We start from the raw sequence: 57671 nt of genomic DNA, 5'->3' as shown, positions 1-57671 counted from the left end.
TGGTGATGAATCCGAAAGCTGGTTTGCTGGGTGCCGGGTTGCTCGCACAGCGCATGCTGCATCAGTCAACGATATCTCTTGCGGAATAACCGGGATTGGCTGAATGAGTAGTTATGAAAGCCTGATCGCAACACTGGCCTTGACCATGGGGAGTTCCTGGGCAAGCGGGATAAATCTGTATGCTGCGTTGCTGATACTCGGCCTGGGCGGCGTCACTGGCAATATTGCTTTGCCGTATGAACTGGCAGTACTGGAAAATCCCTTTATTATCGGGGCGGCAGGTACCATGTATCTTGTTCAATTTTTTGCTGACAAGATACCGGGTGTGGATAGCATTTCAGATGCTCTGCATACCTTCGTGCGTATCCCGGCGGGTGCCATGCTGGCAGCAGGGGCAGTGGGGGATGTTTCTCCCGCCTTGGAAATTGCAGCGGGCATACTCGGTGGCGGTGCAGCGACAACCAGCCATGCTGCCAAAACCGGCACACGTCTGATGATCAACACCTCGCCCGAACCCGTATCTAACTGGACTGCCTCGATCAGTGAAGATTTAATAGTGATTGGTGGGCTGTGGACAGCCCTAAATCATCCGATATTGTTTCTGATCTTGTTTATTATATTTGTTGGCTTGGCAATCTGGTTGTTGCCAAAACTATGGAAGCTGATCAGGGCATTGCTGATAAAAACAGCCCGATTTCTGAGGATCATATCTCCTCCTGTAGTGGCTGATGATGATACTCCGGGGGGATAAAAAGTCTTTTTAGGCTTTTGGAGATTGATTGATCAGTTGATCAGTTACCTATATCTACTATCTCACTGCGGAAAATGAAGTACACCGCACCAAGGATGCACAGCCCCGCCCAGAGATAATCAAGCTTTAGCGGTTCTTCCATATAGAGCAAGCTGAAAGGCACGAATACAGACAGGGTGATGACTTCCTGCAGGATTTTGAGCTGCCCGAGGGATAAAACACTGAACCCGATGCGGTTTGCCGGTACCTGTAACATATATTCGAAGAAGGCGATTCCCCAGCTGATAAGGGCTGCCACCAGCCATGGTTTACTGCTTAAATCCTTTAGATGCGCATACCAGGCAAATGTCATGAAGACGTTGCTGATAGAGAGCAATACGACTGTAAGCCAAATTTCGCGCATGATGAAATTCGGTGTCTAACTAATCCGTTTCGAACAATTCTACCGGTCTGGATTGCATTAGCTGTACAAACGGTATGGCTGGATCAGGGGATGCAATGAGCTGATCAACCAGTTGTCTTTTTTCTTTCCCTGTAATGACCAGTATGATGCGGCTACTGTTGATAAGTGCCTGCAAGCTCAGGCTGATACGCGGGGAAGGTGCAGCAGGAGGTGTAGCAGCCTGGCACAGATTAGCTGAATTCATATCTAGCGTCATGCCAGGAAACAGAGAGGCAATATGGCCGTCTGCCCCCAGGCCAAGGATGATCAGACTGAATGGCAAGGGTAACCCGGCCAGGCGCATATCGAGGTCAGCAATTGCCTCATCAGGGTGAGCGTGTTTGGTTTTGAGGGAGATAAAATGAGGCTGTTGCTGCATGTGTTGCAGGAAATGCTCACGCACTAGCCGTTCGTTGGATTGCTCGCTGGTTGGTTCTACCCAGCGTTCATCGCTTAGCGTTACAAAGACGTGTTGCCAGGGGAGGTTTATTTGTGCCAGCCGAGGAAGGTAAACAGTGGGTGTTCTTCCACCAGGTACCACCAGACTGGCTTGGCCGTGCTGTGTGATTGCATTACGTAATGTGACGGCAACTGATTCTGCCAATGCTTCAGATAACGAGGGAAGATCATTGAAAACGTGACGTTCGATCAAGTGGTTAGTGGCCATAGGTCAGGAATAATTTCAACTGATTTAGGAAAAGGATTGTCATCGCCTGGGCGGACGCGACCAAGAAATATAACGCCGTTCTGCTGGGCACTTTCATAATCCACCAGTGCATCGCCGACCATCAGCACGCGCTCAGGATCAAGCGGGTGGGCTGACAAAATATCTGCCACCAGCGCTTCCTTGAGTCGGGGAGAGCCGTGTACCCTGGTGAAGTAGCGTGACAGGTTGCGCCGTTCAACAATTGTGCGCAGTTCATTTTCCGGCGTACCGGAAGCAACGAATAATGGAATCTGGTTTACCATTTTATCCAGTAGTGTTTCCGCTCCGGCTACCGCTTGACAGGCAATGACTGCATTCATGACCAGTTCGGAAAATCGCCGATCCAGTTCCTGCTCTTCTTCCTTGGTAAGGGGAGGGTTATTTAGCAGATTTTGCTGGAAATAATGAAATTTGAGATAGCGTGACATACCGCCGTTGGTGCGGTGATAATCTACTGCGGCCTGTGCGATCGTTTCACCATGATGGCGATACAGTTCAGCAAAGGCCTGTGCCTTGATATCCCCGGATTCCACGATGACACCATCGAAATCAAAGATAATGGCTTGCCAGTAGTCAGTCGGGCGGCTTGTTATGTTCATGCCTGATTATACTGCGGAAGAAGGGGTTGCATCTTCTTCCTGGCCATGATTGATCTGCTGGTGAATTTCCTGGATACAGTCGAGCAATCCCTGCCCAAGATCAACATGCTCATTGAGTACCAGTTTGCGGCCAACACGGGGCTGAAATGCATACGGCGTAATCTGGTAATGATGCCCTGGTTTGTCCTGATCCAAATGCAGAGCGACATCCCACGGCATCATTTCCGAGATCATGGTCATAACGTCGCGGATGCGCATTTTTTCCTGGCCGGTCAGAATCAGGTGGCGGTTGGCAAATTCCGAAGCAAGTACTTGTACGCTCATGCGGGCGGCGTCTTCGACATGAATGTATTCCCGGATGGATTCCCCACTGCCGTGATAGGTGATGGAATGTTGTTGTACGGCCTCGTGCAGCATGCGATAGATACCGTTGCGTTTGTCCGAACGTCGGCCATAGAGCGATCCATAGCGCAGAATGGTGTATTCCAGTCCGTAGCGTTCATGATAGGTTTCAGTGAAACGTTCGGCTGCCTGTTTGCTGGCGCGATAGAACGAGCCGGATTCAGAGTAAACGTAAATGCTGCTGGCAAAGATAAAACGGCGTACACCCGCCAGTCGGGCTGATTCGAGTGCATGCATGTTACCGATGACATTGATGCTGGCTGTGGCCAGAGGCTTATCATTGGCCTCATCAATATCAGCGATGGCGGCAAAATTATAGACAACCGCAGCACCCTGAACGGCGTTGGATACCTGGTTGATATCCATCAGATCACCAATGATCATTTCCTGATCAGGCCGCCGGAACGGGGAAAGATGGCGATCGAACAGACGCACCTGATAGCCTGCATTGGACAGGGCATCGGCAACGTGGCTGCCCAGAAAGCCGCCTGCACCCAGTACAACTGCAATTTGCCCCGGCTGTATTGCTTCACTCATTGATCAAACCTGCCTCGACCATTCCCCGCCACAAATTTTCAGCCGCTTCGATTTCCATGCGCTGCCGTGTTTCTCGCGCAAGTGATCCGATATGAGAAGTCAGTATCGCCCGTTTGCATTCGCGCAGAGGTCCTTGGTAGGGCTCCTGTTCGAAGCTGTCTAGTGCAGCCGCTTCAATGTGCCCTGAATTGAGCGCTGTGCATAAAGCGGTTTCATCGACCAATCCGCCACGGGCGGCGTTGATAAAGATTGTTCCGGGTTGCATATGCGCAATGGCTTCGGCATTAATTAAATGGCGAACATCCGGAGAGTAGGGCAAGTGGAGTGTCACAATATCAGCCTGTTCGAGCAAAGTATTCAATGAAACGAGTTCGATGCCGCCGGGTGCTTGCTGCAGATGAGGGTCATGTGCGATGACCTTTGCCTCGAATGCCTGACATAGTTTAGCAACCCGTCGGCCAATATGTCCCAGGCCAACAATGCCCACTGTGCGTGCAGCCAGCAGCCGTCCCTGTGTGCGTGGCCATTCACCTTTGCGTACGGAACGATCAGTGTGATTGATCTGGCGCAGGCAATCAAGCATCAGCCCTAGTGTCAGTTCTGCAACAGCCTGAGCGGGCGCTTCAGGGGTATTGGAAACCTTGATGTTTCTTTGCTGGGCAGCTTTCAGATCAACACTATCCATGCCAGTGCCGCAACGTGCAATGACACGCAAAGCACTGGCGCTTGTCAACACATGTTCTGTCAGCGGCTCAACTCCCGCCAGCAGGGCGACGGTATCCGTGCTGAGTAAATCAATAATTTCATCTTCGGCGAGCTTGCGCCGGTAAGGATTGCCGGTGACGGTGAAGCCTTGTGCCTGCAGTCGCTGTATGGCGGGGTTGTGATCAAAATCGAAAGAGGAAGTGGAAACGACGATCTTGCTCATGAAGATGTTCTGATCATGTTCAGATGGGTGCGGCAAAGGGAATCAAGCATGCGGATATCAAGGCTGTATCCCAGAAATGAAAATCCCTGTTTGATCCGTTGTTGCAGCGCAGCTGTGTCGGGTTCAACGACATGGATGCCACCTGCTTTGTGATGGTGGATACCAGCTTGCAATACTTGCTGAATGGCTGCCTGTACATCAGGATGATCCAGCTCACCCGGTTGCCCCATTGATCCAGATAGATCATAAGGGCCGATGATGTAAGCATCAATGCCGGGAGTGGACAGAATGGCATCGATGTTTTCAATAGCGCGGATATGCTCAATCATCACGATGACAACCGCATTGTCACGCAACCATTGCCGGTATGCCTGAAAACTTGTGCCATAGCCCTGAGCACGCGCTAACCCTACACCACGGGTTCCTTCAGGCGGATAATAAACAGCATCGATTGCAGCGCGAGCATCTTCTGCAGATTTGATCATCGGCACCATGATTCCGGTTGCACCGGCATCCATGACGCGTTTGATCTGATCGGGATGGTTGGAGGTCAATCGTACGATTGCCGGACATTGTTGGCTATCTAGCACTTGAATAAGTGCTTGTACTTCGCTCAGCTCCAGTACGCTGTGTTCGGTATCCAGTACCAGCCAGTCAAAACCGGCTTTGGCCATGATCTCAGCAATTGAGGGGTGTCCGAGCGTGATCCATGAGCCAATGGTCAGTTCATGATGGGTGAGACGGGCTTTCAGTGACATAAGCGCTCCAGTTAGATTCTTTGATATTTGCCCAGTAGCGGATCATTAGCCATCAGCTGCGCAACACGGGCCAGATCTGCCTCGGTATCAACTGCCTGCGTATCGTATTCAGTTTCCACCATCCTGACGCGGCGGCCGTGTTCCAGCAGGCGCAGCATATCAATTGATTCGAGGCATTCCAGTGGGGTGGGCGATAACTGGCTGTATTCGAGCAGACAGGTGCGTGTAAAAGGAATGATACAGACCTGCTTGTAAGTGGCAGTTGCTCCAAAGCCACCTGGAGCCAATGTCGGAATCGGCTGACGGGTCATATATAACGCATTTCCCTGCTGATCCGTAACCACTTTGATGGTGTTGGGGCTGCGAAAATCGGCTTCATCGTCGATTCGCTTCGTCAGATTGACGCATTCCAGTTTGGGATCATTGTGGAAAGGTGCGATGGCGGTGTCGATCATGGAAGGATGTGTCATCGGTTCATCTCCCTGCACCATGACGATCAGATCAGCATCGGTGTGTGCGGTTGCTTCCGCGATGCGGTCACTGGCCCGTTCGTGGCTGTCTGCAGTCATGATGACGGGTGCTCCGAAAGCGGTTGCTGCCTGCCGGATGGCTTCGTCACAGGTGGCGATATAAGTTGCGCTCAGCGATTTGCTCATGGCAACACGCTGGTAAACATGCTCCAGCATGGTGCAGTCCAGCAGCTGCGCTAACGGTTTTCCGGGAAAACGCGAAGAATCCATGCGTGCCGGAATGATGGCGATTGTTTTCATAGTTATGGGAAAAGTGACTGGTTAAATATGCAGATATGATGGGGCGAATAAAATATTTTTTGCAGTGCGTGCTGCGGCTGGTTTGCTGGATTCATAGGTATTATGCGCTGTGTATAATGCCACTTTGCAGTCAACCTTAATCCTTCCTTGTCAATATTTTGCATAATAACACAGGTTTATTTGGCAGCTCTTTCGGCTATTGCTTGGCTGAATAGGCTGTTGAACAATGCAACCATTATGGCAAAAGGTCATCTGGGTTCTGTTGTCCTGTGACTGCTGCTGATACATACCGGAGACAGAGGATGATAGATATCAGGAAATTTGCAATACCTGCTGACAAAACAATAGATGTCGTTATTCCGGTTTATAACGCTCCCGATTGGACACGGCGCTGTATTGATTCCATTGTCGCGCATCTTAATCAATCCATTAGACGCATTATCGTTCAGGATGATGCGTCTGGCCACGAAACGAGGGAGATGCTGGATAACCTGTCGTATGATTGTGTTGACGTTCACCATGCGGAGAAAAACCAGGGCTTTGGTATTTCAGTAAATGCAGCCGTCAATCGATCTGACGCTTCCTATGTATTTATTCTTAACTCAGACACCGAAGTCAGCCAGGATTTCCTGCCGTTGTTATGCACAGCCTTTACTGCTGATCCTGAATTAGCGGCTATTGTTCCTGCCGGTAACAGTTACGCCCAATATGATCTTGGGCGCTATATGCTGCGGGAAGCAGGCTATATACCCAATTACTATCTTCGTGGACACGCCATACTAATCCGCCGTGATGTTTTTCAGGAAATCGGAGGCTTCGACCCAGCATTTGGGCGAGGTTATTATGAAGATATTGATCTTGGCCGCCGGCTTGATCTTCACGGATGGCGTTTCGGCATACATCCTGGTGTCTGTATTTATCATAAGAGAAGGGGTTCGTTTGGTAATGGACGATCACAGAAGCAACTTTCACGACGTAACCGTGCCTTTTATCTTTCACGTTACCCTGATGCACGACAAAATATCCTGCTGTTTTCGACTAACGGATCACTTGTAAATTTTCCTTCGTCTGTTCTGGTTACAATTGAAAATGTATTTCGTAAAGGAGGTTATGTACATTGGTTTACCTCGGCGCGATCACCCACGTTGCTATGTCTGCAAATGTATAGTCAGCCGCTGCGCTTAACCGCGGTAATCTGGACAACATTTAGAAACTGGTGGCGTGCGGACAGACGTATCTCGGCTATCTGGATGATGGATGATATCCCGTTTTTATTACGCACCTTACTAATCGTCTGGGGTCGTGTGTTCAGGCTGGAAGTCAAAAAGCTATCATTTGATGAATCTCCTCTTTCTTTTGAGGGAGCAATATTAAAGAAGTAACTGTAATATCGTTAGAATAGGGAAGCATTGTAAATGCTCGTCAACCGGTTGACTTGAAAGGATTTATTTTGAGTAGTGGGATTGTATTGAGTTGGCGTGAGTTGCTGGTGCGGTTTGTATTGGTGTTTTTTTGTCTTGCACTTTGGCCCAGTGGGTTGGTGTATTGGGGAATAGGTTTGCTGGTTGTTGCCTGGCTGGTGGATGGAGGATTATCCAGATTTCCTGATCTGTTAAAAGAGCCTTTAATACAAGGCGTTCTTGTTTTTTGTGGGGTATGGGGAGTTGGCTTGCTCTGGAGTGATTTTTCTGTATCCCTTACAGGGAAATGGGAAAAATATTTTATTCTGCTGATAATTATCCCATTCTTTTCATTGTTAAATAAAGAGCGTTTACCTTGGGTGACGGGGGCGCTGATTAGTGGTTATCTGGGAGTGGTTGTGTTGGGTGGCTATCAGTATGCAGTACTTGGTGAGCAAGGAATTTCTTTGTTTGGTATGTCTTATTTGAATTTCTCATCCGCACTAGGAATCGGCGTTATTTTGGCTGTTTATGGTGGATGGGTTACTTTGTCCAGAATGCGCTGGTTTTTATCGGCTTTGTTATGGATAACCGCTTTGTTGTTGCTATTTCTTCAGTTTCGTGAGAATGCAAGAGGTATATTGCTCTCAACCGTAATGATACTCTTGTTAATGTTTTGTCTGCGTTATCAAGTAAAAGGTAAAGTGTTAGCGAGTTACCTAGCTTCAATTATTGCAGTAACTGTATTGTTCGCTGCGAGCAGTGATGTTTTTCATAAAAGACTGGAAGCAATCGGCTCAGATCTTCAATTATTTCAGCAAGGGCATTACCAAACCAGCGTAGGTTATCGGCTGGCAATCTGGGATATTGGTTTGCACGGTCTTGTTGACGCTCCTGTCATAGGGCATGGTTCTGGCATGGCGAAGCATTATCTCCAAAATAGTTTTATGTCCTATAAAGAAGGGATTTACCAGGATTTGCCTGAGTTTCATGAAGCAAAACATTTCCATAATGAACTAATTGAAATTGGCGTACATCTGGGATTGCTTGGTATATTGGCTTTTATATTCTTATTATGGTGCTGGTTCAAAACATTCAAGCAACATCAGATGGCTTTATTGGGTGGTGCAATTGTGTGTTTCACTTTTCTGTCCGGTTTGACTGATACTTTCTTACTATACAGCAGAATTCCACCATTTTTGCTCGCAGTGACGGCCATAGCTGTTTGCTGGCAGAGGTATGAAGGAAGCCTTGATCTAATCGATCGAAAGAGTCCGCAAATCAAGGGTGGAATTCGTAAACGTTCCAGTATGGCTCGATAATGCCAATCCTGCAGCCACCGGTCGTTGATAATCCAGATGGATTGATCCCTGTTAATCCGATGATTGAACATTATATGTACACTCTGACAGAGCAGTTTGATCATCCCATCCTCGATGAGATGGAAGCATTTGCCCGGGTGAGAAATTTCCCGATTGTAGGCAGGCTCGTTGGGATCTCGCTGGAAATCCTCGCAAAAATGATAGGTGCACATAGAGTTTTTGAGTTTGGCAGCGGGTACGGGTATTCCGCCTATTGGTTTGGCAAGGCAGTTGGACCTGATGGCCAAATTGTCTGTACAGACAGCAATCCGGTTAATCAGGAAAGGGCAGAGCAATATCTCGCTGCCGTTGGAATATGGGAGCGGGTGAAATTTTGCACGGGCTATGCTCAGGATATATTTGCACAGACTGATGGGATGTTCGATATCTGCTACAACGATGCGGATAAAGGAGGATATCCGGATATCTGGCGCATGGCCAAAGAACGTATCCGCCCTGGTGGGTTATATATTGCCGACAACGTATTATGGCGTGGGCGAGTGGCCGTGGATGGCTCTGCAGATATTAAACCAGGCTGGACTGAAGCAATCAGAGAGCATAATCAGCTAATTTGTAAGGATCCGGAGTTTGATGCCTTTATCAATCCAACGCGTGATGGCGTTATCGTGGCGCGCAGAAAAATGGCATAATACAGCTTTGAATTATTTGTCTTTCTATTATTAATCAGTAAGGAGAACTTTTATGCAGATCCATGTGTACGATACCTATGTCAAATCCAAGCGCGGACACACTATGCATTTTGATGTGTTTACTGATGTAAGGGATGATAAGAAAGCGATTGAATTTGCCAAGGAATGGCTTGCTTCGATTGGAGAAGAGGATGCGACGGTAACCAGTGAGGAATGTCGTTTTTGCCACAGCCAGAAAGCACCTGATGAGGTGATTGAAGCGATCAAGCAGAAAGGATATTACATTTATAAAATGGAAGGGTGTGATTAGCAGATTATCGGCGAGTCGAAGTATTGCGATAATTATGGAGCTTTATACGATGAGATGGATATTCGCAAAAATACTGATACTGTCAGCTTCAGCTGTTTTTTTTATGACGAGTATTGCAGCGCATGCGGCTGAACCAAAATCAATCGGAGAATTTGGTGATTGGATCGCCTATGTGTACATGGAGGAAAGTAACAAGGTTTGTTATATGGTCAGCACACCCAGTAAGGAGGAAGGTAACTATACCAAGCGCGGGAGTGTTTATGCGCTGATCACCCATCGTCCCGCTGAGAAGAGCAAAAATGTGTTCAGTTTCGTTGCGGGTTACTCATTTAAACCAAACAGCGAGGTGACAGTCAGTATCGGCGGCCAGCGTTTCAAATTGTTTACTCAGAATGAAACTGCCTGGGCACCCGATTCAGCAACAGATAACAAACTGATGTCAGCGATACGCGGGGGCAATCAGATGGTGGTTAACGGGGTTTCTGCGCAGGGGACGGCAACAACTGATACTTTCGGTTTAAAAGGATCAAGTGCGGCTTATGCTGCCATTTCCAGGGAATGCGGAATTAAATGAGGCGGTTATGGGCGATAGAATAACTATTTATCAAAAACCCACCTGCAGTAAATGCCATGAAGCATTAACTATTCTTAAGGAGAGTGGTAATGAATTCGACAGTATTAATTACTACGATACCCGACTGACCATCGACATGTTGCGCGAGATTGTTCGTAAGTTGGGTATTCCAGCAAGAGGTTTGCTGCGTGCGGATGAGCCACTTGCTAAGGGTTCGGAATCAGCGAATGATGAGGAATTATTACAACTGATGGCGGCCAATCCTGATCTGATTCAGCGCCCAATTGTGATTCGCGGGGATAGTGCGGTACTGGGGCGACCCCCTGAGAAGATAAAAAAGTTACTAGGTGGTTGAAGGTTCAATTTTCGGAGCACAGGCAATTAGAATTGCCTGCGCTCCGAAGTCTGGTGGTTAATCTGCAGCAACACTTCTTTGTTGAATTCTGCGTGCAGGTAACTTTTCCCGGATTCTTGCAGCTTTGCCGGTTCTATCTCTCAGGTAATAGAGTTTTGCTCGACGTACTGCACCGCGCCGTTTGACTTCCATGCTTGCAATGAGAGGGGAGTAAGTCTGAAATGTGCGTTCTACTGCCTCTCCACTGGATATTTTTCTCACAATAAATGAAGAATTGAGTCCACGGTTGCGTTTGGCGATAACGACCCCTTCAAAGGCCTGGGTACGTTTACGATCACCTTCTACGACATTTACGTTGACCACGAGTGTATCGCCCGGCGAAAAATCGGGAATTATTTTCCCCAGCCTTTCTATTTCTTCACGTTCCAGTTGTTCGATCAAGTTCATTTCGTTGCTCCTGTTCTTTTATTGTATCTGTCGCCTGGTTGGTAATCGTCAAACATTGTAATTGCTTAAACTCCTCCAGTAATTCCTTTTCCTTGCCAGGGAGGCCTTCTGGATATTTTTCTGCTAACAAATCAGGCCTTTTTAGCCAAGTTCTACCAATTGCCTGTTGCAGGCGCCAGCGCTCTATTTTTGCGTGGTCACCGGACAACAGCACTTCGGGTACTGGTTTTTCTTTATAGATATCGGGCCGGGTATAGTGTGGATATTCCAGCAAATGATCAACGTGGGAATCTTGGCTGGCTGATTGCGTATCACCCAATGCGCCAGGTAATTGCCTGATCACCGCATCAATTAAGACCATGGCCGCCAGCTCCCCACCAGAAATTACGTAATCCCCGATTGAAATTTCTTCGTCTACCTGATCTTCTATTAATCTTTCATCAATTCCTTCGTAACGACCACAGAGCAATATGACTCCATCTAGTTTGGAAATCTGCAGAATTTTTTTATGATCCAATCGCTTGCCCTGAGGGGAAAGGTAAATGACGCTGGTTCTGCTGGTTCCATTCCTGGTCTGCCGAATTTTTGCATCTGTGATGGCCAGATCCAGCGGTTCAGCCATCATGATCATGCCAGGACCTCCACCATAAGGTGCATCATCTACCGTCCGATAACGGTTTGTGGCATAGTCGCGAGGGTTCCAGGTATGCAGACGATATAAGTTATTTTTTTTTGCTCTGCCTGTTACTCCGTGTTGTGTGACAGCATCAAACATGTCGGGCAACAACGTAATGACGTCAAATTCAAACGGCATCATACAAAATTCAATAATCTAGCTCCCAATCCACCATGATTTGTCGTGATCTCATATCTACTTGCCTGACAACCTGATCTACAAAAGGAATCAATTCTTCTTTGCCGCCGGGGAGCTGAATGCGCAATACGTCATTTGCCCCTGTTTCAAATAAGCCGGCCACAGTTCCGATAAATTCACCTTGCGTGTTAACAACACTGATTCCAATCAAATCTGACCAATAGTATCCCTCTTTGCCATCTTCTGATAGTTGAGGCAGTTGACTGCGTGGTACGGCAATCAGCCACCCCTTCAGCCCAGAGGCATTCGTCCGGTCGCTATATTCTTCCAACGTAATAATCAGCAAGCTGTCGTGAACAGAGAAAGAGGTTGGATGTACTATTTGCCAGCTTTTCTCATCATTGCTGAGCCACCACACAGGATATTCCATCAATCCATCAATGTGTTCGGTGAAGGGAGTAACCTTGATCTGGCCTCTAATCCCGTGTGGGCCAATAACTCTACCCAACACAACCATTAACTCCTCGTTTATGAGAAGCCCGGCTTCACTCTGATGGCTAGGCGGGTTTTTGCTGTCTGCCAAACTGTTTAACGAGCCTGGAGACGGTACTGGATAGCTGTGCTCCTTGGGATTGCCAGTGGTTCAGGCGATCCATCTGAATACGCAAACTTTCTTCGCCACCCGTAGCCCGAGGGTTGTAGAATCCCACGCGTTCTATAAATTTTCCGTCCCGATGGCGACGGGAATCGGCCACTACCATATTGTAAAAAGGACGCTTCTTAGCACCACCTCGTGCCAGTCTTACTACTACCATGTTGCCCCTTGTATAAAGTGGTTATTTGTTAACTAAAACCTGTAATTCTATGGCAATTTTCATATACTTAGCAAGCAATAAATTAAATTGCAATCCGGTGGCTATGTACTATGTATTTAAAAAGGGATCGGCCAAATTAAGGTAATCGGTGATATTAATATAATCATTCAAGTAAAAGTGTATCGTGAACAATACAATGGTTTGATTCTAATAAGGTAGCTGTAAAAGTCATGAAAAATTCAGATCATAGTTATTACTTGATTAAAGAGCTACTTGCAGAGGCCAATCGTTGCGTGGCATGTGGATTGTGTTTGCCGCATTGTCCTACTTATCACCTGACGCATTCCGAGGCGGATTCTCCGCGAGGACGTATTGCACTGATGAGTGGGGTTGCTAATAAGCACATTCCATTGAATGAGAGATTTGTTCAGCATATGGATCGCTGTCTTACTTGTCGTGCCTGCGAGAGTGTGTGTCCAAGTAACGTCGCCTATGGCCGCTTGATTAATAATGCGCGTGCCATGATTCATGAAAACTCATCCTTTGTTCAAAAAGAAAATCGAAGTGGAAAGAGTTGGTTGAGGGATTTGCTGGAACGAGAGCTGGTTGCGAAATCTGCTCGATTTGACATATTGCGGCCAGCGTTGCGTCTATTGGTCAGGAGTGGTTTGCTGTCGTTGTTGTTACGGTTGAATGTACTGAAAAGAAATGCCCTGGCTCAGTCTCTGCTATTTCTGGCAACACGCAATCTACCGGGGCAAATATGGCGTGGCTCATACCCGGCTAAGGGTTTTCTGCGCGGTGAGGTGGCGTTGTTTCTGGGTTGTGTTGCAAGGCTGGTTGATACCGAAACACTGCTTTCAACCATATCTATATTGAACCAGCTGGGTTATACAGTGCATGTGCCAAGTGCACAAACGTGTTGTGGAGCGCTTTATCAACATAGTGGTCAGGTTGATGCAGCAATGTCGCTGGCTCAACAAAATCTCCGTGCTTTTGAGGGGTTGAATATTCAGGCAATTATCAGTACTGCTTCCGGTTGTGGTGTTCAATTGGCAGAATATTCGTCACGATTAGAAGATGCCGGGTTTTCTGTGCCGGTAATGGATATTGGTCAGTTTCTCGATGCACGGGTATGGGATGAAATCAGTTTTGTGCCCTTGTCGCGAAAAATAGCGGTGCATGAGCCTTGTACGTTGCGTAATACACTGCGTGCTTCAGGCTATCTGTATTCTGTGCTGCAACATATTCCGGGAATTGAAGTAGTGGAACTACCTGGTAACGATCGGTGTTGCGGCGCGGCCGGTACCTATTTTCTTGATCAGCCAGAATTTGCAGGAGCTTTGCTTGATGAAAAATTACAAACTTTCGAACAGACCAGGGCTGATTGCCTGGTGACGGCGAATATCGGTTGTGCCTTGCATATTGCTAACGGGTTGGTGAGAAAAGGGAAAAATATAGAGGTTTTGCATCCGGTAACGTTGCTTGCTCGGCAAATGCGTATAAAATGAAAAGTAGATTGTTCTGGCTCAAGACGGGAAAAAGAGATTAGTGGAGGAATTTTATGTTGAATGTTGATAAATTGATTATTGGTTTTGATAACGCTCTGCGTACATTACTGGCTCCTGCAGCTACTTTGCGTCCTATTCCGGGGAAGGATCTGCCTGAGAATGAGTTGAGTAAGATTGAGAAACGTGAATCTGCAGCACTGATGCGTATCAATCATGTCGGTGAGGTCTGTGCCCAGGCGCTTTATCAGGGACAGGCACTGACGGCACGCAATGAACAGGTGCGTCAAGCGCTGGATCAGGCTGCACGTGAGGAAACGGAACATCTTGCCTGGACAGAGCGCCGAATTGCGGAGCTGGGCGGGCATAAAAGTTTTCTGAATCCGTTGTGGTATGGAGGATCCTTTGCGCTGGGATTGGTGGCAGGTGTGCTTGGAGATAAATGGAATCTCGGTTTTCTGGCTGAGACAGAGCGTCAGGTTGAAGCGCATCTGGCAGACCATTTACAGCGATTGCCTCATCAGGATGTTCGCAGCCGGGCCATCGTGTCACAGATGAAAGTCGATGAAGCATGCCATGCTACCATGGCGGTTTCGTATGGAGGCGGCCCATTGCCTGTGCCGATTAAAGCTGTCATGAAATTCAGCTCTGGAATCATGACACGTACTGCATACTGGGTATAGGTACGGTAAATTTTTATAGATGTCACAATCGCAATGCAAGCCATCAACCTGACCGATCATTTTCTGATTGCTATGCCGAGATTGGAGGATTCATTCTTTGCCAAAACGTTAACCTATATTTGCGAGCATAATGAACAAGGTGCTTTGGGCCTGGTTGTGAATCGATCGACTGATTTATCGGTAGAAAAACTGCTGACGCAATTAGGTATGTCCCCTCAGGATCCCGCTCTTTCCAATCTGCCGGTATTGTTGGGGGGTCCGGTGCAAGTCGATAACGGATTTGTATTGCACGAACCGGTTGGAGCATGGAGGTTTACGTTGTCTTCCAATGTGGTGACTGGTCTGACTGCTTCTATTGATATTTTGCAAGCAGTTGCTGATTGTCAGGGGCCAGAGAAAATCCTGGTTGCACTTGGTTATTCAGGTTGGGCGGCTGGGCAACTCGAACAGGAGCTGGCGCAGAATGCCTGGCTGACTGTACCCGCTCAATCCCGGATATTGTTTGAACTCTCTTTTGAAGAGCGACTACCTGCTGCCATGAAATTGCTGGGGATTGATTTTTTCAATTTGTCCAATGAAGTTGGTCATGCCTGATTCTGCCGAAGAAACTATATCTGACATGGCAAGCGTTATTTTATCCGGCACTGTGCTTGCTTTCGATTTTGGTGTGCGACGTATAGGGGTGGCTATTGGCGAATATGAATTGCGATTAGCTCATCCTTTGATGACAATTGATCAGGCGATGACTAAGCCCCGTTTTGAAAAGATTGCCGAATTAATCGAGACATGGCAACCGGTTTTGCTGGTGGTGGGGTTATCGGTTCATGCTGATGGTGCTGAACATGAGATAACCCGATTATGCCAACGTTTTGCGAGGCGACTGGAAGGACGATTCGGAATTCCAGTGGTGATGGAAGACGAGCGTTATACGACAGCGATTGCTCGTTTAACGTTGGAAGAAGTAGGCATTACAGGCAGAAAACAGCGGCCAATGCTTGATCAGATTGCAGCACAACATATCCTTCAAACTTTCTTTGATTCATCTCATGCAGCTTCCTGATGCCGAACAGCTACTGACACTGCTTATCGAAAAAATCCGATTGGATGTCACTGATAAAACGACTATTGTGGGTATTCATACCGGGGGGGCCTGGCTGGCTAGGCGTATTCATCAGGCATTGAAGATCACGCAGCCGGTAGGGGTGCTGGATATTTCTTTTTACCGTGATGATTACAGTAAAATCGGCCTTCATCCACAGGTCAGACCTTCTCAGCTCCCTTTTGAAGCTGAAAATAGTCGCATCATTCTGGTGGATGATGTGCTCTATACAGGTAGAACCATCCGTGCTGCGATAAATGAATTGTTTGATTACGGTCGGCCAGCCAGTATCCATCTGGCTGTTCTGGTGGATCGTGGCGGACGGGAGTTGCCGATTGCTGCACGGTATACAGGAGCCGTACTGACTTTGCCGGAAAGCAGCATGCTTGAACTGAGACAGGCGGATGATGGAAAACTGAGCCTGGATTTGCGTAGCATAGTAACTGAGTAATGCATATTCTGGGAGCCCACCAGCAGATTACCTCCCTTGTACTTTCATCAATATTGCCGGTCTGCTTTAAATCGCGGATTATGCTGTTGTTATCCAGATGACTCGGACTGTTTTGTGCGAAAAGATTTTATTTGTTGATATTTAAAACAAATATGTATTGTTGTAATTCTTTCGGAATTCCTGCGTAATGAGTATACATCCGCAGTTGAATAAAAATGGGGAGCTGCAGCATCTGCTTACGACAGAGGGGTTACCTGTTACGATTTTGCGCCATATCCTTGATACAGCGGAATCATTCACTGGTGTGACAGAGCGGGATGTCAAGAAAATTCCTCTGCTGCGAGGCAAATCGGTATTCAACCTGTTTTTTGAGCCGAGTACCCGCACTCGCACAACTTTCGAAATTGCGGCAAAACGCCTTTCAGCGGATGTAATCAATCTTAGTATGGCAGTTTCATCCCAGACCAAAGGGGAAACTTTACTGGATACGGTGAACAACCTGTCTGCCATGCATGCAGATATGTTTGTGGTACGCCACAACCAGAGTGGTGCAGCGCATCTGATCGCTCGTCATGTCGGCCCGGAAATTCATGTTATTAATGCCGGTGACGGATGGCATGCGCACCCTACGCAGGCATTGCTTGATATGTTTACCATCCGTCGTTACAAACAGGATTTTCATACACTGCGTGTGGCAATTATTGGAGATATTCTGCATTCCCGAGTGGCGCGTTCACAGATTCACGCACTGACAACACTGGGAGTACCGGAAATCCGTGTTATTGCACCCAAGACGTTGTTGCCGGCCCGGGTTGAGCGGCTTGGTGTGCATGTTTACCACAACATGACACAAGGCTTGAAAGATGTAGATGTGCTGATGATGCTGCGATTGCAGCATGAACGTATGGAATCTGCGCATTTACCCAGCACCGAAGAATATTTCAAGTATTACGGACTAACACCGGGAAAACTTTTGTTGGCCAGATCTGATGCGATTGTGATGCACCCTGGTCCGATGAATCGCGGTGTGGAAATTGATTCGGAGGTGGCTGACGGTTCTCAATCGGTCATTCTACCCCAGGTAGGTTTTGGTATTGCTGTTCGCATGGCAGTCATGTCGATTCTCGCTGGAAATTAACGCTCGTATCCTCTATGCATATTTGTATCCAAAATGGCCGTCTGATTGACCCTGACAGCGGTATGGATCGTATTGGCGATCTTTATCTGGCTGAAGGCAGGATTATATCAATCGATTCCCGGCCTGAACATTTTCATGACGATCGGGAGATTGATGCAAGCGGATTGGTTGTATGCCCCGGTTTGGTTGATTTATCCGCACGTTTGCGCGAACCTGGGCTTGAGTATATGGCCACCCTGGAGTCGGAGCTGGAAGCCGCAGTAGCGGGAGGAGTAACCAGCCTCGCGTGCCCCCCGGATACAGATCCACCATTGGATGAACCGGGTCTGGTGGAGATGCTGAAGCATCGTGCGCGTAATCTTGATCGGGCACGAGTCTACCCGGTAGGAGCGCTGACTCAAGGACTTAAAGGTGAACGATTAACGGAAATGGTTGAGTTGCATGATGCCGGGTGTGTTGCTTTTAGCCAGGCAGATGCACCGATTGCCAACCTGCATGTATTGATGCGAGCCATGCAGTATGCTGCCACTTTCGGTTTCAAAGTCTGGTTGCGCCCTCAGGATATGTATCTGGCCAATCATGGTGTTGCCCATGATGGGGAGGTTGCCACTCGTTTAGGATTGCCAGCAATACCTGTATGTGCGGAGACAATTGCGCTCACGGATATTTTGTCCCTGATGAAAGAAACTGGTGCCAGCGCACATCTATGCCGTATTTCCAGTGCCGAGGGCGTAGCGCTGGTACGTGCAGCCAAGCAGCAAGGTTTGCCGCTAACTTGTGATGTTTCCATCCACCATGTACATCTGGTTGATATGGATATTGGCTTTTTTGATGCGAACTGTCATCTTATGCCACCACTCAGAGGTCTGGCGGACAGGGATGCATTACGCGCAGGGCTGATGGATGGGGCGATTGATACGATCTGCTCGGATCATGCACCCGTGGATGATGATGCCAAGCTGCTACCCTTTGCCCAGGCCGAAACTGGCGCAACCGGATTGGAGCTGTTGCTGCCGCTTACGCTGAAATGGGCAATGGAAAGCAGATTATCATTACCAGAAGCGCTGGCAAGAATTACATCGTATCCGGCTCGTATACTGGGAATTGATGCCGGGCGATTGGTGGCAGGTGCTCCAGCTGATTTATGTATTTTTGATCCTGATGCGTACTGGGTTGTCAGTAATGCTGAGTTGAAAAGTCAGGGCAAGAATACACCTTTTCTTGGAATGGAGCTATGTGGTCGCACCCGGTTTACGTTGATTAGCGGGCATGTTGTGTATGGCTAGTAGCACATATGCCTGAAGCCTATAGATTTCATCCAGATCATATTGAAATCAGGATGATTCGATAACTAACAAAATACCCTGAGACCGCACATTAATAATAAACCCTTTGAATATATAACTGATATGAAGAACCCGTTACTTGATTTTTCCACGTTGCCACATTATGAGGAAATCCGAAATGAACATATTGCGCCAGCCATAGATGAGCTATTGCGTGATTGCCGTGCAGTGATGAATGCAGTCAAAAATACATCGGAAGTCCCGAATTGGCAGGATTTTGTGCAACCAATGGTGGATGTGAATGAACGTCTGTCGCGTGCATGGGGGCAGGTGACACATTTGAATGCAGTCATGAATAATCCGGAGTTGCGTGAAATCTATAATGCCAATCTGCCGCGTGTTACGCAGTACTATGCTGAGTTATCACAAGACCCAGTATTATTTGAGAAATTTAAGCAATTGCGAACAGATTCGGCGTTCAATAATTTGAGTCAGGCACGCAGGAAAATTGTAGAAAACCAATTGCGAGATTTTCGGTTGGGGGGGGCTGAATTATCACCTGAAGATAAAGCACGGTTTATGCAAATTCAAGAAGAGCTGTCAGCATTGAGTGCAAAATTCAGTGATAACCTGCTTGATGCAACCAATGCATTTTTCTTGTTGATAGAAAACCGGAGTGAGCTGGCCGGGATTCCGGAAGATATATTGCAGGCAGCCAGTGAAGCAGCAGCTAAAGATACCTTAATTACTGTGCCGAGCTGGAAATTTACGCTACATGCTCCATCCTATCTGCCGGTTATGCAGTACGCAGATAACCGTAGTTTGCGCGAACAGATGTACCGGGCATATACAACGCGAGCCAGTGAGCTTGAAGTCAGTCCAGATCAGACTGTGAAGCGTGACAACATGCCTTTGATCGAACAGATCCTGCGTTTGCGTCAGGAAGAAGCCAAATTGCTAGGTTATGATTGCTATGCGCAGGTATCTCTTGCCCCCAAGATGGCAGAAACACCGCAGCAGGTGCTGGATTTTTTGAATGAACTGGCTGCTAAAGCGAGACCCTATGCGGAAAGAGATCTGGTGGAACTACGTCAGTTTGCAGCTGATAAACTAAAGCTGACCCAACTTGAGGCGTGGGATATTGCCTATGTTAGTGAAAAGCTGCGGATCGAGCGTTATGCTTTTTCTGATCAGGAAGTCAAGCAATATTTTCCAGAAAACAAGGTGTTATCCGGTATGTTCGGGTTGGTGGAAACGCTGTACGGGATACATATCAGTGAAGCAGAGCAGGCGCGTAATGTTCAGCGTTGGCACCAGGATGTAAGGTTTTTCGATATTACTGACGGTGAAGGCGATGTGTTGGGACAATTCTATCTGGATCTTTATGCTCGTCCTGGCAAGCGTGGAGGAGCGTGGATGGATGATGCCGTAACGCGGCGACGAATTGAGGTGCCAGAAATCGGCCGTTCTGAAATCCAGGTGCCAGTTGCTTACCTCACCTGTAATTTTTCTGCGCCGGTGACGATCAATGGCCATTTGCGCCCTGCGTTGTTTACGCATGATGAGGTCATTACACTGTTTCACGAGTTTGGTCATGGATTGCACCACTTGCTGACGCAGATGGATGAACTGGGGGTTTCCGGTATTAACGGCGTCGAGTGGGATGCGGTCGAACTGCCAAGCCAGTTCATGGAGAACTTTTGCTGGGAATGGGAGGTGTTGCGCGATATGGCTGCGCATGTGGAAACTGGTGATTCGTTACCGCGCACATTATTCGACAAGATGCTCGCAGCCAAGAATTTTCAGAGCGGTCTTCAAACTTTACGTCAGATCGAATTTGCCTTGTTTGACATGCATCTGCACACTGATTTTGATCCGCTGGGCAGCGAGACCGTGTTGCAGCGTCTGGATAAAATCCGTCAGCAGGTAGCAGTTATTATTCCGCCAGCTTTCCACCGGTTTCCGAGCAGCTTTGGACATATATTTGCTGGGGGTTATGCAGCTGGTTATTACAGCTATAAATGGGCAGAAGTATTGTCTGCCGATGCTTATAGCCTGTTTGAGGAAAATGGTGTTGGCCAAGTGGTTAATGCGAAGACTGGCGAGCGTTTCTGGCATGAAATTCTTGCTGTAGGCGGTAGCCGTCCTGCGCTTGAGTCATTTGTTGCGTTTCGCGGACGCGAGCCAAAAATTGATGCGCTATTGCGCCATCATGGGATGGTGGTTTGAGTAATTTTTGTATCTTTGGCGTGTTCAATATTGTTGTCAAATAATCTAGTGAGAAGCTTTGCCGAAAACAGTAGTGCTATTTCTCTGACAGGTAGCGCAATGCTCAGTGTAAAGGGCGAGCAGTTTCTGGAAAAGCTCCCGTACTCATGTATAATTAACTTTAGCGGTGCGGAATCAATTCGAACCGCTTTTTTTCTGTCTGTCTGCGTTTTGCTACAAATCATTGGGGAGTCCTGTGTCTAACCGTCCGCGCGCTGTACTCGTTTTGGCTGATGGTACTGCTTTTCATGGGGACTCAATTGGTGCCGAAGGTGTGGCTACCGGGGAAGTGGCCTTCAATACGGCTATGACCGGCTACCAGGAAATTCTTACCGATCCGTCTTACTGCCGTCAGATTGTTACACTGACTTATCCGCATATTGGCAATACCGGTGTTAATGACGAAGATATTGAATCTACGATAGATTCCAAAGTCATTCATGTGGCAGGGTTGGTGATTCGAGATTTGCCGCTCATTGCCAGCAGTTGGCGCAGTCGCCAATTATTGCCAGATTTTCTCAAGCAGCATAATGTTCCAGCGATTGCCGAGATCGATACTCGTAAGCTCACACGTATTTTAAGAATCAAAGGTGCTCAGGCAGGTTGCATCATGGCTGGTCATATCGATGAAATCGAGGCTTTACAACAAGCACGGACTTTTCCCGGTCTGACTGGAATGGATCTGGCGCGCGTGGTTAGCTGTAACCAATCATGGGAATTCAGTGAAGGGGAATGGGATCCGAAAACAGGCTATCAGACTGTAAGTGAGCGTCAATACCGGGTTGTTGTGTTGGATTTTGGTGTCAAGCGTACGATTTTGCGTAAACTAGTTGAGCGAGGTTGTCACGTTATTGTCTATCCTGCTCAAACGCGGATTGAGGAGATTCTTGCTGCCAAACCTGATGGAGTAGTGCTTTCCAATGGCCCGGGTGATCCGGAAGCCTGTGGTTATGCGATTGCTACTACACGTGCATTGCTGGAAAGTGGAGTTCCTGTATTTGGAATTTGTCTGGGCCATCAGCTGGTTGCTTTAGCGATTGGTGCCAAAACGATCAAGATGCGATTTGGTCATCATGGTGCTAATCACCCGGTGTTGGATGTTGATAGCAATCGGGTGATGATTACCAGCCAGAATCACGGGTTTGCAGTCGCTACCGACACCTTACCTGCTAATGCACGCGTTACTCATCATTCATTGTTCGACGGGAGTCTTCAGGGTTTCGAACTGACAGATCATCCTGTTTTCTGTTTCCAAGGACATCCTGAAGCAAGTCCAGGTCCTCAGGATGTTGATTATTTATTCAGTCGTTTCGTCAGTCGGATGGCGGAAAACAAGCAACCAGCCTAAGTCATCAGAACAATCTTCTACTTAAATGCCTAAGCGTACCGATCTGAAATCCATCCTCATTATTGGTGCCGGGCCGATTGTTATCGGTCAGGCATGTGAATTTGACTATTCTGGTGTGCAGGCCTGCCGGGCATTACGAGAAGAAGGTTATCGTGTCATTCTGATCAATTCCAATCCGGCGACGATCATGACTGATCCGGAGTTGACCGATGCTACCTATATAGAACCGATTACTTGGCAGGTAGTAGAAAAGGTAATCGAGATAGAACGACCGGATGCATTACTGCCGACTATGGGTGGGCAAACTGCACTTAATTGTGCTTTGGACCTGGTTCGACATGGCGTACTGGAAAAATACGGTGTGGTACTTATTGGCGCTTCTCGTGAAGCCATTGATATGGCGGAGGATCGTGAGAAATTTAAGCAGGCGATGACGCGGATAGGGTTGCAATCGGCGCGTTCTGCTATGGCGCACAGTATGGAAGAAGCCATGCGGGCGCAAGCAGTGATTGGTTACCCGGTAATTATCCGACCTTCTTTTACGTTAGGGGGGAGTGGTGGCGGTATTGCCTATAATCGGGAAGAATTTGTAGAGATCTGTGAGCGTGGCCTGGAGGCTTCACCCACACGGGAATTGTTGATCGAAGAATCTGTTATCGGCTGGAAAGAATTTGAAATGGAAGTTATCCGTGATAAACAGGATAACTGCATCATTGTCTGCGCCATCGAGAATGTTGATCCTATGGGTGTTCATACGGGCGATTCGATCACTGTTGCACCTGCCCAGACACTGACAGACAAAGAATATCAGCGCATGCGTGATGCTTCCATTGCGGTGCTTAGGGAGATCGGAGTGGAAACGGGTGGTTCCAACGTCCAGTTTGCCATTAATCCTGAAAATGGAAACATGCTTGTGATCGAAATGAATCCACGGGTATCACGTTCATCTGCGCTGGCTTCGAAAGCGACGGGTTTTCCTATTGCCAAGGTTGCAGCCAAATTGGCGGTTGGTTATACACTTAATGAGCTGGGTAACGATATAGCAGATGGTGTTATTCCGGCCTCGTTTGAGCCGACTATTGATTATGTGGTAACCAAGGTGCCGCGTTTTGCGTTCGAGAAGTTTCCACAGGCGAATGATCGTCTGACGACACAAATGAAATCAGTAGGTGAGGTCATGGCGATTGGCCGCACTTTTCAGGAGTCACTACAGAAGGCATTGCGCGGATTAGAAACCGGTGTGGATGGATTGGATGAAAAAACTGCAGATACCGAGATCATTAAAGCTGAATTGGGCCACCCGGGGCCAGAACGGTTATGGTATGTTGCTGATGCCTTCCGTTGCAATGTTCCTTTTGATGAGGTTCATGCGCTTACCCGAATTGACCCCTGGTTTCTGGTGCAGATTGAGGATCTGGTAAGGCAAGAGCAAGCACTTACGGGCAGGCAGCTGGCTACGCTAGACCGGAGCGAACTGCGCCAATTGAAGCGCAGTGGCTTCTCGGATCGGCGTTTGGCGGTGCTGCTTGATACAAGCCAAAGCAAGGTGCGTGCCAGACGACATCAGCTGGACTTGCGCCCGGTCTACAAGCGAGTAGATACTTGTGCAGCCGAATTTGATACGCAGACAGCCTACATGTACTCAACCTATGAGGAAGAGTGCGAATCTCGCCCATCTGATAAAAAGAAAATCATGGTACTGGGCGGTGGGCCGAATCGTATCGGTCAGGGTATTGAATTTGATTATTGTTGTGTACACGCAGCCTTGGCATTGCGTGAAGACCAGTATGAAACAATCATGATTAACTGTAATCCGGAAACCGTTTCAACGGATTATGATGTTTCGGATCGGCTGTATTTTGAGCCCCTTACGCTTGAAGATGTGCTGGAAATTGTCGCAGTAGAAAAACCGGTTGGTGTCATTGTGCAATATGGCGGTCAGACTCCGCTGAAGCTGGCGCGTGAGCTGGAAGAAAATGAAGTGCCTATTATTGGTACAAGCCCGGATATGATTGACTGTGCCGAGGATCGTGAGCGATTCCAGGCGATGCTGCAGGGTTTGGGGCTTAAGCAACCTCCTAATTTTACCGCGCGTACTCCAGAAACAGCTTTGGCAGCAGCGGATAATATCGGTTATCCACTTGTCGTCAGACCAAGCTATGTATTGGGCGGACGCGCTATGGAAATTGTGCATGAGGCGCGTGATCTGGAGCGTTATATGCAGGAAGCCGTGAAGGTATCCAATGATTCACCCGTGCTGTTGGATCATTATCTTAACAATGCGATTGAGGTGGATGTTGATGCGATTTTTGACGGAGAAACCGTTCTGGTAGGCGGGATTATGGAACATATTGAGCAGGCTGGCGTTCATTCTGGCGACTCTGCCTGTTCGTTACCTCCTTTTAGTCTTTCCACTTCTTTGCAAGATGAGTTGCGTAGGCAAACCGGGGCCATGGCACGTGCGCTGAATGTCAGAGGGCTGATGAACATACAGTTCGCCATACAGGATAATGTTGTATATGTACTGGAAGTTAACCCCAGAGCATCGCGCACAGTTCCCTTTGTTTCTAAAGCGACCGGTTTGCAGCTGGCTAAAATTGCGGCCCGTTGTATGGCGGGAAGAACATTGGCTGATCAGGGTATTACCAGAGAAGTCCACCTAGCCCATTTTTCAGTAAAAGAGGCTGTTTTCCCATTTGCTAAGTTTTCAGGAGTCGATACCATACTTGGGCCGGAGATGAAATCGACTGGTGAGGTAATGGGAATCGGTAAAACCTTTGCAGAAGCATTTTTCAAATCACAACTTGCAGCAGGTGTTCAATTACCTGTTTCAGGCAATGTGTTTATCAGTGTCAGGGATGGTGACAAGCCGGAGGTTGTTTCGATCGCTGCGAGATTGATCAAACTGGGATTTTCGCTTTATGCTACGAAAGGTACGGCATACAGCCTATCTCAGGCTGGATTGCCAGTTGTGACTGTCAATAAAGTGGCTGAGGGCCGGCCGCATATTGTAGATATGATCAAGAATGATGAAATCTCTCTGATCCTCAATACAGTCTCCAATAAGAGGAGTGCTGTGCGTGACTCATATTCGATTCGGCGTGCCGCTTTACAGGCCAGAACGACTTATTACACAACGGTAGCTGGTGCGCGTGCCGCCTGTACAGGCATGGCAAATTGCCAGGAGTTGCGGGTTTATCGTTTGCAAAATCTTGTCTCCTAGGCAACAATACTCTTCAAGTTTTATGAATTCCTGCTTAAAGCTATTTCTGGAAATTAATCCCTTGCTTCTTCAATCAGATGTGGCTATGAATTCATAATTTGTAACATTAAAATGATTCGTTATTATTTAACAGATTCAACAGATTCTGTTTTTTATTGTTTTTCATAGAAAGAGAAATTAAGTTATGAATGCTATTCCAATTACGCAATCTGGTGCAGAGAAGTTGCGTGCTGAGTTGCATGAAATGAAGACTGTTCATCGTCCTGCAATAATTGCTGCTATTGCAGAAGCTCGTTCCCATGGAGATTTGTCCGAGAATGCTGAATATGATGCTGCAAAAGAAAAGCAGGGATTCATAGAAGGACGTATTGCGGAGTTGGAAAGTAAGCTATCTAATGCTCAGATTATTAATCCTGCGGCATTGAATGCAGATGGTGCATGTGTATTTGGCGCAACTGTTGATCTCGTGGATCTGGATACTAATACAGCAGTTACCTATCAGGTTGTGGGAGATGATGAAGCTGATATTAAGGAAGGCAAAATCTCTATCAGCTCTCCTATTGCGCGGGCATTAATTGGTAAATATGCGGGAGATGTGGCTGAAGTTCAAGCTCCTGGTGGTATCCGGGAATATGAAATATTGGATGTTAAATATATTTGAGTATCAGTCTCTTGTTAATCTTCAGAAATTAAAGTGGGTATACCATCTCTGGCTTGAATTGCTGACTCCAGAGCTTGTTGGTCGATTTTGATATTCCGTGTCATTCTACCGTCAGTATCCTTCGATGTTCTTTCAAAGAATTCCAAAATTGTGCGATGGATTTCCTGTTCAAAGTCGAGAGGTGTAATATTTTCTTCCTCCAGTGGTGGGTGAAGCTCGATGTATAAGAGATCACCCTGCCATCCCAGTTTGATAGGCTGATTGACTATTTGTACCGGCGTGCCTGTAGGAATAAGATTAAACAGTTCCTCGATATCTTCCGGATATAGACGCATGCAGCCATGTGTGACACGCATCCCTACACCAAGCGGCTTGTTGGTGCCGTGGATGAGGTATCCAGGCAAGCCCAGATAGAGTGCATATTTCCCGAGAGGGTTGTCCGGTCCGGCTGGAACGACATCCAATAACGGAGGTCTGCCTTCCTCTATTGCTTCTTTCCGGAGTGATTGGGGGGGGGTCCATGTAGGGTCTTTTTGTTTTCTGACGATAGTGGTTTTGCCCAGCGGTGTGTTCCAATCCATCCTGCCAATACTGACAGGATGAGTAATAATCTCTGGTTTCTGCCCTTTTATTGGTTTGGGGAAATAATAAAGCCGCATTTCTGGTAGATTTATTACAAGTCCGGTACGTTCAGCCTGAGGAATGATAAAGCGCAGTGGCAAAATAACTTTTGCCCCTTCTTCAGGCAGCCAGCGATTTACATTGGGGTTGGCCAGCATCATTTCATCTTGGCCAATGTCATAACGGCGCGCCACATCGAGTAGAGTTTCAGAGCGACTGGCTGTGACTGTCTGAATTTGCCCAAGAATGTCTATGTCATCGGGTGGGCGTACCCAGCTGCCAGCATAAACACAAGGCATGAGTGACAACATCATGAACAGTAGCAATAAGCTGATTCTAAGTGTCTGTATATTTTGTTGTTTCATTTTATATCGTGTTGTTTGCCTGAGGGTGATAGCATCATTAAGTTTATTTCCGTTTGAATAGCAGGTTGGTTATTTTACCTATACTGGCCGAATATTTAGAAGCATCAGATTAGTTATAAAAATTTATGACATCGTCTATATGATATTCGCGAGAATACTACAAATGAGTATGTACAGATGTATCTGTTTAACGTTGATGAATCGCGGTAAATCTAACTACTGAAGGAGTTTTTAATCAAGCCCTTTGCAAGACATTACAGAAAAATTCGTGAGGAATGGACTCCATGGATGGATCCGTGATATTGCGCTGGTTATGAATATGAATTTATTGCCTTCGTTGCAGCAGTCATCCCATTCCACAGAACGCAGTGTGTGACCAGTGTGACCATATAGATGAACCAAGTAAGCATGCTGCGTAAACGTTTATTTTGGAAGTGACTGTTGCTATAAAACAACACTAAATTCGGTGTTGTCTTGACAGTTAAACAGCGCTTCTATAAGCTCGCAGCCCATACATATCATGAAGTGAATACGGTGCGTGGAGCAAGATAGGCTTTTGATTATCTTGGCTAAATTAATTAATTCTTTAGTGTGCGCATTCGATCTATTCAGCAAATTGGCCATAAAATATTTCTAGGGGAAGATTTTGAGTTCGATAATAGCCAAATTGGATGTTCTGCCGGCGCAAGAAGGTAATTCCCTATCTTCCGAAGCAGGTGTTGTTTCGGCAACGCCCACAATTAATTTGTTGAGCCAGAGAAGAGCTGATTTTACAACATTGGTGGAGTCGCTTGAGTACGCAGCACAAGGAGAAACTGGACATAACTTCTATGACGCAAAAGGTAATCTCAAGTCTGTACTTACATATAAAAATTTATGCGCTAATGCAAAAATAATTGCAAGACGGCTGTCTGGCCTTGGGCTGGCACGCAACAGCCGCGTTGCTCTGATCGCTGATACTACTCCGGAGTTTGTTGAGCTGTTTTTTGCCTGCCGGTTTGCGGGCCTTGTTCCATTTGCCATGCCGGTGCCCGTTAATCTTGGTAGCCGTGCGATTTATGTACAGCAGTTAAAAGGGATGCTTGGGGGCAGTGGGGCAAGCGTTGCAATAGCTAATCTTGATTTTATTGAGTTTCTCAATGAGGTAGTTGAGAGTCTGGGAAGCAGTGAACTCAAATGGAGTGGCACACCTGAGCAATTGAATCTACTACCTGAAGCTGATGTGGCGCTTTCTCCAAATACCCCGGATGAAACGGCTTATCTGCAATTTACTTCCGGCAGTACTCGTTTGCCGAGAGGAGTAGTTATTACTGAGCGGGCTTTAATGACTAATCTGCGTGGTATCGTTTGCAATGGTCTTGATGTGAGACCCGGTGATCGATGCGCTTCGTGGCTGCCTTTTTACCATGATATGGGTTTGGTTGGCTTGGTGTTGGCTCCTTTGGCTGCCCAGTTATCCGTTGATTATTTGGCAACCCGGGATTTCGCTGTTCGTCCTTTGCAATGGCTTAAATTGATCAGTCGTAATCGCTGTACTATTGCCTTTAGTCAGCCTTTTGGTCTCAAGTTATGCACTTTGCGCGCACGCGATTCTGATTTAATGGATCTGGACTTAAGTTGCTGGCGTGCCGCTGGTGTTGGGGCTGAGATGATCCGGCTCGATACATTGAAAAGTTTTTCAGCCAAGTTTTCAGCAGCGGGATTTAATGAAGATGCTTTCTTGCCTTGTTATGGTCTGGCTGAATCTACTTTGGCTGTGTCTTTCCCTGATATCAATCAGGGGGTGAAAAGTTTACGTGTAGATGCCAAGACTTTGATCGAAAAAAAGATAGCAGTAAGAGTTCAGGCAGATGGCAGGAAATTTAATGAGTTTGTGAATTGCGGACGTCCGTTGCCAGGCCATGAAATCAGAGTTGTCGATGACACTGATCAGGAAGTACCCCATTTGATGGTGGGTAGTATTCTAGTTAAAGGGGAAAGTGTGATGAATGGCTACTTTAACAACGCAGAAGAGACTGCCAGAGCGATCAGATCAGATGGATGGTTAGATACTGGAGATATTGGTTTTCTGTTTGAAGGTGATTTATATATCACAGGGAGACGAACAGATGTCATTATTGTTAATGGTAGAAATATTCGAGCGCAGGATGTGGAAGAGCTGGCTGAACAGCAGCCAGAAGTCAGAACCCGTGAAGCTTCTGCTTTTGGAATCAGCGATGAAAATGGCTCGACGTCAGTCGTTTTGGTTGTGGAATGCAGGCTGGCTTCAGCAGTAGATCGACAAGCACTCATTAACAGGCTTCAGCAGATGGTATATATGGCATTTGGGGTAAGTTGTTTGGTTGAGCTGGTGCCCCCACATACTTTGCCACGGACATCTTCAGGAAAATTATCGCGCTTTGCGGCACGACAGGGGTTTTTGCGGCGTACAAATATGGAACAACCTGCTGCTACCAGTTATACAGTCGGCTAATAGAATAGCTAATCCTTCATCAGTAAAATCTGCTTATTTCTTTAGGGGAAGGAGTCAAAAGATTTCTTCTCGCATCCGGTAGTACTTTATGGTTAGAACTGTTGCAGTAACAGGTGCTACAGGATTTATTGGCCGCATACTTATTGCTAAGTTGGCTGAATCTGGATGGAAAATCCGTGCATTGGCAAGATGTATATCTTCACAAAAAGATAGTCCATTCATAGAGTGGATTTCTGGAGATCTTGGTTGTAATAATGCGTTGCGTGACCTTGTTTCTGGCGCTGAAGCTGTTATACATTGTGCCGGTGTAGTCAAAGGAAAATCTTGGGATGATTTCTACCAGACCAATGTAATTGGAACGAGAAATATATTACGGGTAGCTTCTGACTCAACTTCTTGCTCAAGATTTTTACACATTTCTTCTCTGGCAGCGCGTGAACCACTTCTTTCCTGGTATGCACGAAGCAAATTTGAGGCCGAAGAACAAATCCCGAGATTTTCTGGACGGTTAGCATCTGTTATATACAGGCCAGCTGCAGTTTACGGCCCTGGTGACAAAGCGATGCTACCTTTTTTTCGATCTATGCGATACGGTATACTCCCTGTTCCTGGAAATCCGGATAATCGTTTCGGCTTGATACATGTTGATGATTTGGTTGCTGCTATTTATTGCTGGCTTGAGACAACCCGTCCCGTGGGCGGTATTTATGCAATTGATGACGGCACATCAGATGGGTACAACTATACATCGATAGCCATGATTGCACAGCAAGTTCTAGGGAAGCCGGTACGTTGTTTCCAGATACCGGCAAGCAGTATATGTATGTTGGCTCGTTTTAATTTGTGGTTGGCTCATCTTTTGAATTACGCTCCAATGCTGACACCAGGAAAGGTGATGGAACTTCAGCATTCTGACTGGACCTGTGATATTTCTTTCCTGAGGAAAGAGCTAGTTGGTTGGCATCCGACAATCAAGTTACAAACAGCCTTGCCATCACTTGTCAAAATGTAACAATATTTATTCCTGAAGCATTCGAAAATACTTCATGCGACAATACGCGACTTTCATGTTTCTCGATCCGGAAATAAATTTGTTCATATACACTGTTCCGAGATTGATCTCATGTCTAAAATAACCCAAACACAAATTACTGGACTGCTTTGTCAGCGTCTGGCTTGTTTTACAGATGTTGAAGCAGAGATATCTCCAGAAACTAATCTCATTACACATCTTGCGATTGATTCAGTCAAACTGTTGAATCTCATAATGGAAATTGAAGATCAGTTCGATATCTCAGTTCCGTTGAATGCACTTGTGGATGTCCTGACGGTTCAGGATCTTGCCAATCTGATTTATAAAATTAAATCATCATCATAATGAATCTGCTGGAAAAACTTGATGCAGCTGCAGCAGCAAGGAAAGCACAATTACCCGAGGGGCTCGCTGCTTTTGGTATCCCCATAGATGAATCCTACTCTGCGACGGAAGCCAGAATCGGGGAGCGTCGAGTATTAATGCTGGGTACGAACAACTATCTTGGGCTCAGCTTTTCTTCTGAATGCAGAGAGGCTGCTCATAAGGCTATTGATCGGGAAGGTACTGGTACCACCGGTTCACGTATGGCCAATGGTAATTATTACGGGCATCGGGCGCTGGAACGCGAGTTGGCAGAGTTTTATCACTGCCGCGAATGTATTGTTTTTACAACAGGCTATCAAGCTAATCTGGGAACTATTTCTGGGTTGGCGGGGGTTGGTGATGTTGTGCTGATTGATGGGGATGCACATGCCAGTATCTATGATGGATGTATTCTAAGTGGAGCGGATGTTATCCGTTTTCGCCATAATGATGTAGTCGATCTTGAGAAACGCCTTCGCAGGCTGGGTGATCGCAGCCGTAATACACTGATCGTTATTGAGGGTATTTACAGCATGCTGGGTGATCAGGCTCCTCTGGCTGAGATCGTGAAATTGAAAAATGTCTACCAGAGCACTCTGCTACTTGATGAGGCGCATTCACTCGGTGTTCTTGGAGAAACCGGGCAGGGGTTGGTAGAAAAAGCCAGGATGATTGACGAAGTTGATTTTATAACTGGAACTTTTAGTAAAAGTCTGTGTGGTATCGGCGGCTTTTGCGTCAGTAATCATCCCCAGCTTAATCAGCTTCGGTATATAAGCCATCCGTACATATTTACAGCTTCCCCTTCCCCAGCAACAATTGCTTCCACACGTGCTGCTTTGAAGTTGTTGCGTGATGGGTATTCATTACGTGAACAGCTATGGAGGAATGCTCACCAGCTTTATTCCTGCCTTAAAGAAACTGGGTATTGTCTGGGCCCAGAGCCCGGACCTATAGTAGCCGTTTTACTTGACAGCCCTAAACAGGCGCTGACCCTGTGGAACGGATTGATGGCGCACGATATCTATGTAAATTTGGTGTTGCCTCCTGCTGCTCCGGAAGGAAAATCATTGGTACGTTGCAGCATTAATGCGGCGCATACTGCTGAACAAATTGGCCGGGTTTGTGAGACCTTCTCTAAACTGTATCCAGCTGTGACGCAGTGAGTGGATGCGATTACTAAATTTAGATCCTGTAATGACAAGAATTCTTGGTTAATGATTGATAGGATTGTACCGGACTGGCCTTCTCCCGCAAATGTTCGCGCCATGTTTACCACCCGTAATGTTGGGAGGGTTACGACTGAAAAAAGAGCTTACACTGGCTTGAATCTGGCGGTTCATGTTGATGATAATCCACACGTTGTTCAACTAAATCGAAACCAGTTGCGTCAATATTTACCCGATCATCCCCGCTGGTTGACCCAGGTTCATGGTTCCAGGGCAATTTGGGTAGATTCTGATAGTGAAGCGCTGGAGGGGGATGCTGCAATGAGCCGATATCCCGGAGTGGTATGTGCAGTTCTGGTGGCGGATTGTCTCCCGGTATTATTGTGTGACATGGCAGGTAGTGTAGTGGGCGTTGCCCATGCCGGGTGGCGTGGGTTGGCCAAGGGAATTATCGAAAACACAGTTCAGGCATTACGCGAATTCAGCCATAGTGATCAAATAATCGCATGGCTTGGTCCGGCAATCAGTTCACAGCACTTTGAAGTCGGTGACGAGGTGCGAACGACATTTACCGAGTATGATTGTCAGGCAGCGCGGGCATTTTTTCCAGGAAAAGAAAAAGGAAAATGGTATGCAGATCTTTTTGAACTGGCACGCCAAAGGCTGTCTCATGCCGGGGTCTCCCAAATCTATGGTGGTAATTTGTGTACGTACAGCAATCCTGAAAAGTTTTATTCGTACCGTCGTGATGGTAAAACGGGAAGGATGGCTGGTTTATTGTGGATGACGCAGTTTCCTGATAAGTAATTCTTGTTTAATACCCGCCAAGATGGGAGCATGTGAAGTAACACGCCTGTTTTACAGTTCCTGAGCATGGATTTACCTAAAAGATCTTGACGAATTTTCTTCCTTACTAATGCTCGATTGCACATAATCCGTGAGCGATATAGTGTGCCTGTTCTGCATATTTCTGACCCATCTGGAAACATAATTTATGTCGGTGTTAGCCTGGATTGTGCTTGCCAGCGTAGCAAGTGGTTTGCTGAGCATTGGACTTGCAGCATTATTTGCTTTAAATGTCCGTAGTGATAAATGGATCAATATACTGATTTCATATGCTATCGGCGCGCTTCTTGGAGCGGCATTTCTGAATGCGTTACCTGAAGCATTGGAGCTCACTGATACACCGAAACAACTGACGTTTATTTTGTTACTTGGTATTCTTGTTTTTTTTATTCTGGAAAAACTTTTGTTATGGCGCCATTGCCATTTATCAGAATGTGAAGCACATGAGCCCACATCGCAGGTAGTTTCTACAGCTGGCAGAGGTGTAGTAGGTGTTCACGATCACGGCCGCAGTGGCATGATGATTATACTGGGTGACACTTTTCATAATTTTGTAGATGGTATCCTGATTGCAACAGCCTTTATGGCTGATATTCAATTGGGAATGGTTACGGCTATTGCGATTACTGCACATGAGATTCCACAAGAAGCAGGGGATTTTATTATTTTGCTCAATTCAGGGTTTACACGAGCGGGAGCACTCTGGTCTAACCTGCTATCCAGCACAGCAACTGTGTTTGGAGGGTTGCTGGGGTATTTTATGCTGAATCAATTGGATCATCTGATTGCTCCAATACTTGCTATTGCTGCAGCAAGCATGATTTATGTAGCAATGTCGGATCTGATTCCCAGCTTGCATAAGCGTCCCGAGATCGGTGCAACTGTTCAACAGGTCACGCTTATCGTTCTGGGGATCAGTACGATATGGTTGATAGGGCTATTTTTTGGCCATAATCACTAAGCGCGGCTACCTGTTTTCTACAGAAGCAGATGTTGATGATGGAGTGAGATTATTGCCGCGATATCCTTCTGCAGTACGATAATAGAGAGTACGCAATAAAACGCCATCATGTCGATAGATTTCACGAGTATTCGTACTTCCAGGTTTTATCAGTATTCTTTCAAAATTTCCTTCGGCCGAGCCTGATTCTAATGCCTGCCGTTTCATTCCAATCAGCAGAATGGACCGGTTAGTAGGGGATTCGGACGGGTACCAAAAACTGTACATGGCCGCGTGTTCGCCAAACAGATTGCGGGATCGGATATCAAGGGCAGGGTGATTATTATTGTAAAACGCAAGCGCACTGGCTATTGACCATTTGCTCATGCCGACCACAATTGGTGCTTCTCCTGTTGTTTGCCTGATTTCATCAGCAATTTTTTCGACTTCTGCTGTGGTTTCCCTCCAGAAATAATGCTCGCTCAGAAATTGATAAGGGAGTCCAGGTATTCCCAGCGTGACATAATGCAAAATGAAGGCGTAGGTCAGTAATGACACGGTGATCATTGGCTGCCAGGCAGCGCTCAGCCATCCCGAGATATTCTTGAATATATTCTTTTGTCCGATCATCCAGGCCATGGTGGGTATCAACGCTAACCAGAGTGGACCAGTCCAGTGGAAGCGCAAAGAACCGAAGGTACTGGCTATCAGAAAGACCATTAGTGGAACCCCAGTGAATACGCCAATGAAAAGAGATTTACGGGTTGTCTGGGGGTAGCTCAGAAAAACTGAACGCAATGCAAGTACCGCTGCGGCCAGTCCAACTGGCGTAAGCATAATTGCAATTTGAAGTATTAACTTAGGCGTTGCAAATTCGTGGTGTGTTTTGCCAACTCTATTGGTCTGAAACAGGAAGGAAGCCCAGTCATTTTCCATATTCCAGATGATCACGGGGCTGAACAATATCAGCGCAATTAATACAGCTACATAGGGATGTGGGCGCAAGAGCCAGCGGCGCGCAACTGGATCCAGGATAGCGAAAACCAGTGCAGCGATGCCAAGCAGTCCAAGTGTGTATTTGGACAGAATCCCAAGACCGAAAGCAATACCTACCCCGAGCCATGCTCGATTCTGATTTGCGAGCAAGGCTCGCTCCATGTAGTAAAGTGTGGCTGCCCAAGCAGCAACCAGTGGTGCATCTGGTGTCATTGCCAGTCCTGCTGCAAAGCCAAAAGGTACGATGGCAAGCAGCAATACTGAGCGCATAGCGGTAGATTTATCGTAGAGGTTGCGTGCAAGGGCGTATAAATAAGCCATTGCGATCAATCCGCACAAGAAGGCGCCGATTCTTACTCCAAATTCATTCTGGCCAGCCAGCGCGGTTCCCAGCCAGATCAACCAGGCCACCATCGGCGGATGATCAAAAAAGCTCAAATCCATATGTTGTGCGTATTGCCAGTAATAAGCTTCATCGGGGATTAGCTGCGCCACACTCATGTAAACCAGGCGCAACAGGATGACGAAACAGACAATACCTACGGCAGCAATGCGCCATCGCGTATCGGTAGAAACAGCGGGCTTGGTTCGTGGGAATACGTAAAAAGCAGATCCAAGGTAATTTACAATAGCTGTCGCGATAATCGCAGGGAAAATAGCCCATTCAGTTGATATGTTCCAGGTATAGACCAGCCAGGCCAGAACGGCTCCTCTCAGGAGCATTGCAAATATTCCAACGATCAGAAAGCGAGAGAACTGGCTCCAATGTAAATGTCCTGAATGCTGCAGCCGGAATGACCATTTGGTATTCAAAGCATAGTTGAAGCTGGCTGCTGCGATGAAACTGGAAATATGTGCGGTTGCCAGACTGATACCCTGCCCGGTCATCCATTGAAAAATTAATACATCGACAAAGACACCTAAAAATCCAACCATGGCAAAGCGGCTTGCTGTGTAGAAAGAGACGGTGCCACCAGCCAGTGTAATGAGTTGCTGCAGATAAGTAAGATGATGTGAAAGGGAGAGCTTGGAGCTTCCGTGCAGTCGATTGTGAAAGTGGATCGGGATTTCTTTTACACGCAGCTGTTCACGCCCTGTCATCAGCAGTTCCAGTAGGATTTTATAGCCGCGAGCATTTTCTGTAATATTTTTGATCAGCTCCTTTCGGAAAGCAAAGAAGCCCGAAGTTGCGTCATTTACATCACAAATAGTGCGTGCAAGCCAGCCCCCTGCCCGGGACAGCCAGAGACGATAGAAAGGCCAGCCGATAGTATCGCCACCAGCTATGTAACGACTGCCGATCGTTATGTCGTGAGTGCCATCCAGAATCGGCTGGATCAGTGAGGCCAATCGTTCTGGCGGATGGCTCAAATCAGCATCCATGACTGCAATGACTTCATACTTGGCGGCTGCTGTTCCGTCGAGAATAGAAGCAGTTAGATCGGGCCGTGCATGCCTTTCAATCAAATGTACGTTATGAGTGTTTTGCCATTTTCTGACTTTGTCAGGAGTGCCATCCGTGGAACTGTCATCCACGATAATGACTTCAAACTGATCTCCCAAGTTATCATGAGAGAAAATACTCGTTAGTAGGAGGTCGATATTTCCAGCTTCGTTCAGGGTAGGAATAATGAGTGAAAATTGCATGTTAAGCTCAAGTTATTCCCGGGGCCTGTTGACATGGGTTTAGAGTTGGCTTCCCGGGGGGTGACAACGTATTAGAGAAAGATCATCTTGATTCAGGATCAGGATATTCTATGGACGATTTTTCTGGTATTTCAGAACAGCACGGTTATGTTCTTCAAGCGTAGATGAGAAGTGCGAAGTTCCGTCACCTTTGGCAACAAAGTAGAGCTTATCAGTAATAGCAGGGTTAAAAGCTGCCCGGATGGAAGCCAGTCCCGGCATGGCAATGGGGGTGGGGGGCAGGCCGGGCCGGGTATAGGTATTGTATGCATGATCGGTCTGCAGATCGATCTTGCGCAGATTCCCACCGAACTTATCTCCCATGCCATAAATTACTGTTGGATCAGTCTGGAGTTTCATGTTGTGGCGTAAACGATTGACAAACACACCTGCAATCCAGGCGCGCTCATTGTCTCTTCCCGTTTCTTTCTCTATGATCGAAGCAAGAATCAGGCCTTCATACTGGTTCTTCAACGGGAGTGATTTTTGTCTTGAAATCCATTCTGTTTCAAGGTGTCGCTGCATGGCATGGTAGGCACGTTTCAGAATTGTCAGATCGCTGCTGTTTTTGGTAAAAAAATAAGTATCCGGAAAAAAAATGCCCTCGACTCCTGGTTCTTTTGCCCCGATTAGCTCCAGTAGTTTTAAATTGCTGAATTCGCTTGATACATGATGGATAGCCGGGTGTTCATCCAGTACTTTTCTAAATTGCGAGAAAGTCCATCCCTCAAGAAAAGTAATCGTATGTTGCTTGACTCTTCCCTGAGTCAGGTATTCCAGCAGATCCAGTGGTGACAAATTTTGGGTAAGCTCATATTCACCCGCTTTGAGCGATGCGTTATATCCTGTCATGTGTGCAAGAAGTATGAAAGACCATGCATTAGGGAGAATATCCGCATCGGTTAATTGTTGAGCGATATTACGCAGACTACCTCGGGGTTCAATTGAAAACTCGCAGGGTATGACTGGAAGTTCTACTGGTGTTGTGACCAGGCGGTAGAACCATATGGAAAATAGCGTGCTGACAACCAGAATGACTAAAAGAACGAAACTCAGAAGTCGTAGTGAACGTGTCGATTCAGGCATGTCAGTACACTCAGGTATTCGGTTAACTGATCATGCCAGATATTTCCCCGGAAAGCATAATCAGTTATTCTCATATGTATTTCGATTATTCCCAAATACCACATCCCAGAAACACGGGAAATGATATTCAGGTTTTTCGAAAGACTAATGTACCGTTAGTTCCACCAAATCCGAATGAGTTTGACAGCGCGGTGTCAATTTTCATTTCTCTGGCAGTGTTGGGTACATAATCCAGATCACATTCGGGATCAGGCTCATCAAGATTAATGGTGGGTGGAGCAATCTGATGGAAAATGGCCAGAGTAGAGAAAATTGCTTCCACACCTCCTGCCGCACCCAGCAAATGCCCGGTCATCGATTTAGTGGAACTGATTGCCAGGCTTCCGGCGTGTGCTCCAAAGCAACGTTTGACTGCAACTGTTTCTGCAATGTCGCCCAAAGGCGTTGATGTTCCGTGTGCATTGATATAGTGGATATCTTCCAGATTCAACTGCGCGTCAGATAATGCGTTCTTCATGCAGCGAGCGGCACCTTCACCATCTTCACAGGGGGCTGTCATATGATAAGCATCCGCACTCATGCCGAATCCGGCCAGCTCCGCATAAATCTTTGCGCCACGTTTTTTGGCGTGTTCCATCTCTTCCAGAACCAGGATGCCTGCACCTTCTCCCAAGACAAATCCGTCTCTTTTGAGATCCCATGGCCGGCTTGCTGTCGCCGGATCGTCATTGTTTGATGACAGGGCGCGGGCGGAGGCAAATCCCCCAACAGCCAGCGGAGTTATGCATGATTCTGCACCACCACAGATCATAATATCCGCGTCACCGTGCTCAATCATTCTGGCAGAGCTGCCAATGCAGTGTGTAGCGGTGGTGCAGGCAGTAACAATGGCAAGATTGGGCCCTTTATACCCAAACATGATGGATAAATTACCGGCCACCATGTTGATAATGGTGCTGGGGATAAAGAAGGGAGAGATTTTTCGGGGGCCACCCGCATGATAGGCTGCGTTGGTATTTTCAATCATGGGCAGGCCACCGATTCCGGAGCCGATATTAACACCGATACGCTCAGCATCGAATCGAGTTACATCACTGATTCCGGCATCCTTGACAGCTTGAATAGCCGCTGCCATCCCGTACTGGATAAAAATATCCATACGGCGTGCTTCCTTGGCAGAGAGATACTCTGTTATCTCGAATTCTTTGACCTCCCCAGCAATTTTTGAGGAAAAATCTGATGTATCAAAATGTGTGATTTGTGTAATACCGGATTTCCCGGCAATTACGTTTCCCCATGCTTCGGGAACCGTATTGCCGATAGGTGAGACAATGCCTAACCCGGTAATGGCTATTTTACGCTTGGACAAAACGACTCCGCTGAATCATTGAAAAAAATTATTCTTACTGAGTTGTATTAGCAGCTACGAAATCAATAGCCTCTTGAACTGTATTGATTTTTTCGGCTTGTTCATCAGGAATTTCGCATTCAAATTCTTCTTCCAGTGCCATGACGAGTTCAACTGTATCAAGTGAATCCGCTCCCAGATCGTTGACGAAAGAGGATTCGTTCTTAACTTCTGACTCGTTAACACCTAGCTGCTCGGCTACAATTTTCTTGATACGCTGTTCTATTTCAGTAATTTCCATTGAATACCCATCCTTATCAGGTAAAAAACTCTCGCAAGTTTAACAAATTTCAAACAACCGGCAAAATCTACCCGGTCATATAGGCCAGATGCCATTTACTGCTACAAAAAAATAATGAATGTTCCATAATCTTGAAAGGGTTTGCTAAAAATATCAGAAATCAGGTCATTCCATATACATTCCACCGTTTACATGTAGTGTGGCTCCAGTAATATAGTCTGCAGCTGGGGAGGCTAGGAAAACAACAGCCGCAGCAACATCTTCCGGACGACCCAATCTCCCAAGAGGGATATGCTGGATGAGTGATTGCTGCAGATCTGATGAGAGCGAACGGGTCATGTCGGTATCTATAAACCCCGGGGCTACACAGTTTACGGTAATGTTTCTGCTACCAATTTCTTTTGCAAGCGATTTGCTGAAGCCCATCATTCCAGCCTTGGCCGCTGCATAATTGGTCTGCCCGGGATTCCCGGTAGTACCGACTACTGACGAGATATTAATAATGCGGCCACTGCGTGCTTTCATCATGGCGCGCAGGACAGCGCGGCTTAAACAAAACACGGATTTTAAGTTGGTCTGCAAGACACTATCCCATTCGTCATCCTTCATGCGGGCAAGCAGGTTGTCACGCGTAATACCGGCGTTGTTGACCAGTATTGCAACATCACCCAACGATTTTTGTATGGTTTCAATACCATTATTAATATGCTCGATATTGCTAACATCCATAACCAGACCCATACCTGATACATGAGCCTCACCCAGATACTGATTGATATGGTCAGCTCCGCTCTCGGAAGTTGCAGTGCCAATAACAGTTGCACCGTACTTTCCCAGCTCCAGAGCGATAGCTTTACCGATGCCGCGACTCGCTCCTGTTACCAGTGTAATTTTATGTTCCAGTATCATTCCGAGAGTTTATGAATTGATGGAAGGGTTATTTCTAATGATGTATTACTGACGTACTATTTCAACGTTCCTACCGTTTTGAGAAAGGAGTTAGAATCAGTTAGTGCAATATTCTCCAGATTCTTATCAATGCGTCGCGTCAGTCCGGATAACACTTTGCCTGGACCACACTCCACAACATGTCTTACACCTAGTCCCGCAAGGGCTTGAATTGTCTCTGTCCAGCGAACCGGATTATCGAGCTGGTGCGCAAGTATCTCACGAATAGAAGCTATTTCTGGGTGCTGCTGGACATCGACGTTGTGCAAAACAGGAATCCGGGGAGGTTGGAATGTGATTTTTTCCAGCAGAAGTGCAAATTTCTCGGCTGCTGGTTGCATGAGTGAGCAGTGTGAAGGAATACTCATTGGCAGTATAACCGCCAGTTTTGCTCCTTTTGATTTTGCGAGTGTTACTGCTTGTGCAATTGCCTGAGAATGGCCAGCGATGACGACCTGGCCTGGGGCATTGAAGTTCGCTGGTTCCAGTGATGTATCTGGCAGCATATTTATTACTTCAGCGCATACTGAAGAAATGGTGTCATTATCCAGCCCGACAATGGCTGCCATGCCTCCTGTTCCTTCGGGAACAGTTTCTTGCATGACTTCTGCGCGATGACGAACCAATTTCAGGGCATCACCCAAACTAAGCGATTCGGCAGCTACCAGCGCAGCATATTCGCCAAGACTATGACCGGCCAGATAATGTGGTTGGGTACCTCCTGCCTGCTGCCATGCACGGTAGATGGCCACGTCAGCGGTTAACATGACAGGCTGGGTATTGGTTGTGAGATTCAAAGTGTCTGCTGGTCCGTTACTGGCTAACGACCACAGATCCTGTTGCAGAATATCTGATGCTTCATTGAACGTCTCACGTATTGATGGAAGTTCTGAATAACCATCCATCATACCGACTGACTGAGATCCCTGCCCGGGAAAAATAAAAGCAATCTTCATGTTTTACCAGCGTACCAGAACTGATCCCCAGGTGAATCCACCTCCCACACCTTCCAGCACAACATGCTGGCCTGACTGGACACGCCCGTCTCGAACTGCCTGATCCAGTGCCAGCGGCACAGAAGCAGCTGAAGTATTGCCATGTTGTGTAACAGTCACTACTACCTTCTCTTCAGGTATACCCAGCTTTTTCGCTGTTGAGGTGATAATACGGATATTGGCCTGATGAGGGATCAGCCAGTCGATATCGGAAGATTGTAGATCATTTGCATGCAATGCTTCTAGTACCGCTTCTTCCAGGACTTTAACGGCAAATTTGAATACCGTGCTGCCTTCCATTGTGATGAAGGGTGTGCCTTGTATCTTTCCGGAATGAATAGAGGCAGGGGCTGAAAGAACCTGACTATAGCTTCCATCTGCGTGTAAATGGGATGAGAGAATTCCCGGTTTTTGATCCCGGGTAAGAACTACCGCACCTGCGCCATCTCCAAACAGAACACAAGTGCTGCGGTCGTTCCAATCCATAATCCGGGAATATACTTCGCTGCCAACTATCAGTGCGTTACGGGATTTTCCGGAGCTGACGAACATATCCGCTGTAGCCAAGGCATAAATAAACCCACTACAGACGGCCTGAACATCAAATGCAGGGCTACCAGATATGCCGAGTTTATTTTGCAGAATACAAGCTGTGCTTGGGAAAATCATATCCGGCGTTGTGGTTGCAACAATTACCAGATCAATATCACTTGCCTGAATACCTGCAGCCTCGATGGCATTTCGACTGGCCTCCAAAGCAAGGTCGCTGGCCATCTGGCCCGGCGCAGCAATATGACGTTGTTTGATGCCAGTCCGTGCCTGTATCCATTCATCACTGGTATCAACCATGGATTCAAGCTCCAGGTTGGTCAGGATTTTTTCCGGCAGATAGCTTCCGGTACCAATTATGCGTGAATACATAGCCATGTTCAGTTGCTCACTCTACTGATGCCGGTTGTGTAATGTTTTGCTCAATGTTGTATCGCAGTGTTTCAATATGTTCGACAATGCGTCGCAAGGTGCCACCGCGTATTTCATCTACAGCACGTTTGATGGCGCAGCGAAATGCAAAGCTATCGGCAGATCCGTGACTTTTTATGACAGTACCACGCAATCCCAGCAGACTGGCGCCATTGTACTGTCGATGATCAACGCGCCGCCTGAAGGCATTGATTACCGGCAGAGCTACCAACCCTGCTAGCTTGCTGAATAAAGAGCGTCTGAATTCCTCACGCAGGTAGCTGGCCAGCATCTGAGCCAATCCTTCCGAAGTCTTGAGCGCGACATTGCCAACGAAACCATCGCATACTACGACGTTGGTCGTCCCGCGATAAATATCATCCCCCTCAATGTTGCCGTAAAAATTCAGGCCGCTGCTACGGAATAATCCCGCTGCCTGTTTGACGACATCATTACCCTTGATATCTTCCTCACCAATATTTAAGAGTCCAATACTTGGATTGGGCTTGTTCTCGACAGATGAAACCAGTGTTGCACCCATTACACCAAACTGGAACAGGTGTTCAGCCGTGCAGTTGACATTAGCCCCCAGATCCAGCACATAGGTATGTCCTGAAATAGTAGGCAGAACGACTGCCAATGCGGGGCGATCTATTCCCGGGATGGTTTTGAGTACAAAGCGTGAGGTTGCCAGCAATGCTCCCGTATTTCCTGCGCTGATGCATGCTTGCGCCTCACCGTTTTTGACCAGGTTAAGCGCTACACGCATGGAAGAGTCTTTTTTGTTGCGTAGAGCGATAGCCGGATGTTCATCCATACCAACGATCTCGCTTGCCGGATACAGCCTGAGTCGCGAGTCAGGCGATATGTTAAGCGCATTCAATTCCTTCGTGAGGATCTCTGGCCTGCCAACCAGGATAATGTTGGTGTCGCGGTCATGACGCAGATATTCAACAGCCGACGGGACCGTGACATGCGGGCCGTGATCACCACCCATGCAATCAATTGCTACTGTTATGCTCACGTGTCAAAAAGGGGTGGGCGGCAGATATGATGAAGAACCAGCTGGGGTCATCAATCGTCGTTTTTAGTTTTAATTACTTTTTTCCCACGGTAAAAACCGTTCGGGCTGATGTGATGCCGTAAATGTGTTTCTCCGGTAGTCGGCTCGATCGCGAGTGGCGGGTTGGTTAATGCATCATGGGAACGATGCATCCCGCGCTTGGAAGGAGATTTCTTATTTTGTTGTACAGCCATAATTTAACTCCCAAAAATATCAATTTAGTGTGTTCGTTTCAACGATGCCAATATGGTAAAAGGATGCTCTTTTGCGGTGGTTGCATGTATTCCGGTTTCGGTTGACAGGCAGCACCCGGTATCCTGATGACGAGGAGATATCGGCAGGCCAAGAATGACTTCGTCCTCTACCAGAGTTAGAACACTCAGTTCGTTCGCAGCATAAATCGCATCCACAAAAATATCTTCGTCATAACGTGACAGCTCATCTGCACTTCTGGCCAGAAGCAGTCCTGTTTCCAGATCAAGTTCATATTCCATTTTCCCCAGGCAGCGCTGGCAATTTAAAGCAACGCTTCCGCTGACTGATATTTTCAGCATAGGCCTGTTGTGCTCATCAAACAGCCCGGAGATCAGATAGACTAGCTCTCCTGATGTATTTGCCAGATAACTGTACAGTCGTTCAAGGTTAACTAAAGGGATGCTTCCTTGAAGGAATCTGTTGCTGCGGACAAAATCCAGCGTATTGATAACAAGTTGGTCAGACATAAGGCGCGCATGTTATATTTTTTATGGAAAAGTGTCAAAATTACCAATCAGTATACTACTATAATATTTTGAAAAGTCGCACTATTTACCCCCGGCTTGTGCTGGGTTCCAGCTCGGTTTATCGGCGTGAACTGCTTCAGCATTTACAAATCCCTTTTGAAACCGCAAATCCGGCCATTGATGAGTCTGCCTTGCCTGAAGAGACGCCGGATGTGACAGCACTGCGCCTGGCAAAAGAAAAGGCGTATGCATTGGTAAAGCAGTTTCCTGATGCACTCATTATCACGGCGGATCAGGTTGCTACGTTGGATAAAATACAATTGGGCAAACCACTGAATCATGAAAATGCTGTTCGGCAGCTGCGCTTGATGCGTGGCAGGGAGGTTGTTTTTCATACGGCGCTATGTTTATTTAACAGTCGTACAGCTTGTCTGCAAGCGCGTATTGTTCCTTGCTCGGTGAAGTATCGTGAGTTAAATGATGATCAGATTGAACGTTATCTCGCGAGAGAACAGCCTTACCATTGTGCGGGCAGTGCAAAATCGGAAGGATTGGGTATTGCCCTGATCGAACGTATAACCGGGGAAGATCCCAATGCGTTGATCGGGTTACCGTTAATAGCGCTGGTAGAGATGTTAATGATGGAAGGCGTGGAGATACTGTAACCACTTGGGCTTTTACTTGAGAAAGCCGAATGGTTTTTCTGGTTTTCTCCTGTTAATCCTGAGATGACGGATACTCGAATTTACGTGTTAGTGTTATATTACCAGCTGTTAAATTGATGTATGCCAATATTTTTCAAATGAATAAACCTCTTGCTGCCAGATTCATCGTTCTGACATTTCTTGTCAGCATGCTGGCAAATACATTTGGATGGTCATTCAACAGTAAGATATTCGCACACGAACTGGCTCATCTGCATCACGGGGAGTTGTTTCTGATGTATCCCGATAAACATCTTGAGTTACATCAAACGCTTGATAGCACCATAGATTGGGATGCTGCTACCCATTTGTGCCTGCATGCTGCCGGCCAGTTTCAACCTTTCTATTTGCACCCGGCTTTGCAGATAGTCACTGTTGCAACCAGGGAGGTGATGGTCGAAAGTGTAGTTAACGCTTTCCCGGAATCGGTTCCTGATCCTTTTTTTCGTCCGCCCCGCTTTTTCTCCTGAGTCAATTTTTTACCGGTATGGCGGTTTCGGCATGCCGGATGATTATCTGGATGCCGTCCGACGCTGTTGCAGAAACAGTCTTGTATTTTGAATATTGAGGTTGTTTTCGTGATATCCGGTGTGTACTTACGGCATGACTGTTCATGGGGAATCATCGTGATTGAGTATCAGACAGCGAAGGCAATATTGCGACAACTTCGTACAAGGCAGATGGTGCTGGTCTTTGCATCATTCTTTGCGGGAATTATACCTATCTTGGGGCATGGTATGGCTTATGCCGATACTCATCCAGTCATCAATATATCGGCTGAGAAAGGTGAGGATCTGACCTTGCGTCAGGCGTTGCAGCAGGTTTTGCAGAATAATCCTGAACTGGCAGCTTTTTCCAGAGAAGTGGCTGCTTATGAAGGGACAAAATTACAGGCCGGTTTGCTGAAAAATCCTGAATTCAGTGTTGGGGCAGAAAGTATTGATTCCTCTAACCCGAATATAGAAAGGTTTACAACTTTCCGTATCAGTCAGTTGATTGAGCTTGGTGGTAAGCGATCTGCCCGGGTGAATGTGGCAACACTGGGGCAGGAGCTGGCCGATCAGGCTTATGCTGCCAAACGGTTGGAAGTTGTTGCCCGTACTGCTAATGCTTTTATTGATGTGCTGGAAAATCAGGTGCATGTAAGCGTGATGGACGACACTTTGCGTCTGATGCAAAAGGCAATGAAAACAGTTGTGAAACGGGTCGAAGCGGGGAAAGCGCCGCCTATTGAAGCTACTCGTTCAAAGGTAGCATTATCCGCTGCGAGTATTGAACTGGAACAGGGTAGGCGCAATTTGTCAGCGGCGCGGGCAAAGTTGGCGCTTCTCTGGGGGGAGGCGGAGCCGCGCTTCGGCCAGGCCTTGGGAGAACTGGAATCATTTGTTGAGATACCGGAATTTGATCAGCTGGTAAAACGCCTTGAAGAAAACCCGATTATGCTGCAAAGCCTTAAAAATATCGCGCAGCGTGAGGCGATGGTCGAGTTGCAAAAAGCGAATAAAATTCCTGATGTAACAGTTGGTGCAGGTATTCAGCGCTATTTCAGTCTAAACAAGACTACTGCTGTGCTGGATATATCTATTCCTATTCCAATTTTCGATCGTAATCAGGGAAATGAATTGGAAGCCCGCCAGCGCCTGAATAAAGCAATGGATGAACGCGCGTCCGTTGAATTGCAACTTAGAACAGAATTTGCACGTAACTACGAGAATCTGCTGGCTGCCCGGAATGAGATTCGGGTATTGCATGATGAGGTGTTGCCGGGTGCGCAGAATGCCTTTGAGATTACCAATCGGGGTTACCAGCTGGGTAAATTCAGTTTTCTGGAAATGCTGGATACCCAGCGCGCTTTTTTCCAGAATCGTATTCTTTATGTGCGGGCACTGGCCAATTATCAACGTCTGGTCAATATCATCGAGCAGTTGATTGCAGCACCGCTTGCTGATTCAGCTGCAGATTACACAAAGCTCAATACTCAAGGGAAGGAGCGTAATCAATGAACGTTAGCGGACGATTACCCATTGTGGCAGTTATTCTGGTTGGCATTTTGCTAGGGGCGTTGCTTTTGATCCAGGATAAATTCAGGCTGCCGGATGCTGAAGAGTCATCTCATTCTTTTGCAGGGACAACTGAACATCAATCAACAATCGGACCGAAGGGCGGGGAGCTGTTCTCGGAAGATGATTTAAGCCTTGAGTTGACTATTCATGAGAGTGGCACGTTTCCACAATTCAGGCTCTATCCATATCGACAGAAACAACCACTGGCACCGACTGAAGTAAAGGTAACGATTGTATTGTCCCGTCTTGGCAGGCCGGCGCAACTGTTTCACTTCAGGCCGGAAAGTGACTATCTGGTTAGCGATCAGGAAGTGGGAGAACCTCATTCTTTCGAGCTGATCATTGTCGCTGAATATCAGGGCAAGACCTATCGCTGGCATCACAGCGAGGTTGAGGCGCGTGTAGAAATGTCCGATACGGCGATGCAAAGCAACGGTATTGAACTGGCCACAGCTGGTCCTGCCGCCATTCACTCTAAAATTACGCTGCCGGGCGAAATTATTTTCAATGAACATCATATCGTGCATGTCGTGCCGCGTTTGCCCGGCATGGTGGTGTCGATTAAACGCCATCACGGACAAAGAGTGAAAAAGGGAGAGGTACTTGCGATCATGGAAAGTGCCATGCTGGCCGATTTGCGCAGTCAATACCTGCTTGCCCGCAAGCGCTTGGTGCTGGCACAAACAATTTATGATCGGGAAGAGCAGTTGTGGCGGGAAAAAATCACAGCAAAACAGGATTACCTTGTGGCACAACAGCAACGGGAAGAAGCCAGCATAGCAACCCAGCTGGCAGCCGAGCGCTTGCGAGCGCTGGGCGTACAACCAGAATCCGGGTTGTCTTGGGAAAATATTGCGCATTATAAAATCCGTTCTCCTATTTCCGGGATTGTCATTGATGAAGCAATTGTTACAGGAGAGGTCGTCAAGGAGGATAAGACTGCGTATATCGTTGCTGACATTTCCACAGTCTGGGCGGCTGTCAGGGTATTCCCCCGGAATCTGCATCAGGTTCACATAGGTCAGCAGGCTGTCATCCGGGCAAATGCCTATGATTTGACGCGGGAAGGTAAGGTAATTTACGTGACGACACTGCTTGACGAGCAAACACGCACAGCTATTGCCCGGGTGCAGCTCGATAATCGGGATGAACAATGGCGCCCTGGCATGTTCGTCAAGGCCGATTTGCAGACCGAAGCAGTCGAAGTCCCGGTGGCGGTGTCGCTGGAAGCGATACAGACACTGAATGACCAGTCGGTAGTGTTTGGTCGCTACGGAGAGTATTTCGAAATGCGTCCGCTCAAACTAGGCCGCAGCGATAGCCAGATGGCTGAGGTAGTCGAAGGCTTGTTTGCAGGCGAAGACTACGCAGCGAGTAACAGCTTCATCATTAAATCAGAGCTGGGGAAGGCTGGAGCAGTACATGAGCATTGAGGAAACATGGGTTGATCGTCTGCGTAACCGGGCCATATTGCCTGTTTTCTGTTTTATCTTGTTTTTGGCGGCAACATTGAGCGGAGATACTACTCATGTTTGAACATATTCTACATGTCGTGATTCGCCATCGCGGATTGGTGTTGTTGGCCGTTCTGGCTATGGCCGTGCTGGGTTTGCATAGCTACCAGCGATTGCCGATTGATGCCGTGCCTGACATTACCAATGTGCAGGTGCAGATCAATACGGCCGCACCCGGCTATTCACCCATGGAAGTCGAGCAACGCATTACTTTCCCGGTAGAAACCATTATGGCAGGGTTGCCCGGGCTGGATTACACACGCTCATTGTCTCGCTACGGGTTATCCCAGGTAACGGTGATATTTCAGGATGGAACCGACATTCATTTTGCCCGTCAATTGGTCGGTCAGCGTATCCAGGAGGCGAAAGGGCAATTGCCGGTTGGTGTCGAGCCGGTAATGGGGCCTGTTTCCACTGGCTTAGGGGAAATATTCATGTGGACGGTCGAAAGTATTGCGGGCGCGCGTAAACCGGATGGCGCACTCTATACATCCACTGATCTGCGTGAAATTCAGGACTGGATCATCCGGCCGCAATTACGCATGGTGAAAGGGGTGACAGAGATCAACACCATCGGCGGATTCGTCAAGCAATATCACGTCACACCCTATCCGGAAAAACTCATCGCTTATGGCCTGACCCTGCAGGAAATTGTTACTGCACTGGAGCGCAACAACCTCAATCTGGGGGCGGGTTACATCGAGAAGCGTGGCGAGCAGTACCTGGTACGTTTACCGGGGCAGGTTACCAATCTGGATGAGATTGGCGAGATTACGCTGGGTAGTAGGCAAGGTACGCCGCTGCACATCAAGGATGTGGCTGATATCCTGATTGGCAAGGAGTTGCGTACAGGTGCTGCTACCCGTAATAGTGAAGAGGTGGTGCTGGGAACTGCCCATATGCTGATCGGAGAGAATAGCCGTACCGTAGCGCATGCAGTTGCCAATAAACTGATGGAAATTAACCGTTCGCTGCCAGCTGGAGTGGTGGCTGTTCCGGTGTACGATCGAACCACGTTGATTGATGGCACGATTCATACCGTGGCCAGTAATCTGGTTGAAGGGGCCTCTCTTGTGATCGTTGTCTTGTTCCTGTTTCTGGGCAATATTCGTGCGGCGATAATTGCCGCACTCGTTATCCCGTTATCGATGCTGTTTACATTTAGCGGCATGGCGGCTAATCACGTCAGCGCTAATCTGATGAGTTTGGGCGCACTGGATTTCGGCATTATCGTGGATGGCGTTATCGTCATCATTGAGAACTGTATCCGCTGTTTTTCCCAGGAACAAGCCAGGTTGGGACGGACGTTAAGCCGGGAAGAACGACTGAAACTGGTTTTCACAGCAACTCAGCAGGTAAGGCGTGCGCTGATTTACGGACAGGTGATCATCATGATCGTCTATCTGCCGATTTTTGCCTTGTCTGGTGTCGAAGGTAAGATGTTTCATCCCATGGCGTTTACTGTGGTGGCAGCATTGCTGGGTGCGTTGATTCTATCGGTGACTTTTGTACCGGCAGCGATAGCCCTGTTTCTGACTGGCAAAGTGGCAGAAAAGGAAAGCTGGATCGTTGTGTGGTGTAAACGCTTCTATCAGCCGATGCTCGCGACAGTTATGTGCAATCAGGGCCTAACCATTACCGTTGCTGCAGTCATCATGGTTTTATCGATATTATTGGTAACCCGCCTGGGCAGCGAATTTGTACCTAACCTGAATGAAGGGGATATTGCGTTGCACGCGATCCGGATTCCCGGGACGAGCCTTTCTACTGCTATCACCATGCAAAGCGAGTTGGAAAAAGTAATCCAATCGTTTCCTGAAGTGGAGCGGGTATTTAGCAAGATTGGAACGGCAGAGGTTGCAACGGATCCGATGCCTCCCAGTGTGGCTGATATTTTTGTCATGCTAAAACCGCGATCGGAATGGTCTGGCCGCTACCGGACCAAGGATGAGCTGATTGCTGCAATGGAAAAGGCAGTATTGCAGGTACCAGGGAACAATTATGAATTTACCCAGCCGGTTGAAATGCGTTTCAATGAGTTGATCGCCGGTGTGAGAGCCGATGTGGCGATCAAGGTATTCGGCGACGATCTGGATAAGTTGTTCGCTGTGGGGAAACGTATTGAAGCGTTGGTGGCAACCGTGCCAGGTGCTGCGGATGTGAAAGTGGAACAAGTAACCGGATTGCCGGTATTGTCTATTCAAGCCAATCGCACAAATATCTCACGTTATGGTTTGAATGTTGCAGATGTGCAAGATACTGTGGCCATTGCGGTTGGTGGCAAAAGCGCAGGCTTGATTTTTGAAGGAGATCGCCGCTTTGAGCTGCAGGTGCGGCTACCCGAATCATTGCGTACGGATATTGAAGCATTACGCTACCTGCCGATTGGTCTGCCGGTTCAGTCTGGGGTGCAGGAGGGGATGCTGGCTGGCCAGATGCCATCAGCTGGATCAGCTGCCTTTGTGACGCTGGGCGAGGTGGCCGATTTTGAAATTGCGCAGGGGCCAAACCAGATCAGCCGTGAGAACGGGAAGCGGCGGGTGGTGGTATCTGCCAATGTGCGCGGGCGTGATCTTGGTTCCTTCGTCAAGGAAGCGCAGACGCTGGTGAATGAAGAAATACAGATTCCCCCAGGGTATTGGCTGGCGTGGGGGGGGCAGTTTGAACAAATGATTTCAGCTGCGGAACGTCTGCAAATTGTGGTGCCGGTCGCGCTAACGCTGATTTTTGTTGTGCTCTACATTGTGTTCGGTAATTTTCGGGATGGCATGCTGGTATTTACCGGCGTGCCATTCGCACTGACAGGTGGAATACTGGCTTTATGGTTGCGTGATATTCCGCTGTCTATTTCTGCTGGAATCGGATTTATCGCCCTGTCAGGAATTGCAGTGATGAACGGGCTGGTCATGCTGACATTTATCCGGGAATTGCGTCAGAATGGGCATGCGCTGATGGATGCTGTCCAAACTGGTGCACTGACACGGCTGCGGCCAGTATTGATGACTGCGCTCACCGATGCAGTTGGCTTCATTCCCATGGCGCTAGCAACCGGTCTGGGTGCAGAAGTGCAGCGTCCATTGGCTACAGTGGTGATCGGTGGCATCCTTTCCTCGACTATCCTGACATTACTGGTGTTGCCAGTGTTGTACCATATGCTTTACAAACACTGGGGAACGGATCATCAGCTAAAAACAGAAATGCTGCTGGCTGCAAAAGCCGGATGAGGTTATTTCCGACGGATCTATTGTTGAGACAAGTTGCCATTTTTTGAAACATTTGGGTGTCGAGTTTTTTTACATCTCGGTGAGCCAGGAATTTTTTAGATAGGTAAATAAATTTATCTTTTTGTTTTTTATGATATAAAAAATACTGTTTGGATATGGCATGAAATATGCTTGTTTATAGAATTAAAGACATATTAAGAACTTATTTTTTGCCGGCTATTGTTATACTGGCAACTGATTTTTCCTGAAACTTTGCATGAGAGGTGACTGAACATGTCGGAAAAAAATATACCGGAACAATTGAAACAGGATGCAGCTAGTAAACAGACGACGGCTGCTCTTCTTTCCCAACCGGCTCGCAGACGATTGCTCAAAAGTACTGTTGCCATTCCCGTCATCATGACCTTACATAGCGGGGCAGCACTGGCACGGACGAGTAATCTGGTAGGCGCGGTTACAGATCTGGATTCGGCGGCGAAGAAGATGAATGATCTGGAACAAGCACGAATCGTGTGTGTCAATCCCGGAGATGGTCCTATTGAAGAAAGTAGCTCCACTTATGATTTAGGCATGAATCCGACAGCAGCCTTGGGTGATGCATCGCAAGATTTGGCAACACAGGCAGAGAATTGCCAAACAGGCGGAGGCATTCTGATTTCAGTGACTGCGTTTCAATCTCTTCAAGGCAGAGGTTTTTTCAGCGATTTATAATAATTGGCAATAGTGGTAAATTGAATGAATAGCTGGTATTCATCTCATTTTTCGTCACTGTATATAGAAAACTGGGATGGTGAATTTACCGTGTTCCAGCCTGAATCCGGGAAAACCCATTTTTTGAATGAAATGGGGTTGCATATTCTGACGATACTTGATGGCTCTCCCCTCAGGCTCAATACAATCTGTCAGGAGTTATCAGTACATTTTTCATTACAGCCTGATACTCAATTTTTCGGGAAAATTGCCCAGACCTTACAGCGTTATGAGGCGCTAGGGCTGATCGAGAGGGTAAAAGAAAACGAGTGAAGGTCGAACAGCTTTCACTGGATGAATTGCGTGTATTGCTTGCTGGCCAAGGTCTGCGGGTAAAGATGGGTCCGTTCAACCTATCTGTTCAAACCCGGTTACCATCACTTATTCATCAGCTTCACCAGATGTATGCTCACTATTCACTGGCGGATGAGGACGAGATTGTTGAATTTCATGTCCGAGTCATTCCCAAGCGCTCGATCAGACAGCCATTTGCGCGATTGATCCGATTCGAAGTTGATGGCCGCTCCCCGTTTCCGCCTGTTTCCGTAGAGCAGGCACTGGCGACCCTGGAATGGGGAGTGAATCTTGTCATTGCCATGCGCATCAATCATCTGTTGCTGTTTCATTCTGCCGCAGTGGAACGTAACGGCCATGTGCTACTGCTGCCGGCTTGGCCGGGCAGCGGCAAGACAACTTTGAGCGCTATGCTCATGCACCGTGGTTATCGTCTGTTTTCTGATGAATTCGGACTGATGGCTCCTGAAATCGGTGATTTTTTTCCACTTCCCCGGCTGATGCCGCTCAAAAATCAATCCATTAAAATCATTCGTGATTATCTGCCAGAAGCCATACTGGGGCCAGAAATACCTGGCACATTAAAGGGCACGGTTGCGCATATACGTCCACCGCAAGAAAGTATTGAGCGGGTAGATGAGGCTGCCCAACCCCGCTGGATTGTTTTCCCGAAATGGGTAGCTGGTGCTGCTTTGCGGCTGGAGTCTTTGCCACAATCCGAGGCGTTTCTGTTGCTTGCAACAAACGCATTCAACTACGAAGTGCTGGGGGAAACTGCATTTGATGCGGTGACGCGACTGGTTCGGAGCTGCGAGTGTCGCAAACTGGTGTATTCCGATTTTGACAGTGCATTGGCTGCATTGGATGAACTGACCGATGGCTGAGTTTAAGGTTGATACCAGGCTGGATCATCACCAGTTACTGCTGGAAGCGATTATCCGGCCTGCTGTCCTGATCGATTACAGTAATTCGCAATGGGAGTTGCTGTTGCGAGTGGCAAGACGCGCAAAGTTGCTTGGTTACCTTGCTGCCTGGCTGGAAAAAGATGGATTGCTGGATAAAATTCCGCAGCGAGCTGTCAATCTGTTGCGCTCCAGTTTGATTCAGGTAAAAAAACAGCAGCAATCGGTAAATTGGGAGTTGAGTCGAATACTGTGGGCGCTCGATGGCCGAGAGATCCTGATCATCGTACTTAAAGGCATGGCGTATCAGCTACAAGATTTGCCGAACGCTGCCGGGCGCATCTTTGCTGATCTGGATTTACTGGTTTCGAAGGAAGCTCTTGGTCAGATTGAATCTGTGCTGTCGGAAAAAGGCTGGCAGCACCACGCGCTCACCAATTATGATGAACGCTATTACCGTGAATGGAGCCATGAAATTCCTGCGTTGGTGCATCCTGAGCGCGGGGTTGAGGTGGATGTGCATCACACGCTTTCCTCACCGCTGGGCAATCTGAAAATTGATCCGCTACCGTTCCAGGAAGCAGCGATCAAAGTGGAGGATGAAGGTGTTTATGTGCTGAGTCCGGAAGACATGCTGTTACACTGCGCAGTCAATCTGTTTCAGAACAATGAATTGGCCGATGATCTACGTCACTTGCTGGATTTTCATGAAATTTTGCAATTTTTCAGCCAGCAACAGTTGTCTTTCCAGGAGAAGCTGATCAATCGCGCCAACCGGCTTGGGCTGGGTAGACCGCTTTTTTACAGCCTCTATTTTAGTCGTTTATTACTGCACTCATCGGTTCCGGATCAACTGAAAAAACGGTTAAATCATCAACCTGGCTGGCTGGCATTACGCATCATGCATAATTGCGTGCCGCTGGCGTTGCTGCCGCAACATCCTGATCAGCCATCAAAACGGGCGGAACTCGCGCGTTTGTTGCTCTACTTGCGCAGCCACTGGCTGCGCATGCCGTTGTATCGCCTGTTGCCACATCTGATCTACAAGTTTTATTTGTCAGTATTTCCTGGTAAGAGCGCTCGTGCCAGGCGGAACGGGTGATTCTGGAAAATTACAGCAAAAAAAGTGTTGCCAGCCCCAGAAAAATGAAAAATCCTCCACTATCAGTGACGGCAGTAATCATGACACTGGAGCCAAGTGCTGGATCACGCCCCAGTTTTTTGCGTGTCAGCGGGATGAGTACCCCGACAAATGCAGCGAGAAGGAGGTTTAACAGCATGGCAAGCGACATTACCAGGCCGAGCTGTATATTCTGATAGATGGCATAAGTAAATACCCCTACGAGCCCTCCCCAGACGATACCATTAACGATACTGACACTGATTTCCTTGGTGATCAGTTTGAGGGTGCTGCCTTGACTGACCTGCCCCAGTGCAAGGGCGCGCACGATCATGGTGATCGTTTGATTGCCGGAGTTACCGCCAACACCGGCTACGATAGGCATCAGGGCAGCCAGTGCAACCAGTTTTTCAATTGAATTTTCAAAAAGTCCGATCACGCGGGAAGCAAAGAATGCTGTAACCAGATTGATCGCTAGCCAGGCCCACCGGTTGCGGACACTTTTCCAGACGGGAGCGAATAAATCTTCTTCTTCGCTTAACCCGACCTGATTGCGTGCTTCAAGATCAGCCTTTTCACGCATGAAATCAATGACCGCATTAACAGTTACTCTGCCTAGCAGCTTTCCTTCCGGGGAAACAACTGCAGCTGTTATCAGATCGTAACGTTCAAATGCATCTGTTGCCTGTTCAGCCTTATCATCTGGAAGGAATTTGACTGTTTTAGGCGTCATGACTTCAGTTACGGTGGTGTTTGGATCGCTAACCAGCAATCGGTTCAACAACAGAGTTCCTTGCAGGTGTTCGTTACGATCAACTACAAACAGCTGATCGGTGTGATCCGGCAATTCACCAAGTCGGCGTAAATAGCGGAGAACAACCTCGATACGCACATTTCCACGTACGATAATGACATCAAAATCCATCAGCGCGCCCACTGCATCTTCAGAGAAGGACATGGCTGCACGCAGTTGCTCACGTTCTTCCATGGGCAATGCCCGGAAAACATCTTCCATGACGTCGCTGGGCAAATCCGGTGCCAGATCGGCAATTTCGTCTGCATCCAGCTGCTCTGCCGCGGCAACCAGCTCCTCGCTGTCCATATCCTCGATCAGCGTCTGGCGAACGGCATCGGAGACTTCGAGCAGTACCTCACCATCATGCTCAGCCTTGACAAATCTCCAGACGATCAAGCGATCTTCGAGTGGGATCATCTCCAGAATACGGGCAATATCTGCCGGATGAAGTTTATCCAGCGCTCCACGTAGATTGGCGAGATTCTGTTTTTGTATGATTGATTCAATCAATTCTGGCTCTGGGGTATCCTGCAGACGAACGAAACCTTCTACCAGTTTGTATCTTTGCAGTAGGGAGATAATTTTCTGCAGTTTGCTTTCCAGGTTTTCGTCCTGATTTTCGTGATGTTCTTCAGTCATGGCTGAACCGGTAATCGTGTTTGTTGGCTGGAAGCCGTTATAAGAATCAATGAAGTGCGCGTATCAGCTGCATGATTATTTGATATCAGAAATATCAGTTGAGAAATGGGCAAGGAAAAATGACTCCGTGAAGTTTCTCGGGATGTCCGGAATGCTATCGGCAGTAAAGATAAACAATCCCTGTTTCTGCCTTCATTATTGGTTGCAGTCAGGTACCAGTGGCAAAAATACCGGGTTTTCTCGCGAACGCAATAATTATTGCAGCGCAAAACACATCAGCTGCGAGGTACAGAGAAGACAGGGAAGCTGACATTGTTTGGGCTCGATAGCACGCCCGTAACTGCTTTTTATTTTAGCATGGAATTTTTACGGGACAGTTACACAACAGGCAGTGTGGTTTGTTACTGCTGTGTTTTTTTCTTGATTGCTATGGCCCTGTTCCCATTTCACATTGGTAACCACAGGAAGGTACAAACCATAGCCACGAGGCTTTCGTGGTTTTGTTTGAATTTATCAAAGCACAGGACCACCGCCCGGCACTGTTTCAACCGTGCGAAAATATTTTTTACCAGGTGTCGGTACCGGTATAGTCCTCGCTCCGGATCTGCATTATCTGTTTTGGAGTTACCCCTTCCCTGGAATGACTGCCTTGGCACCTTGTTGTTCGCTTTGATCGTGAATGGCCTAACTGTCATAGTCCTTTGTCTGCGATAATGGATTGAGCCGCGCCCAGCCTGGAGCGCAAAGCCAATGCGTGTGTGCAATCATTGATCTGACTACCGGTAATATCGAATGCGATGGGGGAAGTCCGTGGGTATCTACCGCCATGTGAATTTTGCACCGCCCCGGCTTTTTCCGACTGCCTTATCCTTACCGCTCACACTGTGCTGGTGAGCCTTGATAGCTACCATCGATAAAAACCCGCTCCATGTCCGGCTCAACCACCAGAGCCTGAAATACCTTGAGCCATTTTCCGCTGGCAGATCAGGCGGTGAATCGTTTATAAACCTTGCTCCAGCTCCCGAATGAACCGGTACCACTGCGGTACAGTATGCCTTCGACAGTCATACAGCAAATCTTGCTTGTTGTAGAGGTGATTGTGAAGCAAAATGGTCAGTGGCTTTGACCAGAGCTCAGCATTGGGCAGTAATCGGGGCATTGCAAGTTCGTATTGTTGGTGAGAGCTACGAAGATACGAGCTTACTTCTTTAAATCAATATTGAGATCAAATAGGAACAGACCCTAGATGTTTAGTCCCACGGTGTGCTGGTGTAACATATAACCAGCTACGGAGGGATGATTTATGGGACAGATATTACACGGAAGCGCCCGCACGACAGCGGCGGTGCGTCGAGCGATACAAAATAGTCAAGAGAGTCTGAATGTTCTGGCCAAGCGGCATGGGATTAATCCAAAAACGGTAGCGAAGTGGCGGAAGCGGGAATTCACCCACGATGCACCGA

Annotated in this window: 57 protein-coding genes and 2 pseudogenes (1 of these 59 running past the window's edge); 35 read left to right on the top strand and 24 right to left on the bottom strand. The window is 47.4% G+C overall.

Annotation, left to right across the window (positions count from 1 at the left end):
* Positions 1 to 89: the 3' portion of a glucokinase gene (gene glk, locus C8R14_RS06820; protein ID WP_011633546.1), read on the top strand. Its footprint begins 919 nt before the window's first position; the window shows 89 of its 1008 coding nt (coding positions 920-1008); its start codon lies beyond the left edge, outside the window; the stop codon is at positions 87 to 89.
* 14 nt (positions 90 to 103) lie between these two features.
* The gene (locus C8R14_RS06815) at positions 104 to 751 is read left to right on the top strand and encodes a DUF4126 domain-containing protein (RefSeq protein ID WP_011633547.1); all 648 of its coding nucleotides are present in this window, start codon (positions 104 to 106) and stop codon (positions 749 to 751) included.
* 40 nt (positions 752 to 791) lie between these two features.
* On the opposite strand, the gene C8R14_RS06810 is transcribed toward C8R14_RS06815, so the two are convergent.
* From C8R14_RS06810 to C8R14_RS06780, 7 genes are read right to left on the bottom strand one after another with little or no spacing between them, the layout of a single operon-like run.
* Positions 792 to 1154: a DMT family protein gene (locus C8R14_RS06810; protein ID WP_011633548.1), complete on the bottom strand. Its 363-nt coding sequence runs from the start codon at positions 1152 to 1154 to the stop codon at positions 792 to 794.
* A gap of 19 nt (positions 1155 to 1173) precedes the next feature.
* Positions 1174 to 1860: a 6-phosphogluconolactonase gene (gene pgl, locus C8R14_RS06805; protein WP_011633549.1), complete on the bottom strand. Its 687-nt coding sequence runs from the start codon at positions 1858 to 1860 to the stop codon at positions 1174 to 1176.
* Complete coding sequence (locus tag C8R14_RS06800) at positions 1842 to 2498, bottom strand: HAD family hydrolase (RefSeq protein WP_011633550.1); 657 nt, start codon at positions 2496 to 2498, stop codon at positions 1842 to 1844. Before C8R14_RS06800 ends, pgl begins: the two co-directional genes overlap by 19 nt.
* 6 nt (positions 2499 to 2504) lie before the next feature.
* A complete protein-coding gene (locus C8R14_RS06795) occupies positions 2505 to 3437 on the bottom strand; it encodes an NAD-dependent epimerase/dehydratase family protein (protein WP_011633551.1) in 933 nt (310 codons plus the stop codon).
* Complete coding sequence (locus C8R14_RS06790) at positions 3430 to 4365, bottom strand: phosphoglycerate dehydrogenase (RefSeq protein ID WP_011633552.1); 936 nt, start codon at positions 4363 to 4365, stop codon at positions 3430 to 3432. Before C8R14_RS06790 ends, C8R14_RS06795 begins: the two co-directional genes overlap by 8 nt.
* Positions 4362 to 5123, bottom strand: coding sequence for an HpcH/HpaI aldolase family protein (locus C8R14_RS06785; protein ID WP_011633553.1), 762 nt, complete (start codon positions 5121 to 5123; stop codon positions 4362 to 4364). The genes C8R14_RS06790 and C8R14_RS06785 overlap by 4 nt, the downstream gene beginning before the upstream one ends.
* An 11-nt stretch (positions 5124 to 5134) precedes the next feature.
* Positions 5135 to 5893, bottom strand: a complete 759-nt coding sequence (locus tag C8R14_RS06780) for a 3-deoxy-manno-octulosonate cytidylyltransferase (protein WP_011633554.1) — start codon at positions 5891 to 5893, stop codon at positions 5135 to 5137.
* Between the two features lie 302 nt (positions 5894 to 6195).
* Here C8R14_RS06780 and C8R14_RS06775 point away from each other — a divergent pair, with 302 nt between their 5' ends.
* The 6 genes from C8R14_RS06775 (at position 6196) to C8R14_RS06750 (ending at position 10543) form a co-directional block, all read left to right on the top strand.
* On the top strand, positions 6196 to 7275 hold the full coding sequence (locus C8R14_RS06775; RefSeq protein ID WP_011633555.1) for a glycosyltransferase family 2 protein: 1080 nt from the start codon (positions 6196 to 6198) through the stop codon (positions 7273 to 7275).
* A 197-nt stretch (positions 7276 to 7472) separates the two neighbouring features.
* Positions 7473 to 8615 (top strand): O-antigen ligase family protein, encoded by a 1143-nt coding sequence (locus tag C8R14_RS06770; protein WP_256201537.1) that lies wholly within the window; start codon positions 7473 to 7475, stop codon positions 8613 to 8615.
* Positions 8615 to 9304: an O-methyltransferase gene (locus C8R14_RS06765; protein WP_011633557.1), complete on the top strand. Its 690-nt coding sequence runs from the start codon at positions 8615 to 8617 to the stop codon at positions 9302 to 9304. Before C8R14_RS06770 ends, C8R14_RS06765 begins: the two co-directional genes overlap by 1 nt.
* A gap of 52 nt (positions 9305 to 9356) precedes the next feature.
* Positions 9357 to 9614, top strand: a complete 258-nt coding sequence (locus C8R14_RS06760) for a DUF2024 family protein (RefSeq protein ID WP_011633558.1) — start codon at positions 9357 to 9359, stop codon at positions 9612 to 9614.
* 49 nt (positions 9615 to 9663) lie between these two features.
* Positions 9664 to 10188, top strand: coding sequence for an invasion associated locus B family protein (locus C8R14_RS06755; protein ID WP_011633559.1), 525 nt, complete (start codon positions 9664 to 9666; stop codon positions 10186 to 10188).
* A gap of 7 nt (positions 10189 to 10195) precedes the next feature.
* A complete protein-coding gene (locus C8R14_RS06750) occupies positions 10196 to 10543 on the top strand; it encodes an arsenate reductase family protein (protein WP_011633560.1) in 348 nt (115 codons plus the stop codon).
* A 57-nt stretch (positions 10544 to 10600) separates the two neighbouring features.
* Here C8R14_RS06750 and rplS read toward each other — a convergent pair whose 3' ends face one another.
* Genes rplS through rpsP form a run of 4 tightly spaced genes read right to left on the bottom strand, consistent with a single transcriptional unit; the run spans position 10601 to position 12619 of the window.
* Positions 10601 to 10990, bottom strand: coding sequence for a 50S ribosomal protein L19 (gene rplS, locus C8R14_RS06745; RefSeq protein ID WP_011633561.1), 390 nt, complete (start codon positions 10988 to 10990; stop codon positions 10601 to 10603).
* Entirely contained in the window at positions 10962 to 11804 is an 843-nt protein-coding gene (gene trmD, locus C8R14_RS06740; protein WP_041353418.1) for a tRNA (guanosine(37)-N1)-methyltransferase TrmD, read from the bottom strand. The genes rplS and trmD overlap by 29 nt, the downstream gene beginning before the upstream one ends.
* Before the next feature lie 10 nt (positions 11805 to 11814).
* Positions 11815 to 12321, bottom strand: coding sequence for a ribosome maturation factor RimM (rimM, locus tag C8R14_RS06735; RefSeq protein ID WP_011633563.1), 507 nt, complete (start codon positions 12319 to 12321; stop codon positions 11815 to 11817).
* Between the two features lie 40 nt (positions 12322 to 12361).
* Positions 12362 to 12619, bottom strand: coding sequence for a 30S ribosomal protein S16 (gene rpsP, locus C8R14_RS06730; protein WP_011633564.1), 258 nt, complete (start codon positions 12617 to 12619; stop codon positions 12362 to 12364).
* Positions 12620 to 12849: 230 nt separating this feature from the next.
* On the opposite strand from rpsP, the gene C8R14_RS06725 reads away from it, so the two are divergent.
* The 11 genes from C8R14_RS06725 (at position 12850) to greA (ending at position 26284) form a co-directional block, all read left to right on the top strand.
* Positions 12850 to 14130, top strand: coding sequence for a (Fe-S)-binding protein (locus C8R14_RS06725; protein WP_011633565.1), 1281 nt, complete (start codon positions 12850 to 12852; stop codon positions 14128 to 14130).
* A 53-nt stretch (positions 14131 to 14183) separates the two neighbouring features.
* The gene (gene coq7 / locus C8R14_RS06720) at positions 14184 to 14810 is read left to right on the top strand and encodes a 2-polyprenyl-3-methyl-6-methoxy-1,4-benzoquinone monooxygenase (protein WP_011633566.1); all 627 of its coding nucleotides are present in this window, start codon (positions 14184 to 14186) and stop codon (positions 14808 to 14810) included.
* A 33-nt stretch (positions 14811 to 14843) separates the two neighbouring features.
* Positions 14844 to 15404, top strand: coding sequence for a YqgE/AlgH family protein (locus C8R14_RS06715; protein ID WP_011633567.1), 561 nt, complete (start codon positions 14844 to 14846; stop codon positions 15402 to 15404).
* Entirely contained in the window at positions 15397 to 15870 is a 474-nt protein-coding gene (gene ruvX, locus C8R14_RS06710) for a Holliday junction resolvase RuvX (RefSeq protein ID WP_011633568.1), read from the top strand. The genes C8R14_RS06715 and ruvX overlap by 8 nt, the downstream gene beginning before the upstream one ends.
* Positions 15857 to 16360 (top strand): bifunctional pyr operon transcriptional regulator/uracil phosphoribosyltransferase PyrR, encoded by a 504-nt coding sequence (gene pyrR, locus C8R14_RS06705; protein WP_011633569.1) that lies wholly within the window; start codon positions 15857 to 15859, stop codon positions 16358 to 16360. The genes ruvX and pyrR overlap by 14 nt, the downstream gene beginning before the upstream one ends.
* 187 nt (positions 16361 to 16547) lie before the next feature.
* Entirely contained in the window at positions 16548 to 17498 is a 951-nt protein-coding gene (locus C8R14_RS06700; protein ID WP_011633570.1) for an aspartate carbamoyltransferase catalytic subunit, read from the top strand.
* Positions 17499 to 17512: 14 nt separating this feature from the next.
* The gene (locus C8R14_RS06695; protein WP_011633571.1) at positions 17513 to 18784 is read left to right on the top strand and encodes a dihydroorotase; all 1272 of its coding nucleotides are present in this window, start codon (positions 17513 to 17515) and stop codon (positions 18782 to 18784) included.
* Positions 18785 to 18907: 123 nt separating this feature from the next.
* On the top strand, positions 18908 to 21013 hold the full coding sequence (locus C8R14_RS06690; RefSeq protein ID WP_011633572.1) for a M3 family metallopeptidase: 2106 nt from the start codon (positions 18908 to 18910) through the stop codon (positions 21011 to 21013).
* A 235-nt stretch (positions 21014 to 21248) separates the two neighbouring features.
* Positions 21249 to 22400, top strand: coding sequence for a glutamine-hydrolyzing carbamoyl-phosphate synthase small subunit (gene carA, locus C8R14_RS06685; protein ID WP_011633573.1), 1152 nt, complete (start codon positions 21249 to 21251; stop codon positions 22398 to 22400).
* 25 nt (positions 22401 to 22425) lie between these two features.
* The gene (gene carB, locus C8R14_RS06680) at positions 22426 to 25623 is read left to right on the top strand and encodes a carbamoyl-phosphate synthase large subunit (RefSeq protein WP_011633574.1); all 3198 of its coding nucleotides are present in this window, start codon (positions 22426 to 22428) and stop codon (positions 25621 to 25623) included.
* A 184-nt stretch (positions 25624 to 25807) separates the two neighbouring features.
* Positions 25808 to 26284: a transcription elongation factor GreA gene (gene greA, locus C8R14_RS06675; RefSeq protein WP_011633575.1), complete on the top strand. Its 477-nt coding sequence runs from the start codon at positions 25808 to 25810 to the stop codon at positions 26282 to 26284.
* Between the two features lie 14 nt (positions 26285 to 26298).
* On the opposite strand, the gene C8R14_RS06670 is transcribed toward greA, so the two are convergent.
* Entirely contained in the window at positions 26299 to 27270 is a 972-nt protein-coding gene (locus C8R14_RS06670) for a L,D-transpeptidase family protein (protein WP_011633576.1), read from the bottom strand.
* Positions 27271 to 27916: 646 nt separating this feature from the next.
* On the opposite strand from C8R14_RS06670, the gene C8R14_RS06665 reads away from it, so the two are divergent.
* The 6 genes from C8R14_RS06665 (at position 27917) to C8R14_RS06640 (ending at position 34118) form a co-directional block, all read left to right on the top strand.
* Positions 27917 to 29743, top strand: a complete 1827-nt coding sequence (locus C8R14_RS06665; RefSeq protein ID WP_011633577.1) for a fatty acyl-AMP ligase — start codon at positions 27917 to 27919, stop codon at positions 29741 to 29743.
* 88 nt (positions 29744 to 29831) lie between these two features.
* On the top strand, positions 29832 to 30755 hold the full coding sequence (locus C8R14_RS06660) for an NAD-dependent epimerase/dehydratase family protein (protein ID WP_011633578.1): 924 nt from the start codon (positions 29832 to 29834) through the stop codon (positions 30753 to 30755).
* Between the two features lie 111 nt (positions 30756 to 30866).
* On the top strand, positions 30867 to 31121 hold the full coding sequence (locus C8R14_RS06655) for an acyl carrier protein (RefSeq protein WP_011633579.1): 255 nt from the start codon (positions 30867 to 30869) through the stop codon (positions 31119 to 31121).
* Positions 31121 to 32308 (top strand): serine palmitoyltransferase, encoded by a 1188-nt coding sequence (gene spt / locus C8R14_RS06650; RefSeq protein WP_011633580.1) that lies wholly within the window; start codon positions 31121 to 31123, stop codon positions 32306 to 32308. The genes C8R14_RS06655 and spt overlap by 1 nt, the downstream gene beginning before the upstream one ends.
* Before the next feature lie 51 nt (positions 32309 to 32359).
* Complete coding sequence (pgeF, locus tag C8R14_RS06645) at positions 32360 to 33118, top strand: peptidoglycan editing factor PgeF (protein ID WP_011633581.1); 759 nt, start codon at positions 32360 to 32362, stop codon at positions 33116 to 33118.
* 187 nt (positions 33119 to 33305) lie between these two features.
* A complete protein-coding gene (locus C8R14_RS06640) occupies positions 33306 to 34118 on the top strand; it encodes a ZIP family metal transporter (protein ID WP_011633582.1) in 813 nt (270 codons plus the stop codon).
* Between the two features lie 6 nt (positions 34119 to 34124).
* Here C8R14_RS06640 and C8R14_RS06635 read toward each other — a convergent pair whose 3' ends face one another.
* The 10 genes from C8R14_RS06635 to C8R14_RS06590 form a co-directional block, all read right to left on the bottom strand.
* Positions 34125 to 36740 (bottom strand): glycosyltransferase family 39 protein, encoded by a 2616-nt coding sequence (locus tag C8R14_RS06635; protein WP_011633583.1) that lies wholly within the window; start codon positions 36738 to 36740, stop codon positions 34125 to 34127.
* A 108-nt stretch (positions 36741 to 36848) separates the two neighbouring features.
* Complete coding sequence (mltG, locus tag C8R14_RS06630; RefSeq protein WP_011633584.1) at positions 36849 to 37865, bottom strand: endolytic transglycosylase MltG; 1017 nt, start codon at positions 37863 to 37865, stop codon at positions 36849 to 36851.
* Positions 37866 to 37992: 127 nt separating this feature from the next.
* Positions 37993 to 39234 carry a beta-ketoacyl-ACP synthase II gene (gene fabF / locus C8R14_RS06625; protein WP_011633585.1) on the bottom strand — a complete coding sequence of 414 codons (1242 nt, stop codon included), beginning with the start codon at positions 39232 to 39234 and terminating at the stop codon, positions 37993 to 37995.
* 34 nt (positions 39235 to 39268) lie between these two features.
* Positions 39269 to 39508 carry an acyl carrier protein gene (gene acpP / locus C8R14_RS06620; protein WP_107818309.1) on the bottom strand — a complete coding sequence of 80 codons (240 nt, stop codon included), beginning with the start codon at positions 39506 to 39508 and terminating at the stop codon, positions 39269 to 39271.
* Positions 39509 to 39679: 171 nt separating this feature from the next.
* Complete coding sequence (fabG, locus tag C8R14_RS06615; RefSeq protein ID WP_011633587.1) at positions 39680 to 40423, bottom strand: 3-oxoacyl-ACP reductase FabG; 744 nt, start codon at positions 40421 to 40423, stop codon at positions 39680 to 39682.
* A gap of 56 nt (positions 40424 to 40479) precedes the next feature.
* On the bottom strand, positions 40480 to 41418 hold the full coding sequence (fabD, locus tag C8R14_RS06610) for an ACP S-malonyltransferase (RefSeq protein WP_011633588.1): 939 nt from the start codon (positions 41416 to 41418) through the stop codon (positions 40480 to 40482).
* A gap of 3 nt (positions 41419 to 41421) precedes the next feature.
* Positions 41422 to 42378: a beta-ketoacyl-ACP synthase III gene (locus tag C8R14_RS06605; RefSeq protein ID WP_041353666.1), complete on the bottom strand. Its 957-nt coding sequence runs from the start codon at positions 42376 to 42378 to the stop codon at positions 41422 to 41424.
* A 16-nt stretch (positions 42379 to 42394) separates the two neighbouring features.
* Positions 42395 to 43441 carry a phosphate acyltransferase PlsX gene (plsX, locus tag C8R14_RS06600; protein WP_074709557.1) on the bottom strand — a complete coding sequence of 349 codons (1047 nt, stop codon included), beginning with the start codon at positions 43439 to 43441 and terminating at the stop codon, positions 42395 to 42397.
* A gap of 50 nt (positions 43442 to 43491) precedes the next feature.
* On the bottom strand, positions 43492 to 43674 hold the full coding sequence (rpmF, locus tag C8R14_RS06595; RefSeq protein ID WP_011633591.1) for a 50S ribosomal protein L32: 183 nt from the start codon (positions 43672 to 43674) through the stop codon (positions 43492 to 43494).
* A 24-nt stretch (positions 43675 to 43698) separates the two neighbouring features.
* Positions 43699 to 44202, bottom strand: a complete 504-nt coding sequence (locus C8R14_RS06590; RefSeq protein WP_011633592.1) for a YceD family protein — start codon at positions 44200 to 44202, stop codon at positions 43699 to 43701.
* A 68-nt stretch (positions 44203 to 44270) separates the two neighbouring features.
* Between C8R14_RS06590 and C8R14_RS06585 the strand changes: the two genes are divergently transcribed.
* The 9 genes from C8R14_RS06585 to C8R14_RS06545 all read left to right on the top strand — a co-directional run bounded on the left by C8R14_RS06585 (position 44271) and on the right by C8R14_RS06545 (position 54755).
* Positions 44271 to 44867, top strand: coding sequence for a Maf family protein (locus C8R14_RS06585; RefSeq protein WP_049753145.1), 597 nt, complete (start codon positions 44271 to 44273; stop codon positions 44865 to 44867).
* Positions 44868 to 45004: 137 nt separating this feature from the next.
* Positions 45005 to 45376 (top strand): hypothetical protein, encoded by a 372-nt coding sequence (locus tag C8R14_RS06580; RefSeq protein ID WP_041353668.1) that lies wholly within the window; start codon positions 45005 to 45007, stop codon positions 45374 to 45376.
* A gap of 156 nt (positions 45377 to 45532) precedes the next feature.
* Positions 45533 to 46909 carry a TolC family protein gene (locus C8R14_RS06575; RefSeq protein ID WP_242500193.1) on the top strand — a complete coding sequence of 459 codons (1377 nt, stop codon included), beginning with the start codon at positions 45533 to 45535 and terminating at the stop codon, positions 46907 to 46909.
* Positions 46906 to 48402, top strand: coding sequence for an efflux RND transporter periplasmic adaptor subunit (locus tag C8R14_RS06570; protein ID WP_011633596.1), 1497 nt, complete (start codon positions 46906 to 46908; stop codon positions 48400 to 48402). Before C8R14_RS06575 ends, C8R14_RS06570 begins: the two co-directional genes overlap by 4 nt.
* 95 nt (positions 48403 to 48497) lie before the next feature.
* Complete coding sequence (locus C8R14_RS06565; RefSeq protein ID WP_011633597.1) at positions 48498 to 51707, top strand: efflux RND transporter permease subunit; 3210 nt, start codon at positions 48498 to 48500, stop codon at positions 51705 to 51707.
* Positions 51708 to 51980: 273 nt separating this feature from the next.
* Positions 51981 to 52418 (top strand): hypothetical protein, encoded by a 438-nt coding sequence (locus tag C8R14_RS06560; protein ID WP_011633598.1) that lies wholly within the window; start codon positions 51981 to 51983, stop codon positions 52416 to 52418.
* Positions 52419 to 52442: 24 nt separating this feature from the next.
* Positions 52443 to 52730, top strand: coding sequence for an HPr-rel-A system PqqD family peptide chaperone (locus C8R14_RS06555; RefSeq protein WP_011633599.1), 288 nt, complete (start codon positions 52443 to 52445; stop codon positions 52728 to 52730).
* Complete coding sequence (locus tag C8R14_RS06550) at positions 52727 to 53635, top strand: HprK-related kinase A (protein WP_011633600.1); 909 nt, start codon at positions 52727 to 52729, stop codon at positions 53633 to 53635. The genes C8R14_RS06555 and C8R14_RS06550 overlap by 4 nt, the downstream gene beginning before the upstream one ends.
* Positions 53628 to 54755, top strand: a complete 1128-nt coding sequence (locus C8R14_RS06545) for a nucleotidyltransferase domain-containing protein (protein WP_011633601.1) — start codon at positions 53628 to 53630, stop codon at positions 54753 to 54755. The genes C8R14_RS06550 and C8R14_RS06545 overlap by 8 nt, the downstream gene beginning before the upstream one ends.
* 10 nt (positions 54756 to 54765) lie before the next feature.
* Here the strand turns inward: C8R14_RS06545 and mgtE are convergent, their stop codons facing one another.
* The gene (gene mgtE / locus C8R14_RS06540) at positions 54766 to 56208 is read right to left on the bottom strand and encodes a magnesium transporter (protein WP_011633602.1); all 1443 of its coding nucleotides are present in this window, start codon (positions 56206 to 56208) and stop codon (positions 54766 to 54768) included.
* A 446-nt stretch (positions 56209 to 56654) separates the two neighbouring features.
* Positions 56655 to 57367: pseudogene (locus C8R14_RS06535) on the bottom strand (IS5 family transposase).
* A gap of 144 nt (positions 57368 to 57511) precedes the next feature.
* Here C8R14_RS06535 and C8R14_RS06530 point away from each other — a divergent pair.
* Positions 57512 to 57671 (top strand): annotated as a pseudogene (locus C8R14_RS06530) (IS481 family transposase); the annotation flags it as partial.

The sequence above is a fragment of the Nitrosomonas eutropha genome (genome assembly GCF_003201195.1).
Taxonomy (GTDB): domain Bacteria; phylum Pseudomonadota; class Gammaproteobacteria; order Burkholderiales; family Nitrosomonadaceae; genus Nitrosomonas; species Nitrosomonas eutropha.
Note: the sequence above shows the minus strand (reverse complement) of the source record. Positions and strands in the feature narration are given on the sequence as shown.

What these genes read in the sequence shown, in the direction of transcription:
- C8R14_RS06815 (WP_011633547.1), top strand. Translation starts at nt 104, where the DNA reads ATGAGTAGTTATGAAAGCCTGATCGCAACACTGGCCTTGACCATGGGG.
- C8R14_RS06810 (WP_011633548.1), bottom strand. Translation starts at nt 1,154, where the DNA reads ATGCGCGAAATTTGGCTTACAGTCGTATTGCTCTCTATCAGCAACGTC.
- pgl (WP_011633549.1), bottom strand. Translation starts at nt 1,860, where the DNA reads ATGGCCACTAACCACTTGATCGAACGTCACGTTTTCAATGATCTTCCC.
- C8R14_RS06800 (WP_011633550.1), bottom strand. Translation starts at nt 2,498, where the DNA reads ATGAACATAACAAGCCGCCCGACTGACTACTGGCAAGCCATTATCTTT.
- C8R14_RS06795 (WP_011633551.1), bottom strand. Translation starts at nt 3,437, where the DNA reads ATGAGTGAAGCAATACAGCCGGGGCAAATTGCAGTTGTACTGGGTGCA.
- C8R14_RS06790 (WP_011633552.1), bottom strand. Translation starts at nt 4,365, where the DNA reads ATGAGCAAGATCGTCGTTTCCACTTCCTCTTTCGATTTTGATCACAAC.
- C8R14_RS06785 (WP_011633553.1), bottom strand. Translation starts at nt 5,123, where the DNA reads ATGTCACTGAAAGCCCGTCTCACCCATCATGAACTGACCATTGGCTCA.
- C8R14_RS06780 (WP_011633554.1), bottom strand. Translation starts at nt 5,893, where the DNA reads ATGAAAACAATCGCCATCATTCCGGCACGCATGGATTCTTCGCGTTTT.
- C8R14_RS06775 (WP_011633555.1), top strand. Translation starts at nt 6,196, where the DNA reads ATGATAGATATCAGGAAATTTGCAATACCTGCTGACAAAACAATAGAT.
- C8R14_RS06765 (WP_011633557.1), top strand. Translation starts at nt 8,615, where the DNA reads ATGCCAATCCTGCAGCCACCGGTCGTTGATAATCCAGATGGATTGATC.
- C8R14_RS06760 (WP_011633558.1), top strand. Translation starts at nt 9,357, where the DNA reads ATGCAGATCCATGTGTACGATACCTATGTCAAATCCAAGCGCGGACAC.
- C8R14_RS06755 (WP_011633559.1), top strand. Translation starts at nt 9,664, where the DNA reads ATGAGATGGATATTCGCAAAAATACTGATACTGTCAGCTTCAGCTGTT.
- C8R14_RS06750 (WP_011633560.1), top strand. Translation starts at nt 10,196, where the DNA reads ATGGGCGATAGAATAACTATTTATCAAAAACCCACCTGCAGTAAATGC.
- rplS (WP_011633561.1), bottom strand. Translation starts at nt 10,990, where the DNA reads ATGAACTTGATCGAACAACTGGAACGTGAAGAAATAGAAAGGCTGGGG.
- trmD (WP_041353418.1), bottom strand. Translation starts at nt 11,804, where the DNA reads ATGCCGTTTGAATTTGACGTCATTACGTTGTTGCCCGACATGTTTGAT.
- rimM (WP_011633563.1), bottom strand. Translation starts at nt 12,321, where the DNA reads ATGGTTGTGTTGGGTAGAGTTATTGGCCCACACGGGATTAGAGGCCAG.
- rpsP (WP_011633564.1), bottom strand. Translation starts at nt 12,619, where the DNA reads ATGGTAGTAGTAAGACTGGCACGAGGTGGTGCTAAGAAGCGTCCTTTT.
- C8R14_RS06725 (WP_011633565.1), top strand. Translation starts at nt 12,850, where the DNA reads ATGAAAAATTCAGATCATAGTTATTACTTGATTAAAGAGCTACTTGCA.
- coq7 (WP_011633566.1), top strand. Translation starts at nt 14,184, where the DNA reads ATGTTGAATGTTGATAAATTGATTATTGGTTTTGATAACGCTCTGCGT.
- C8R14_RS06715 (WP_011633567.1), top strand. Translation starts at nt 14,844, where the DNA reads ATGCAAGCCATCAACCTGACCGATCATTTTCTGATTGCTATGCCGAGA.
- ruvX (WP_011633568.1), top strand. Translation starts at nt 15,397, where the DNA reads ATGCCTGATTCTGCCGAAGAAACTATATCTGACATGGCAAGCGTTATT.
- pyrR (WP_011633569.1), top strand. Translation starts at nt 15,857, where the DNA reads ATGCAGCTTCCTGATGCCGAACAGCTACTGACACTGCTTATCGAAAAA.
- C8R14_RS06700 (WP_011633570.1), top strand. Translation starts at nt 16,548, where the DNA reads ATGAGTATACATCCGCAGTTGAATAAAAATGGGGAGCTGCAGCATCTG.
- C8R14_RS06695 (WP_011633571.1), top strand. Translation starts at nt 17,513, where the DNA reads ATGCATATTTGTATCCAAAATGGCCGTCTGATTGACCCTGACAGCGGT.
- C8R14_RS06690 (WP_011633572.1), top strand. Translation starts at nt 18,908, where the DNA reads ATGAAGAACCCGTTACTTGATTTTTCCACGTTGCCACATTATGAGGAA.
- carB (WP_011633574.1), top strand. Translation starts at nt 22,426, where the DNA reads ATGCCTAAGCGTACCGATCTGAAATCCATCCTCATTATTGGTGCCGGG.
- greA (WP_011633575.1), top strand. Translation starts at nt 25,808, where the DNA reads ATGAATGCTATTCCAATTACGCAATCTGGTGCAGAGAAGTTGCGTGCT.
- C8R14_RS06670 (WP_011633576.1), bottom strand. Translation starts at nt 27,270, where the DNA reads ATGAAACAACAAAATATACAGACACTTAGAATCAGCTTATTGCTACTG.
- C8R14_RS06660 (WP_011633578.1), top strand. Translation starts at nt 29,832, where the DNA reads ATGGTTAGAACTGTTGCAGTAACAGGTGCTACAGGATTTATTGGCCGC.
- C8R14_RS06655 (WP_011633579.1), top strand. Translation starts at nt 30,867, where the DNA reads ATGTCTAAAATAACCCAAACACAAATTACTGGACTGCTTTGTCAGCGT.
- spt (WP_011633580.1), top strand. Translation starts at nt 31,121, where the DNA reads ATGAATCTGCTGGAAAAACTTGATGCAGCTGCAGCAGCAAGGAAAGCA.
- pgeF (WP_011633581.1), top strand. Translation starts at nt 32,360, where the DNA reads ATGATTGATAGGATTGTACCGGACTGGCCTTCTCCCGCAAATGTTCGC.
- C8R14_RS06640 (WP_011633582.1), top strand. Translation starts at nt 33,306, where the DNA reads ATGTCGGTGTTAGCCTGGATTGTGCTTGCCAGCGTAGCAAGTGGTTTG.
- C8R14_RS06635 (WP_011633583.1), bottom strand. Translation starts at nt 36,740, where the DNA reads ATGCAATTTTCACTCATTATTCCTACCCTGAACGAAGCTGGAAATATC.
- mltG (WP_011633584.1), bottom strand. Translation starts at nt 37,865, where the DNA reads ATGCCTGAATCGACACGTTCACTACGACTTCTGAGTTTCGTTCTTTTA.
- fabG (WP_011633587.1), bottom strand. Translation starts at nt 40,423, where the DNA reads ATGATACTGGAACATAAAATTACACTGGTAACAGGAGCGAGTCGCGGC.
- fabD (WP_011633588.1), bottom strand. Translation starts at nt 41,418, where the DNA reads ATGAAGATTGCTTTTATTTTTCCCGGGCAGGGATCTCAGTCAGTCGGT.
- C8R14_RS06605 (WP_041353666.1), bottom strand. Translation starts at nt 42,378, where the DNA reads ATGTATTCACGCATAATTGGTACCGGAAGCTATCTGCCGGAAAAAATC.
- rpmF (WP_011633591.1), bottom strand. Translation starts at nt 43,674, where the DNA reads ATGGCTGTACAACAAAATAAGAAATCTCCTTCCAAGCGCGGGATGCAT.
- C8R14_RS06590 (WP_011633592.1), bottom strand. Translation starts at nt 44,202, where the DNA reads ATGTCTGACCAACTTGTTATCAATACGCTGGATTTTGTCCGCAGCAAC.
- C8R14_RS06580 (WP_041353668.1), top strand. Translation starts at nt 45,005, where the DNA reads ATGAATAAACCTCTTGCTGCCAGATTCATCGTTCTGACATTTCTTGTC.
- C8R14_RS06570 (WP_011633596.1), top strand. Translation starts at nt 46,906, where the DNA reads ATGAACGTTAGCGGACGATTACCCATTGTGGCAGTTATTCTGGTTGGC.
- C8R14_RS06565 (WP_011633597.1), top strand. Translation starts at nt 48,498, where the DNA reads ATGTTTGAACATATTCTACATGTCGTGATTCGCCATCGCGGATTGGTG.
- C8R14_RS06560 (WP_011633598.1), top strand. Translation starts at nt 51,981, where the DNA reads ATGTCGGAAAAAAATATACCGGAACAATTGAAACAGGATGCAGCTAGT.
- C8R14_RS06555 (WP_011633599.1), top strand. Translation starts at nt 52,443, where the DNA reads ATGAATAGCTGGTATTCATCTCATTTTTCGTCACTGTATATAGAAAAC.
- C8R14_RS06545 (WP_011633601.1), top strand. Translation starts at nt 53,628, where the DNA reads ATGGCTGAGTTTAAGGTTGATACCAGGCTGGATCATCACCAGTTACTG.
- mgtE (WP_011633602.1), bottom strand. Translation starts at nt 56,208, where the DNA reads ATGACTGAAGAACATCACGAAAATCAGGACGAAAACCTGGAAAGCAAA.